The sequence below is a fragment of the Prosthecobacter sp. genome, assembly GCF_044222345.1.
Lineage (GTDB): Bacteria > Verrucomicrobiota > Verrucomicrobiia > Verrucomicrobiales > Verrucomicrobiaceae > Prosthecobacter.
The window spans coordinates 1-57,671 of sequence record NZ_JBGANL010000004.1 but is presented as its reverse complement, the minus strand read 5'-3'; the positions used below and the strand labels follow the sequence as shown (position 1 = coordinate 57,671).

Genomic DNA, 57,671 nt, shown 5'->3' with positions numbered 1-57,671 from the left:
TCGGCACCGGCAGTGCTCAAAGCAATGCCGCCAGCCTTGTGCTCGGCAGCTCCGCGGGCACTGCGGCAGGCGTGCTTCAATACGTGGGCCAGAACAACAGCTCCTTCCTCTCGACCATTCAGGCACCGTCTGTGCAGACGAACCGCCTGTTCACGCTGGCGGGTAATGGCACCTTGGATTCCACCGGCGGCTACGGAAATTCCGCCGTCGGCAGCGGCACAGGAAACAACGCGGCCATCTGGTTCACCAACACCGGCTCCATCGCCTTTTCCACTTCCGGCGCCAAGACGCTGACATTGCAGGGATCCTCCACGGGAGACAACGAGATCGACCTGAACCTCATCGACAACACGATCGACAGCACGGCGCTCAGGGTGACCAAAGCTGGAACGGGCTTGTGGATTCTCGGCAATGCGGCCAACACCTACAGCGGCGCCACCACCATCTCAGCGGGCACACTGCGCGCTCAGGATGCAGGCTCCACCCTCACGACCGCCACCACGGTTGCCAATGCCATCGCCTCCACGGTGCTGGATCTCGCCAACACGGCGGGACTGGCGGTGGGCCAGACGGTGACCGGTGCTGGCATCGCCCCCGGCACCACGATTGCCAGCATCCTCGGGCCATTGCAGATTCGACTGAGCACCGCGAACACCGTGGCCAGCGGAACAGCTTTGACCTTTGGCAACGTCGGCAGTCTGTCTGCCAACAGCAATCTGGTGCTGGCAGGCGGCGTGCTGGAAACCTCCGGCACTTTCACCCGTGGGCTGGGCACCGGTGCAGGGCAGGTGCAGTGGCTGTCGGGTTCCTCCAATGGTGGTTTTGCTGCGTCTGGCTCACCGCTTGTCGTTGCCATCGGCGGTCTCACGACTCTCTCCACGCTGACCTTTGGCAGTTCCAGTTTCACCAACGGCACCCTGCTGCTCGGCTCTACCACCGCGCTCTCAGACACCACCATTCTGAATCCCATCGACCTGAACGGTGGCGCGAGAACCATCACCGTCACGGACAACGCCACCACCGCCGCAGACATCTACACGCTGGCCGGTAACATCAGCGGGGCCAGCGGCAGCTCGCTGACCTTGTCCACGCCCGCCAGCACCATGTTGCTCATCAACGGCGCCAACACTTACACCGGCAACACGTTCATCAGCGGAGGGGGTGCTTTTGCGGTTCAAAGCATCGGGGCGGGTGGTGCATCGAGTTCCTTTGGGGATGCCACCGGCACCTTGAACCTCGGCAACGGCACCACCACCGGCGGTTATCTGCTCTACGTCGGCACGGGAGAAACGGTCACACGCACCATCAATCTCAACACGACCACCGGAACCAACACCATCGACTCCAGCGGCAGCGGAGCCTTGAACATCACCAAAGTCGTCAATCTAATCAGCGGCACGAAGACTCTGACTCTGACGGGCGAAAGCCGTGACGCCAACACCATCACCTCCGTGCTGGCGGACAACGGCGGCGCTCTGGCAGTGGGCAAAGGAAACGGCGGTGTTTGGATTCTGAATGCGGCCAACACCTTCACCGGCGGCGTGACTGCCACTGACGGTTTCCTCGGCATTGGCCCCGGCTGGAGCACCATCTCCGCCACCACGGCCAATCCGCTGGGCATGAGCACCGGCACTCTGCTGACCTTGGGGGCCACTGGCGGGATGTTCACGCTGACTGCAGGTGGGACCACCATCGCCAGCACCGTTTCTCTCACCGGCACTTCCGGCATCAATTTCACCTTCAACGGTCTGAACTCCATTGCCTTCACCGGCAGCACCATCATCAATCTGGGAGCCGCAGGTTCGATCTTCAACAACATTGCCCCCAGTGGTACTCTCACCTTCGGCGGCCCATTCTCTGTCACCGCCAGTGCGGCGCTGACTCTGGGCGGTACAGGAAACACCATATTCAATGCGGGTCTGCCTTCGACCTACACTTCACTGCTGACCCTAAACACCCTCGGCAACGTCACTCTGAACGCAACCAATGCGCACACCGGCGGGGTGAGCTTGACCCAGGGCAACGTCGTCGTGAACGCCAAGAATCCCTTTGGCGCCGCGGCGGGGACCTTCACCTTTGGCGGAGGCACGCTGAGTGCCGGATCTCTGGCGCTGACCGGGGCCAATGCCATCCTCAATCCGGTTTCCGTCACCACCTCCGCGACGGTGCTGTCCGGGAGCAATTCCATTGAGTTCGCCGGTGTTCTGGGGCTGGGCGCCAGCCGTTTGATGACCAACAACATCGCCAGCGGATCTTCATTGATTTTTTCCGGCGGGATCACCAACACCGTCGCCTCAACACTGACTCTCGCCGGCTCCGGCAATGTGCTGATCAGTGGTGCCTATAATGCAGGCACGGGCGCCAACGCTCTCGCCTACTCGGGCACCGGCACGCTGACGCTGACTGCGAACAATCTCTACACCGGCGCGACCACGCTGAACGGCGGCACGACGGTGATCAGTGGAGCGGCCGGAGCCTTGAGCGGCACGTCCGCCATCACCGTGAATCCTTCCGCGACGCTCACGCTAGACAACAGCGGACCCGCCCTGGCCAATCGCCTGGCCAACCGTGCGCTGACGCTTGCCGGTGGCACGCTCAACTTCATCGGCAACAGCGCTGGATCCATCGAAGGGACGGCAGGCACAGGCGCGGGTGCCCTGATCATGGGGGCCAGCGGTCAGAGCGCCATCAACATCACCAGCAACGGCGGCACGACGAAGCTGAACTTCTCCTCATTGACCGCCAGCGCCGGCAGCACGCTGGACGTCACTTCCAACGTGGCTCTCGGCACCAGCACCAATCAGGTGAACTTTGGCAGCTTGTTGAACACAAGCGCGGCCGCTGTGACGGGAACGACTCTGTCCTTTGCCTCGACGACCGGACTTGTCGCGGGTCAGGCCGTGACAGGAGTGGGCATCCTGAACGGGACCACCATTTCCAGCCTCACCAGCACCACGGTCACGCTGAGCCAGGCCGTGGCCGCTTCCGGCGTGGCCTCCGGCAGCGCGATCACCTTCGGCGTGCCTTCCTATGGGGCGATCACCACTTCCGCCAACTCGCTGCTCCCTCGCATCACCATCGGCGGCACCTCGTGGGCGGCCATGGGAGCCAATGGTCTCACCACCTTCACGAACTACAGCACGCCTAGCGACGTCACGCTCGCCAGCCTCATCGCCACACCGACGATCACGCTGCAGGTGACGGGCGCCACCACCAATGCGCTCTACTCAGCCGGGGTGGCGCCGGGCGGACGTGTTCTCAATGCACTTTCCATCAACGGCAGCGGCCTCACCGTGGGGGTGGGCAACGATGCTGCGACGGGTCTGGCCAGCGATCTCTCACTCACCCTGAGCAGCGGTGGCATTTTGGTGAACGGCGGCACGAACACGCTGAACGCCACACGCCTCGTGCTCGCGCCGGTGAACGTCACCACCGCCACCAATCCCAGCACGACGGGCACAGAAGCCATCATCCAGGTCGCCAGCGGCTCCACCTTGAATCTCGGAGGCACTCTGGTCGGCACTCTGATGACCAATCAAAATCTGGCAGGCAGCAATTTCTTCCAGAACACCGCCAGCCCCGTGGCCAGCGTTGCCACAGGCGGTCTCACCAAAGGACTCAGTGGTAATCTCAACATCACCGCCCGGCAGTTCTACACCGGGGCCACCATTCTCAATGGCGGCACCACGAAGCTCTCAGCCGGGAACAACACCTTGTTCGACAACGGTGGCGCTCTGACGGTGAACTACGGAGCCACGCTCGATCTCAACGGCACCGTCCAATACGTTGGCAATTTCACCAGCAATGGAGGTGCGGTTCCTGGAGCCGGCGGTACAGTCAACAGCAGCAACGGTGCCTCCCTGCTGGTCACAAACGCCACCACCAGCATCTGGGCAGGCAGCATCACCGGCAGCATGGCCAATGCCATCACGTTTGCCCGTGTCAACGGCGGCACGACCACGATGCTCTCGGCCAACAGCTACTACGGTGCCACGATCATCCTGGGGGGCGGTATCACGCTGCAGGACAACGCCACGCTCGCGAACACCTCTTCCATCACGTTGAACTATGCGAACCTCAGCCTGAACAACAACACCGGCCTGTTCATCAACAACAATGACCGCGTCAACGATGCGGCGTCGATCTCCATGAATGGCGGCAACCTCTTTCTCACTGGGCGTGCCAACACCTACACGGCGGAAAATTTGGGTGCGCTCACGGCGGCCTCGGGTGTCAACACCATCACCGTGGCGATCGGTGGCACAGGGGCTTATACGAATGCGGATCTGGGTTTCGCCAGCATCACGCGCACTTCGAACGCCATCTTGAACTTCATCGGCAGCACGCTGGGGGCTGATGGCTCGAACCCTCGCATCCTCGTCACCGACAGCGCCAGTCTCGGTTACAGCGCCGCCACCGGCGTCATCGGTGCCTGGGCCATTGCCAATTCGGACACCTGGGCCGGGTTCAATCCCTCGATGGGCATCGGTGCGGTGGGCACTGTCGGTTATCAGGGCTACGCCGGTGGCTACATGTCCGGCGGCACCGTCACCACCACCACGGCTGTGCTGGGAGCCAATGTGCTGAACACCTACTCCGGCGGCACGCTCAATGGCTTTGGTGCGGGCAACGTGACCAACATTTTGAACGGCATCGCCGGGATCAATCAGGTGATCACAATGAATGCAGGCGGGGCCACCACGGACTACCTGCGCTTTGCCGGTGCCACTGAAAATGACCTGGCCTTCACCAGTTCGGGCGATGTGCTCAACATCATCATGGGCGGCCTCCTGCACAGCAACAGCGGCGTGGGGTCCACCATGATCGGCACGCCGGATGTCCGGGGCTTTCTGACCACCGGTGGCACGGCAACATCGGGCATCACCCCGCTGGTGGTATACAATACCACGAATGCGGTCACCGGCACGGGCATCGCGGCCACTGGCACCGTGGCCGGCAGCAACGTGGTCACCGTCACTTCGACCACCGGCCTCTTCGCAGGCATGGCGCTCAGCGGCACAGGCATCCCCAACGGCTCCTACATCACCCAGGTGCTGAGCGGAACGCAGTTGTCCATCAACTACAATGCCCTCTCCACCATCGGCGGGCAGACCCTGACCTTCGTCTCTGACATGGTGATCCACTCCATCATCCAGGACAACGGCCTCGGCAGTGTGACGCGCCTGAACAAGGCGGGCACGGGCACGCTCACGCTCACCGCTGCGAACACCTACACCGGCGGTACGATCATCAATCAAGGCACCGTGAACCTCTCGGCCGCCACCGCCGGAACGATCGTGATTCCCGGGGGCGGACTCACGCTGGTGGGCAGCACCACTGGCGTTACCGCCACCACGCTGAACGTCGGCGTGAGTGCTTCCGGTGGCAATGCGGTCGGCATCGGTGGCCAGATTGATTCCAGCAACACGCTGACCATCATCGGCAAGTCCATCGTGAATCTGGCGGGCACGCAGACGCTGAACAGCCTCGTGTTCAACAACAATGGCGGTGAAGCCGCCCCCACCGTGACCACGGCCGCCACCATTCCCATCAGCGTGCTCAATCTGACGAGCCTCAATCCCATCACCGCGAGTTCGAGCAATCCGGCCAACGTTTCCATCATCAGCGTTGCATCGCTCGGCCTGACTGCGGGGACGAATACGATCACCGTGAATCCCATCCAGATTGCGGGCAGCACGGTGACGCAGCTCACGGCGGCACTGTCCATCAGTTCACCCATCGTCGGCATCGGCACCACGGGCACGGGCGTCGGCATCACCAAGGCGGGCAACGGCCTGCTGCAATTGAGCGGCGCCAGCACCTTCGATGGCGGCGTGAATCTTGCCGCAGGCGGCATCGCCATCGGTGGCAGCAGCATCACCGCCGGTCTGGGCGGTCCGGTGATCAGCGGTCCTCTCGGCACGGGCACCTTCACGATTGGTGCGGGGACTTATCTCACTTCAACCGCCGCCACCAACGTGATCTCCAATGCGCTGGTGCTGGGTGGCAATGACCTCAGCTACAAGGGGCCGAATGGTCTCACGCTCAACGGCTCCTTGAGCCTCAACTCAGGCAACACCACCGTGAATGTGGATGTGCCCGGCAGCTTCCTCACGCTGGGCGGGGTGATCACGGACAACGGCGGCTCGGGCGGTGGAACTTCGGGCATCATCAAGACCGGTCTCGGCACCCTGGCACTGACCAACAACAACACCTTCGGCGGGTCCATCATCGTCAATGAGGGCGTCATGGTTCTGGGCGGTGCCACGGGCAATGCTCCGCAGCCTCTGGCCAATGCCAATGTCACGATCACCAGCAACGGCACGCTGGCGCTTGAGAACAACGGCCTCAGCAACAGCGGTCTCATTGTCTATCAGGGCCTGTCAATCACCGTCAATCCGAACTCCAACTATGCGAACCTCTTCGTCAGCAATGCCTCCAGCATCGGCGTGACTGTTTCTGGGAACGGCACCGGCAACGCCATCAAAATTCCGCAGCTGACGATGACCGGCACGCAGGTGCTGAATCTGGCCAGCGCCAACGCCTACTCGATCATCTTCCAAAACGTCACCAACACCACGGGCGCTCCACGTTTCAACGTCGCGGCTGGCACGACGGCCTACGTCTATGGCTACACAGCTGGCAACAAGCCGGTCAATATCGGCCTGGGTTCCCTTTATTTCCCTGACATCGTGACCCAGGGCACGACGACGACCGTGGCCACCAATCCCATCGAGCTTTCCAGTTACAACGGCAGCAACTACTACCCGCTGCTGATTCAGGCTCCAGCGACCGCACCTTCCACCACACCGACAGGCTACTCAGCCGGTGGCTTGAATGCGGCCTATAGCAGCCTGGCCGCCGCGCAGGGCGCTCTCAATGTCAACGTGGCGGGCATCGGCTTCTCGGGCAGCGGTACCGTGAGCCTGATGAACGACGCCGGCATGAACAATCGTGCGGCTTCGACCACGGCCTCAAACACCAATGGCATCACCACGCTTCAAGGCCTGCTGAACATCAATACGGCTGGCACTTACACCTTCCGCAGCGCCTCGGATGACGCCAGCGTGCTTTACATCGACGGCCAGCTGCTCATCAGCGACGTGGGACCGCATGCCGGACTCACCGAGGCCACGGGCAATGGACAAATCACTCTGAGCAGCGGCTACCACACCATCACCTACACCGCCTACAACGCCACCAACTCCGGCTCCTACCGTCTGCTCTACGCAGGGGCTGACACCTCCGGCAATGGTTTGGGCAACACCGTGGCAGGAGCCACCGGCGGTTTCCAGTCGATCTCCTCCAGCAATCTTTTCTATGCCGCTGGCGCGCCGACTTCGACCAACAGCTACAACTTTGCGGCGATCATCAACAACAACTACACGCTGGCCGCCGGCGCTTCGGCCACCATCGACACGCTCGCCTCGCCGCTGGGTGCGGTGATCGCGCCTACGACTGGAACGGCGATGGTCTTGAACAACAACTCGATGCTCAACATCGTCAACGGCACCAACGGCATCTACGGTGCCGGATGGGTAGGTGTGGATGGAGCCATCACGATTGGAAACGGCGTGGTTGTCGCCACGACGAACACCGCCAGCCAGGGAGCTGGCACGCTCAACTTGATCGGCACCATCACCCATGCCGGCGGCGGCGCAGCCAATGCCATGTTCAAGGCTGGCACCGGTTCTCTGATCCTCGGTGGCAGCAACTCCGGCTTCACCGGTGACCTCGTCATTCAGTCGGGCTTTGTGCAGCTCAATAACGCAGCCGCCTTGAGCACCGGAACCACGGCCAGCCTCGGCGGCACGCTCATTCGCAACGTCAACACTTCGACCACATCCCTGCCAGCCGTGGCCGGCGGCTCCACCACGCTCACGCTCGCAGGCGCAGACACGGCCAGCACACTCTCTCTTCAAGTCGGCATGAGCGTGTCTGGCGCAGGCATTCCCATCGGCACCTACATCACCGCCATCAGCGGAACCACGGTGACGCTTTCCCAGGCCGCGACTACGAGCGGTTCCGGGACCTATTACTTCAACGCCTCCGGCATGCTGGATCTCAATGGCCAGAGCGCAGTCGCTGGCAATGTGACCATCAATGGCGCGGGTGCTCTCATCCCCTCGGCTTCAGCCACACCCACGGCCATTCTTGCCGCAGGCTCCAGCGGTGCGCTGTGGAACAGCAGCCTCAGCGCCGCCAGCTTAAGCGGCACTCTCACCCTGGGCTCCAGCTCCACCGTGGGCGGCAATGGCGACCTCACGCTGAACTCCATCGTGGGCGGCAGCGGCATCACTTTGACGAAGCAGGGCACAAACACGCTGATGCTGAATGCCAGCAACGGCACGCAGGTGTTTAACATCAGCGTCGCACTCGGCACGCTCAAGCTGGGAAATGCCGGGGCCCTCGGTGCAGCGTCCAATACACTCACCATCGCCAGCGGTGCCGTGCTCGACTTGAACGGCATCGCAGTGACCAATGCGAACGCACTGACCATCACCGGCGTGGGCTACGGCGGCAGCGGCACGATCACCGGCACGGGAACCGTCAGCTCACTCGGCGCATTGATCAACACGGCCACCACCGCAGCCAGCTATGCCGGCACGGTGACGCTGGGCGCTGCCGCCAGCATCGGCACCAATTACATCAACACGAACAGCGGGCTTGGCAGCACGACCTTTGGCGATCTCACGCTAGGCGCGCAGGTGACGGGCAGCGCCGTCCTGACGAAGGTGGGCGCGAATACGCTCCGGCTCACCGGCATCACCAGCGCATCCACCTTGACGGGGCTCACGGTGGCCATGGGCAAAGTGGTGATCTCCGGCACATCGACGACGGTTCTCGGTGCCTCGACGGTGGTGAATGTGAATGCGGGGGCGGTGTCGGGTCTCAATCCCACCAACACCCTGCAACTGGATTACACCGGACTGGGCTCAACGTCGGTGAACCGCGCCAATGGACGCGCCATCACTCTGAATGGTGGCACGCTGTTGCTGACGGCCAACGTCGGCAGCATCACTGCTCAAAATGAAGTTCTGGGGGCAAGCAGCCTGACCATCAATGGTGGCTTCAGCGTGATCACACTGGATGCGAACAGCACCTCCACGCTGGCGCTTTCCACCACGGGTGCGGGCACCATCGCACGCACGGCAAACACGGGCACGGTGCTCATTCGCGGCTTCGGTTTGGGGCAGTCTGCCGCTCTCACGGTGGGCAAGACGAATGTCGTGCTTGGCACCGCGCCCACGCCCATCGGCCAGACGGGAGCTGCCGGTGCCAAGAACGCCGCCATCATTCCGTGGATCATCGTGGATGACACGGGTATTGCCGGCGCAGGCACCAGCTTTGCCTTCAACGGGACGAATGGACTCCGCGTGCTCGCAGCGGGTGAAATGGACACCACCTTCACGGCCAATAACAACATCCTGCTCAACTCGACGACGGCTCTCAGTGCCGGTGCTGCCATCGCGGCTTACGCGGGCACGACAGCAACCGCCTACACCTCGACGGTCATCAATTCGCTGACCTTCAGCACTGCGGTGAATCCGACACTGACGATCAATGCAGGCCGCAATATCGGGCTCGATAGCGGGGGCATCCTTGCCACGGTGAGCGCCACGATTGGGGCCGTGGGCGGCGGTTTCATCAATGCGTCCGGCAGTTCCAGCCGTGAAATGCTCATCTACACCGCAGGCAGCAGCACCGTGCTGACCATCAATGCCGCCGTGGGCGGTATCATCGTTCCTTCGCCCAACGGACTGACCAAGAGCGGGGAAGGCACGGTGATCCTGGGGGCGGCGCAGAACAGCTACACCGGCCAGACACGCATCAATCTGGGCACCCTGAAACTGGCGCCTGCGACTTCGACGTCCAATGCCCTGTTCTACGTCTTCACGACAGCTCCAACGATCTCCACCTTGACCTCCACGCTGAATGCCAGCGCCCTGACCGTGAATGCGGGCGGTACTTTCGATCTGAACGGCAACTCGCAGACCACCGGAAACTTCACCAGTGTCGGCGTGCTGCCTGGCACCGGTGGTACCGTGACCAACAGCTCCACGACGGCCTCCACGCTCACCGTCGCCAGCAGCGCCGCAGCCGACTGGGCGGGGCAGATCACCGGAGATGCCACGCACGTCATCAACTTCGTCAAGACTGGTGCCTTCACCCTGTCCATGCATGACAACAACAGCTACGCCGGCAGCACGACGGTGCAGGGGAACGTCTTATCCCTGATCGATCAGGGCAGGCTCTCCGGCACCAGCGGCATCTTCGTCCGCAATGCGGTCCTGCAGTGGAACGACACCGGCATCCAGGCCATGAGCAACCGCCTCGCCTCAAACGTGCCGCTCACACTGGATGGCGGCGCCTTCCAGTTCATCAGCCGAAGCGGGACAGCAGGCTATGCTTCGATTGGAGACCTTACTTTGTCCGGCGCGGCAAATGAACTGCGGCTGGATGTGGGCGCGAGCGCCGGGGCAGGGACGGGCATCGGCACCGCGACCTTGAACATCACCGGCACCCTCTCACGCAGCCTCGGGGCCACGCTGAACTTCTATGCCGGCACCGGCACGATGGGGGACAATCCATCCATCCTTTTCACCTCCGCACCCACTTTGAGCAATGGCATTATCGGCGGCTGGGCCACCGTCATTGGGCTGGACTCCACCGTGGCCAGCACCACCGCCAATGCAGAATTTGCCACCTACGATCCCGTCACCGGTGTGCGTGGACTGACGGCCGCCATGCAGACCACCAGTTTCGCCACCTCCACCAGCACAAGCAACCTGCGCTTTGGAGATACAGCCATCACCGTGCCGATCGGCGGTGCCATCGTGAACACGCTGACATGGAACGGAATCAGCGCCGCACGCGCTCTTTCCTTCAGCGCGGGCACCGACACGCTCACACTCACCAGCGGCGGCCTGCTCGTGGGCACCAACAACGCTGCGACATCGATCGGCAGCACGAGTGTGCGCGGCCAACTCACCGCAGGCGCCGATCAGTCAGAACTCTTCCTGCATGTGGGAGCCAACGTGCTCACGGTGAACTCCGCCATCATCGACAACGGCGTGAGCGGTGGTTTGAACCTGGTCATGGATGGCATGAGCCAGACCACCAGCACGCCGACCGTGACACTGGCCGGAGCCAACACCTACCTGGGAACCACCTATGCCAATGGCGTGGTGGTGAATCTGAACAACCTCACGGGCGCAGGCAATGCCATCTCCGGCAATCTGATCATCAGCGGTGGTAATAACAACGGCACCGACTCAATGCCCATCGCCAATTCTCAGGTGGTCAACCTGGCGTCTCAGCAGGTCGAAGATGCGGCGACGGTGACGGTTCGCGGCGGCGCGCAATGGACGCTCAACGGCTTCAATGAAACCATCAGCAGTCTCGTCTTTAACAGCCAGGGCGGCGGCACTGCAGGAAATGGTCCCATCGTGCAAACCGGTGCTGGCACGCTGACCCTCACGGGTGGCATCACCTCCACGAATCTCGATGACGTGCGCACGGTGCCCGCACTGCTGGGCCTGCTCAGCCTCTCCAGCAGCACCACAATTACGGTGGACCCTGTCACCAATGCCAGCGTGAATGGCAATGGTCAGATCGGACTCGCGATCAACAGCAACATTGTCTCCAGCGGATCCATCACCAAGGCCGGAAATGGAGTGCTCCAGCTCGGCGGTGTGAGCTACACGACCAATGCCGTCGGCTTCGCCAATGGCACCAGCGGCACAATCGTGCTGGGGACAAACTCGAACTACGCCAGCACCACGATCAACCTGGGCTTCAGCGGCAATGTCCTCGCCATGCGCGGCCAGAGCAATCTGCAGGTGGGCACCATCACCGGCGTAGCGGGTTCCATCATTAAGAATTTCAACGTGTCGACAGCTGGCACGCTCTTCACCGGGGACAGCGTCGGCGGCACGTTTGCTGGCACGTTTAACAGCGATTACTACTCCACGGGGAGCACGGGCGGCGTGCTCAATGTGACCAAGATCGGCTCCGGCAACTGGGTGCTCACGGGAGATAGCAGCGCCAAAGTGATCGGCACCTTGCTGGTGGACGCTGGCACGGTGACGCTCAGTGGAGCGACCGGCAAGATCGGCTTTGCCGTTGAAACACTCTCTCAGGGCGGTGTGCTCACGCTGGACAACAGCGGAGTGATCGGCAACGCGGTCAGCAACCGTCTCGGCGGCAGCGTGGCGATCAGCAACATCACGCGCATCATGAACTTCCAGGGCGGCACGCTGAACTATCTGGGCAACAACAACGCGGCGGTTTCTGAAACCCTCGGCACCCTGACGATGCTGGCAGGTCAGAGCACCTTCAATCTTACCGCGAGCACCGGAGCCTTCGGCACGACGGTAACACTTGGAACATTCACCGCTCAGAGCGCCACGAACACTGGCACCCTCCTCATTTCGACAGCGGGACTGCTGGGTGGCGGCGCTGCTGGCAGCGGTCGCGTCAATGTCACCGCCACCACGGCTGGTCTGGTGGGCAGCATCCGTCCCGACATCATCGGCACGGACAGCACCGGCACCGGTCTCGTCACTTCGGACGCCAACGGCTTCCGTCTCCTGAAAGCGTCTGACACGGCGCTGGGTTACCTCGCGCCGACCGGCAGCTACCTCGGTGCGGCAGCGCCGGTCAGCATCCTGGCACTGGGCGGTGTCGTCTCCAATGTGGCGGCTTCTTCGAATGTGTTTGTGTCGAAGAATCTCAGCCTCTACGCATCCACCACGATCAATTCGCTGACCTTGAACAGCGGCGGCGGTGTGACCTCCACCGGGGGTGGTGCCTCGGTGAATTACCTCACGGGGCTGGGCCTTGGCTCCACGCTCTTCAATGCCGCAGGAACGGTCAATACACTGACTGTGACCAGCGGAGCCGTGGTGGCCACGACAGGCAATGCCGGCATCACAGGCGGTGCCATCACGCAGGGGGCAGCAGGCCTCATCTTCCATACGCTGGACACCCTCAATGTGAACGCCTACCTGATCGGAACCGGCGTGCTGGTGAAGGCGGACAGCGGCACCCTGAATCTGCAAAAATTCAGCTACATCACCGGTGCCACTTTTGTGAATGCCGGTGAACTCGATCTGAGCGCTGGTGCCAACACGTTGCTGGCCATCCCGACCTCAACAGCGCTCACCCTGGCGGCGCTCAATATCAATGGCGGCACGGTGGACCTGAAAGGTAACAATCAGGCGGTGGGATCGCTGACTCAGACCAATGGCAACATCCTTCCGGGGGGCGCGGGCACGGTGACGAACACCGGCGCGGCTGCCACGCTCTTTACGAATCCGAGCACGGCCACCACCACCTTCGTCGGCACCATCGCAGGGAATATCATCCTCGACAAATCGGGGGCCAACAATCTGGTGCTGAACAATGCCGACGGTCGCAATGCGAACATGATCACCAACATTCGTGGTGGCACGCTGACGCTGAAGGACAGCGGCACGATCGCCAACGGCGGCACCATCAATAATTACTTCTCCACGCTGACGCTGGACAACAGCGGCCTCTCCGCGCTGGCTGCGCGCACGGGCGCCTCTGCCATCAATCTGATTGGCGGCACGCTGGTCTTCGGCGGCAGGCAGGGCACCGATGCTCTCACCATTGCCGGCGGCGTCAATCTGCTCTCCGGTGCCAGCACCATCACGGAGAATCTTTTCGGCAGCAGTGCCGTGGGTACCGGGGCCGCTGTCCTGACACTGGCCAGTCTGAATCAAAGCGGCACCGCAACGCTGAACTTCACGGTGGGTGGCGGCACACTCGGTGCCGCGGTGCTCGGCATGAACGGCCTAGCTCCGGGCAGTGCGGCGTCCAATCCGCAGATCCTCATCACTGCCGCGCCGACCTTGGTGAATGGAATCATTGGCGGCTGGGCGGTGGTGGGCGGCACGGACTTTGCCAGCTATCGCGCCACCATGGACCCCGTGACCGGGGCCTTGGGCGTGGGCGCGCTGGGTCTCTCACTCAACAGCACCACCCCCTTTGGGGCCTACTCTGCCAGCGCGCTGACCGTCGGATCTGCCATCGACAACATCACCATCTCCGCAAGTGTCGGCGCTGTCACCAGCCGCGCGATCAACTCCCTGCGCATCTCCGCCGTTTCGACGGCCACGCTGAACACTCTGGGCGATGTTCTCAGCATCACCTCGGGCGGCCTGCTCACCAATGGCGCGCTCAGCGTCATCGCCGGTGGGCGACTGACCGCAGGGGCCGCGACCAGTTCGGCCTCCTCGCTGTATGTGTACGCCAACAACACGGCCACCATCAACAGCACCATCACCAACAACAGCAACGGCAATCTGCTCTCGCTCGTGAAGACCGGCACCAGCACCACCACGCTGAATGTCCTGCCGACAGTCTGGACGACAGCCACCACCACTGCTTCGAACATCGTGACGGTGAACAGCACGGCAGGTCTGGCGGTGGGTCAGACGGTCAGCGCGGCGCTGGGTCAGACCGCTGGCGCGATGATCATCGGCATCACCGATGCCACACGCTACACCCTCAGTGCGAATGTGGGGACCGGCAGCGCCACAGCCGCTGGCACCCAGTTCGGCCTGCCCACCTCGCAGGTGCTGACGATTGCCAGCGCCAGCTTCACCAGCAACACGATCACCGTGCCCGCTGGCAGCGTCATCTATCCTGGCATGAGTGTCAGCCTGGCTGCCGCCGCTGCGGGTGGTGGTGTGATCACGGCCTCCGCCACGGTGGCCAGTGTTTCCGGCAACACCGTGACTTTGAATGGTGCGTTCACGACCCTTCCCACCGGTCCGGCCACGGTGCTCTTTGGATCGATCGCCGCATCCACCGCCACCACCGCCGCAGCCAGCACCACTTCCGGCAGCAATGTGGTGACTCTGGCATCTTCTACCAGCGGACTCTACATCGGTGAAGTTCTCTCCGGCAATGCCAACATCCCCGGCGGAGCCACGATCACTGCCATCACCAGCCCGACGACGTTCACCATCTCCGCCCCCGCCAGTGGCACGGGCACCAGCGTGGCCACGACGATTACCACCACGGCCACGGCTCCAGCCGCGCAGTCACTGGTCACCACCACGACCAGCGGCAGCAGCAGCGTCACCATTTTGGGCACGCCCGTTTTGTTCACGGGCCAGGCGGTGCAGGGGAATGGCATTCCCCAGGGCACCACGATCACCGGCATCACCCAGGGCACGGGGGTGACGTTTGTCACGCTCTCACAGAATGCGACGGTGACTGGCACGGCCAATCAATACTACGGCCTGCAACCGGTCGGCCTGGTGGTGGCAGGCTCCACCCTCGGTTCCAGTTTTACGGTGACCGTGGCCAGCACGGCCGGTCTGGTGACCGGACAGAGCGTCAATGGCGCTGGCATCCCCGTCGGAGCCACGATCAGCAGCATCACGGATGCCACGCATTTTGTGCTCTCGCTTCCTGCTCTCATGAGCACAACCTCCGCGCCTCTCACCATCGGGGCCGCGCTCAATCCCACCAGCGGCACCATCACGGGCGTGGCCGCCAGCACCACGGCGGGCTCTGCCACCGTCACCGTGGCCAGCACTGCGGGGCTCTATGTGGGCATGCCGGTCACTGGAAATCCGAACATCCCCGCCAATGAATTCATCACCGCCATCACGAGCGCCACGACGTTTACGATCACCACCGGCACGGGCGTGACTGCCGGAACGAATGTGGCATCCACGATCGGCTCACCGGCCATCGGCGGATATTCCAACTCCTATTCGGGACCGACGGTGGTCAATCAGGGGACGCTGACTTTGAGCGGCACACTGGGCGGCATCCAGGTGCCGGGAGATTTGATCATCAACAACGCCAACGTCACCGAAACCACCAACGCTGGCCAGATCGCCTCTACCAGCAATGTGACCTTCAACGGCAATGCTGGCGTGCTGACCCTGGTCAATGCCAACACCTTCGCCACTCTGACCTTCAACGGCACCGGCGGTGCTCAGGCCACGACCAATATCACCGGCGGCACGTTTGTCCTCAGCGGAACGACGAATGCCATCACGGCGGTCAACGACAGTGTCGGCTCCACCCCGACCATCTCGTCTGCCACCATCTGGGAGCTGGCCGGAGCGAACCGCACGATCACCACCTCCGGTCTGTCGCCGATTGATTTGATTCTCAGCGGCGTCATCCAGAACGTCATGGGCGGCACGCTCAATCCGGCGGGCCTCATCAAGATGGGCAGCGGCTCGCTGGTGCTCAGCGGCGCGAACACGTTCAACGGCGGTGTGCAGTTGAATGAAGGCACGCTGATTCTCGGCTCCAGCAGTTCGCCTTCGGGGGTGGGCGTGGCGCTCGTCCCGGGCAACACGGGTCCGCTGGGCATTGGCACGCTGACCATCGCCGGAGGCACCACCCTCATGTCCGGCTCCGCCATTCAGACCGTTTCCAACAACGTGGTGGTCAATGGTGACTTCGCCCTTGGCGGTCCGGTGGCCGCCAACGGCGTGATCCTCAATGGCACGGTCGATCTTGGCAGCGATACACGCACGATCACCGTCACCAGTCCGCAGAATGTCTCCACCCTTGGTGGTGCGGTGTCCGGCACGGCCGGTCTGGCCAAGGCGGGCAATGGCGTGCTGAAACTCGGCAGCACCGCCAATGCCTACGGCGGCTCCACCACCATCCTCGGCGGTCTGCTTCAGCTCGGTGCTGCTGGTGTGATTCCAGACGGCTCGGCCCTCATCGTTGCTGCAGGCGCGGCATTCGATCTTAACGGGAAGAATGAAACCCTCGGCTCGCTCGCGGGAGACACCGCCACCACGGGCGGCATGATCACCAACTCCGTCACTGGCACTTCGGCCACGCTGACCATCGGCGCGGACAACACCAGCACCACCTATGCAGGCATCCTCACGGACACCAAGGCAGGCGTGGCCTCCACTGGAAATCTCCTTCTGGTCAAGACCGGCACGGGCGTGCAGACACTCACCGGCGCAAACACCTATGCTGGAGCCACGCTGGTCACCGGCGGCAATCTGCAGGTCGGCTCAGGGGGCGTCGGTTCGGTCTCCTTCTCCGCCGCTACGGTCTCTGGCACGGGCACCACGACCACCGTTTCTGGAGTCTCCGGCACACCAGCAACCACTTCCACCGTTTCGGCGAACCAGCTCGCTGCTCCCACACTCTCCGGCACCGGGACCGTTGGCGCGGTGATCTTGGGCAGTCTTTCCACCGTGGGCGTCCTCCGTCCGGGAGATGCAGCGGGCAGCACTCCCGGCACGCTCACCCTCACTGGAGCGCTCACCGTCAATTCAGGTTCGCAGATCCAATTCGGGGTCACCTCCAGCAACACCAATGCTATAAGCCTGGACTCCGGCTGGAGTTCGGACGTGACAGCCGCCAGCTACCTAGGCACCCACGCCACGGCAGGAGCTGGCAGCACACCTGATTCCATCTACAGCCAGTGGAACACCGTCAGCGGCACCTACAGCTCGCTCAGCCTTGCCGGCAAAACTGTGAGTCTCGGGGCCAGTGCCGGAGGCACTCCCACTGTCCTGATTCAGACTGCAGGAGATGCCACCCTGGCCTTTGGTGACATCTTCAAGCTCATGGACTGGGCTTCGGTCGGTTCCGGCATTGCAGGCAGCATCGGCACCCCGTCCGGCAGCTCCGCCTTCGACACCGCGAATGATCTGGTTCTTCCCGAACTCAGCTCCGGCCTCTTCTGGGACACCTCCGCCTTCGCCAGCTACGGGATCGTCGTCATCGTCCCCGAACCCGGCCGCATGGTGCTCATGCTCTTCGGCCTTGCCGCCCTCTTCCTGCGCCGTCGCAGGACCCAGGCAGGAACCGTCGGATGAAAAAGAAGTGCGCAGGAGTCGGTGACGAGCCACGTTATCAGACTCATGCGAAAACCTCGTGCCACCCCTGTTCTTCTCCTCACCCTGGCTTTGCTGGGCTGTGTCGTCTGGGCGGTGGAGCAGGGCAGGGAAGGCGGGCGTCCCACCCAGTTCGGCGTCAAGGATGGCAGCGTGCCCGAAGATCCGCGCGATACGCGTCGCGGCCGGGAGGAGGGCTACCCCACCTGGCCGGTGAGCAAGGAGCTGCCCAACGACACCTTCACCTTCGCCCGCATCCGCTACAATTCCATGAGCCACGGCGGGCGCGGCTGGGGCCGGGGAAATCGCAAATGGTCCACCGACTATCCCGATTCGGACATGAACATGTCCTACCGGCTTCAGCAGCTCACCTCGCTGCAGGTGAATCCGAACGGGGCCATCGTGGACATCGATCCCGAGCAGTTCCGCCATTTCCCCTTCCTCTACATGATCGAGGTTGGCGACATCGACATCACCGATGACGAAGCCAAGACCATGCGCGAGTACATGCTCAACGGCGGCTTCATCATGGTGGACGACTTCTGGGGCACGCGCGAGTGGGACAACTTCGAAGTCGCCCTCAAGCAGATCTTCCCCGACCGCAAAATGGAGGAAATCCCGCTGGAGCACGAAATCTTCCACATGGTCTTCCCCATCAAGGTGAAGCCGCAGATCCCGCACATCCGCTTTGCCGAGTATGTGATCAACGAGGGCATCACCTATGAGTTCGACAAGCCCGGCTCCGAGCACGTGCACTACCGCGGCTACTTCGACGACAAACGCCGCCTCATGATGGTCATCTGCTGGAACACCGACACCGGCGAAGGCTGGGAGCAGGAAGGCAGCGATCCCTGGTACTTCCGTGAATTCTCCGAGAAGTATGCGTATCCGCTGGGCATCAACATCATCTTCTATGCGCTGACGCATTGAAGGGGGCGCATGATTTCAGCATGAACCCGTCTGATGCCACCCTGCCGAGCCTCGCAGTACGGAGATTCTCATCCACGGGCGTCAGCAAGCCGGTGCGTTCGCCGTGCTTCACGCTGTTCTTGCTGGAGCGGGGCAGCGGCACGGTGCGGGTGGACCACACCATGCACGATTTTGCAGCCCCAGTGCTGCTCTGTTTGAATCCCTACCAGCGTGTGGCATTCGCGACGAAGCGCGCGGCATCCGGCTGGATGCTGCAGTTTCACGCCAATTTTTTCTGCATCGAGACGCATCACCACGCCGTGGGCTGCAATGGAGTGCTCTTCAACGAAGTGTATGATGTGCCGCTGGTGAAACTGGATGCCGGGCTGCTGCTCCAGTTTGGCCGTCTGATGGAGGAGATGGATGCTGAACTCCGGCAGCAGGCCGTGGCCCACATGGAGGTCCTGGTGTCCTGTCTCAAGATCCTGCTGATCAAGGCCACCCGGCTGAAGCTGGAGCAACAGGGCTCTGATGGACTGGCAGCCACCAAACGGCCTGAAGTGCTGCGTCGTTTTAGAGAATTGCTGGAAACCCGCTACCAGACTCTGCACAGCCCTTCCGAATACGCGCGGTTGCTGGGGACTTCGCCCAAAATACTTGCCCGGCTTGCCAAGACGCATTTTCACAAGACCCTCGCTGAGATCATCCGTGACCGGGTGATGAAACATGCGAAATGGCAGCTTTTGCATACCCTCAAGCCCGTGAAACAGGTCGCCCATGAGGTGGGATTTGACGACGAGTTCTATTTCAGCCGGCTCTTCAAGCGTTCCTTTGGGTGCTCGCCTGCGGCTTTCCGGGAGCAGGAGACGGCGATCCGGGGCGGTTCCAATTTGTCCATGTGATCGGGCTGTTCGTCCATTCCGGGCCAGCGGCACGCATGGTAGCTTGCTGCATGAACACTCTCACAGACAAAGCATTCACTCTCGCCGCAAACAGCCGTGGTCTTGGCTTTTCGCTGACCCGTCTCGGTCTCATCATCGTCCTGGTATGGATCGGAGCCCTGAAGATCTACAAGTATGAAGCGGACGGCATCGTTCCATTCGTGGCGAACAGCCCGGTCATGAGCTTTTTCTACAAGTATCCCGCTCCGGATTACACCAAGCATATGAACCCGGAAGGCGCCCTGGTGCCGGCCAACCGTGCCTGGCATGAAGCCAACCACACCTACACCTTCGCTCTGGGGCTCGGTGCGGTGATCGTCCTCTACGGACTCATGATCGCCCTGAATCCCTGGCTGCCGCAGGTCGCGGCGGTCGGCAGCGCCCTCGTTGTCATCATGTCACTGACGACCCTGTCCTTTTTGGTGACAACGCCCGAAAGCTGGGTGCCCAGTTTAGGCGATTCAGAACACGGCTTTCCCCTGTTAAGCGGCAGAGGCCGGCTGGTGGTGAAGGACTTCATCATGCTCGGTGCTGCCTGGGTGACGATGGCTGATTCTGCCGCCACTTATCTGCGCAAAAGAGCGCGGTGAGGTCTCTCTCTTTTTTTTCACCCAAACACAAAGAAGCCCGACGGACTCAAAGGTCTGTCGGGCTTCAGGGATGGTTTGAGCTGCTATCAGCGGGCGGTTACGCCGCGCCTTCGAGCTGGGCTTCGCTCTTCTTCTTCTCGCGCTGGCGCACGCTGCTGTCGAGGGTGCGCTTGCGCAGGCGGATGCTCTTCGGCGTACACTCGGCGAGTTCATCAGGGGCGATGTACTCGATGGCGCGCTCAAGGCTGAAGCGGATCGGCGGGGTGAGCTGGACGCCCTTGTCGTTGCCGGCAGCACGGAAGTTCGTGAGCTGCTTGCTGCGGGTCGGGTTCACAGGAAGGTCGTCGGCGCGTGGGTTTTCGCCGATGATCATGCCGTCATACACCTGCTCGCCTGCGCCGATGAAGAGCTTGCCGCGCACCTGGATGGTGTCCAGGGCGTAGCTGGTGGCTTCGCCGGCTTCGGTGCTCACCAGCGTGCCGGTGCTGCGGGTCTGCATCGGTCCGGCGTGCGGGGCGTATTCGCGGAAGAGATGGCTGTGAATGCCGTGACCGCTGGTCAGGTTCATGAGGTCAAACTCGAAGCCGATGAGGCCGCGGGTAGGAACGTAGGCCTGCAGGCTGGTGCGGCCGCCGTGGGCGCTCATGTCTTCGATCTTGCCTTTACGCTCGGAGATGGATTTCATCACGCCGCCGAGGTAGTCGTCCGGCACGTCCACGTAGAGGGTTTCAAACGGCTCGCACAGCTCATCATCGATGCGCTTCATGATCACCATGGGGCGGGAGACGAGGACTTCGAAGCCTTCACGGCGCATCTGCTCCACGAGCACGGCGATCTGCATGGCGCCACGGGCGCTCACGTCAAAGATACCGGCGGTGTCCGTGTCCTTCACGCTGATGGTCACGTTCATCTTCTGCTCGCGGTCCAGGCGGTCGCGAATTTTGCGGGAGGTCACGTGGTCGCCTTCGCGTCCGGCCAGCGGGCCGTCATTGACAGCGAACTGCATGACGATGGTCGGAGGATCGATGGCCACGAAGGGCAGGGCAGGGGCGTCTGCGGCGCCGGCCACGGTCTGGCCGATGTCCACGTCTTCAAAGCCGCTGATGCCGACGATGTCGCCCGCGATGCCTTCCACGGAATCGGAGGTGGTCAGCGTGGTGTATTGGAAAACCTTCGTGATCTTGACGGGCTTGGCTTTTTCGTCCGGGGTCTTGCCCAGGAGGAAGACCTTGTCTCCCAGTTTGACGCTGCCACGGGTCACTTTGCCGATGGCCACACGGCCGACGAAGTTGTCCCAGTCGATGTTGGAGACGAGCATTTCGAAGCTGCCTTCGACCTCGGCTTTCGGCGCAGGGATGTGCTCGACGATTTTGCCGAGGAGGAAAGTCATGTCGTGCTGCTCGCCCGTCGGGGAGTCAGTCACCCAGCCAGCGCGGGCGCTGCCATAAACGAAAGCGGCGTTGAACTGCTCTTCAGTCGCGTTGAGTTCAAGGAAGAGCTCCAGCACCTTGTCGTGCACCTTCTGCGGCTCGATGTGCGGGCGGTCCATCTTGTTGATGAGCACGATGGGCTTGATGCCCTGCTCCAGCGCCTTCTTCAAAACGAAGCGCGTCTGCGCCTGCGGGCCTTCATACGCGTCCACCACGAGCATCACGCCGTCCACCATCTTCATCACACGTTCCACTTCGCCGCCGAAGTCGGCATGGCCGGGGGTGTCGACGATGTTGATGATGTAGTCGTTCCAGTGAACGGAGGTGTTTTTGGCCTTGATGGTGATGCCCTTTTCCTTTTCGAGATCCATGGAGTCCATGGCGCGTTCGGCGATGGCCTGGTTTTCGCGGAAATTGCCACTGGAGCGCAGCAGGCCGTCAACGAGCGTTGTTTTGCCGTGATCGACGTGTGCGATGATGGCGATGTTACGAATTTTATCAGGGGTCATGGGCAGGCGTATAGGGGGAGGGGGGTCGCGAGAATAGCAGCCTCTGAACCATAGGCAACCAATTCGCTGCACCCGTTTTGACGCATTTGAAAGATTGGGGTGCGCCTTGGAAGCCGGTTTCTGCGCAAAATTTCAAGCGGCGCCGCAGTGATTGGGGCGATTTCGTGCGGTCGCCGCGCCTGGCCTGCGGGGTGATTTTTCGCAAGGCCAGGTCTTCCAAAAAATGCTTCAGCGGCGGCGTCTTGCCACAAACAGCACCAGGCTCAGCCCCAGCAGCAGCGCCCGGGAAGGCTCGGGCACATTGGCCACCACGATGGAGAGATCGCCCGCGCTGGTGAAGGCGCTGAAGTCCCAGGCAAAGCCGGTGCCGGTGAGATCTGGCAGGATCAGCCCGGCCGGGGTGTCGCCATTTCCATACACCAGACCGGTGTAATTGTACCGGCTGTCAAACGTGGGCGCAGCTCCCAGCCCTGACCAGTCCAGCAGATGAAACGTGGCCGTGGCAGTGGGCGTGAAGCCAGCGGTGATGGTGAGGTTTCCATTGAAGTTTACCGTGGTGCTCCCCGTCCCGATGATCTGCAGCATGTCCGAGATGCCGTCGGGATTGATGCCGAGGATGATCGTGCTGCCCGCCTGAAAGTCGATGCTGCCCGCGCCTGCGGTGGGCGTGAAATGCAGAGTGCCGTAGCTGCTTTCCGCCGTGCTGTCTCCCACCTGCACGGTGGACCCGCTCGCCGCAGTGAAGCTGCTGCCCTGCACGTAGCCGGTGCCCAGCAGCATGCCGCCTGATTCCACGCTGACCGCCCCGGCTCCGGTCTGGCCTGCGCCGTTCGCGCCGACCTGCAGCGCGCCGCCACTCACCACCGTCGCGCCGGTGTAGGTGTTGGCGGCGGTGAGGGTGGTGGTGCCCGTGCCGACCTTCGTGAGGCCATACGCACCGGAGATGACGGCATTCACCGTCAGGCTGCCGCTGCCACCGATGCTGGAGTCTGACTCGAGCGCCACCGCAGTGACGTTCGCCGTGGCCGTCGCAGCGCCGCCCGTGACGGCCACCGTCGGCGCACTGGTGTAACCGCTGCCGCTGTCCGTGAGACCGACTCCGTTGAGCACGAAGCTGCCATCCACCACCGTGGCAGTTGCGCCTGTGCCGTTGGCGATGCTCACCGTCGGCAGCGAGGTGTAGCCCGTGCCCCCGTTGATCACATTGAGTCCCACGACGGTGTAATGCGTGCCGTTGCCAGCACCGGTGGGATCGGTTCCTTGAGACAGCACCGTGCCGCCGGTGAATTTGAGGGTGGGCGTGGCGGAAAATCCGCTGCCCGCAGTCAGCAGCGTGATGCTGATCACCTTGCCAGTGCCATCGAGGTTGGCCGTGGCCGTGGCCCCGTTCGAAAGCGTGACCGTGGGCGCGACGCTGTACGTCGTGGTGCCCGAGGTGATGGTGTACGAGGCCGTGGTGACGCCCATGCTCGCCGTGACCACCGCACCCGTGCCTCCGCCGCCCGAGACGGTGACCACCGGCGCAAGCACATAGCCGCTGCCGCCTGAGGTGAGGCTCAGACTTGCGGAGCTGAGTCCCAGCAGCGCCGTGGCCGTGGCGGTCGTGCCAGTCGTGGGTGCATCCAGGCTCACCGTGGCTCCCACGGACCATCCCGCTGTGGTGGCGGAGGGAATGGTCAACGAAGCAATGCCGCTGCCGATGCTGGCCGCAGTGTCGCTGTTGTTCACCAGCGCCCCAGCGTTGCCCACGCCCTGGCCGTTCAGGGTGATCACGCCCTGTACATTGGTCTGGCCGTTCAGATCCAGCGTGGCACCCGCGTTCACCACGGTGCCCGCCGCACTGGTGGCCAAAGTGGCTCCGTTGTTGCCTAGTGCTGCTGCATTGCCCAGAGCCAGCGTGCCCTGCGCCACCGTGTTGCCGCCTGTGTGATTGTTCGCACCACTGAGCACAAAGGTTCCTGCGCCATTCTTGATGAAGCCGAGGTTGTTGTTCGCGCCCGTGTTGTTCGTGCCCACACCACCCAGCGTGCTGCTGTAGGTCTGCGTGCCGGAGGCCACGTTCACGCTCAGCAGGCTGGTGGTGCTGCTGCCGCCGAGCACCGAGTTCGCCGTGCCGGTGCCGGAGGTGCCGAGTCCCGCGATGCTCTGGCTGAAGCCGTTGAGCTGCAGGATGCCTGAGTTGCTGCCGCTGCCCAGTGTCACGCTCGTGCCGGTCGGCAGGCGGTCATTGCCCAGGTTCAGGATCAGCATGCCGGCCTCCACATTGGTGGCTCCGGTATAGGTGTTGTTGGCCCCGCTCAGGATCAGATTGCCCTGTCCTGACTTGCTCAGATTTCCCGTGCCGCTGACGGTGCCGCTGAGCGTGAGCACGGAGAGGCTGCCGGCCACGCTCGCCACGCCGGTATAGCTGGTATTGTCCACCTCAATGAGTGAATCAGTCTGCAGCACGATCTCATTGCCGATGGTGGTCCGGGGGTCGAGCAGGGCTGAGCCGGTGCTCTGGTCCGTCAGTCGCAGCGCGCCTTTGCCACCCAGACCCCGGCCGTTCAAAAGGATGCGTCCGCCGCTGGCGATGTTGAAGGTGCCGGTGGCATCATCCTCGACACCCCACGTCGCTCCGCTGGCCACGGTGACCGAGGCTGCGGAAGTGAGCTGAGAACTGTTCGAGTAGATGGCTGCATTGATGAGATAAATGTTTCCGGTGAACGTGCTGACAGACGAGCCGGTGGTGAATCCGCCTCCACCTGTCACGGTGAGATTCCCGCTGCCACTGAGCGCAGCGCCGGAGATTCCCTGCACGGTGGCAAAGCTCAAGGTGCCGCCCGCCGGGCCGATGTAGATGGTGTGGGCTGCGACCGTGGGCGAGGTGAACAAAAGGTTGCCCGTTGTCTGCTTCAGGGTGCCGCCATTCAGCGTGATGGCAGTCGTGGCCGCGCCCAAGTTTCCATTCGCACTGATCGACACCGTGGCCCCGTTGTTGATGACGAGGCTGCTGGTGAAAGTGTTGGTGGCGGTCAGGGTGACGGTGCCTGAGCCAGACACCGTCAGTCCGCTGCCGCTGATGACTGAGTTAATGGTCAGCGGGCCTGAGCTGCTTTGCTGATGGATGATCACTTCGCCCGTGCTGCTGGTCAGTGTGCCTCGTGTGGCTGTGCTGCCGATGCTGGTGGCTCCCGCCGTGCTGGCGATGAGAATGCCGTCGCTTTCGAGCGTCAGCGTGCCGGGCGTGGTGGCATTGAAAGTCAGAGCCCCGCCGCTGGTGAAGCGCAGCGTGTTTGTGGTGGCTCCGCCGCTGGCCAGCACGGTGCTGCCGCTCAGGCTTGTGGCCAGGCCGCTGCCAAAGGACGTGGTGTAGCTGCCTGCCGCCAGCGCCGTGATGTTTCCCGCGCCGTCGTTCACAGCCCAGTCATCGAGCTTGTAGGTGGCATAGCCGCCCAGGATGCCGCTGGCCGTGTTTGCCGTCGTCGTCGTGATGCTGGCCACGCCCGCGCCGTTGTTGGTGGTGGAAAAGTCCACCGTGGCTCCCGTGTTGCGAGTGATCGCATCCAGATTGAGCGTGGCGTTTTGATCCGTGCCACTGGCCACCTTGATCTGCCCGCTGCCGCCCAGAGGCGCAGCGCTGTTGCCCAGCGTGAGACCGTTCACCGTCTGCATGGAGGCTGCCGTGCTGCTGCCGCTGAGAGTGAGCGATCCCCCGTTCAAAACCAACGCCGCCGTGCTGCTGAGCTTGGCGTTGTTGGAAATGGCATGGTCCAGCAGCAGTGTGCCGCCGCTGACCGTCGTGGTGCCCGTGAAGGAGTTGCCACCGCCCTGTAAAGCCACCGTGCCACCCCCGATGACGGTGAGTGTGTCCGTGGTCCCCGTCGCCGAGACCGCGCGCAGCAGATTGCCGGTGAACTGTACCGTGCCGCCGCTGGTGGAGTAAACCGTGAGTCCTCTTGCCGCAAAACTGGCGGTGCCCAGCGTGACGCTGCCCCCATACGTCACCGTGCCGGTGGTATTGAGTCCGCCCAGCGTGGCGCTGCCGGTGCTGCCGGATTGCAGGATGATGTTGCGGCCGATCGTCACTCCCTCGGTGTCCATCAGCAGCCTGGCTGAAAGCGCGCCGCTCGTATTGCCCACCATGACAAAGGTGGAGGCATTGCCCAGAGCGCCGGCGCTGCCGCTGGGGGCATTGGCCGAGACGATCAGTGTGCCGGCCAGCACGGAGGTCGTGCCGGTGTAGTTGCTCGTGGAGCCTGAGAGCACCAGGGTTTCCGCAGCAGATGCGACCGCGAGTGCTCCCGTGCCGGTCAGCTTGCCGGAGAACACGTAGTATCCTGCCAGATTGGTGGTGATGCTGGCTGCCGAGGTCATGGCGATGGTCCCCGCCCCGGCGATGGCGCCCATGGTTTCGCCGTTGCCATTGAAGTCAAACGTCGCTCCGCTCTGCACCGTCAGCAGCTGCGCAGCGCTGAAGAGATCGCCGTTGATGCTGCCGGAGAAGCGCACCGTGCCGGTGCCGCCGATGTTGAGATAAAATAGATTGGTGCCACTGCCCAGCGCTCCCAGATTGCCCACGTTGAAACTGCCAGTCGCGCTGTTGTTGTTGATCAAGTTCAGCACCATGCCACCGCCGTTAACACCGCCCGTGTTGGCATAGGTGACCGCGTCCGCCAGCGTGATCGTGCCGGTGCCGCTGTTGGTGAAGGTCTGCTTGGCGCCGTTGTTGAAAGTCTGGTTGCCATTGAAAAGCAGCGTGCCAGAGCCCGAGTTCGTCACCGTTGTCTCGCCGCTCCAGGTCATCGGTGTGGAAATCGTGGCGTTCCCCGCACCCATGAGAGCCAGCGTGGGCAGCACCGTGCTGCCATTGAGCGGATTGACGATGTTGAGCGCACTGCCGGCCAGCGTGACCGTGCCTGCGCTGTTGTTGAACAGCAGGCGGTTGAACTGAAACGTTCCGCTGAGGTCATTCGTCGCGGTGTAACTCGAGCTCCCGCCGAAAGTCAGCGCCGTCGAGCTGCCGCTCGCGGGGGTCGTGGCCGGCAGCCAGCTGGCTGCATTGCTCCAGTTGTCAGAGCCTGTGTTCCAGACAGACGACTGCGCCCTGATCTCAGCAGCGCATAAAACCAGTGTCACACCTGTGCACCAGGAGAGCCAGGTTTGAAGTTTGCGGCGGTTCGCGGGCGTGGACTTCCAAGCCCGGGTAAGGGGAGATTTTTTCATGGGGATGATGCCGCGTGCAGTTCCGAGTTTGGGGGGCAAGACTCGAAGCCTGCTTTGAGGGGGGGATTTGCGGCGCGCCTACATCGCGATTCCAAGAATTTACTCAAACAACAAGATCGTCACACAGGCCCACCGCATAAGCGTTTGCGCTTCAATGCGATTTTACGTCATGAAGCTGAAGGCCAAAACCGTCATCCCCGATGGCAGGGCCCGTCTGCCCGCCGTGTGGAAACCGGCACCATTTGGCATCTTGGTGCCAATCCCAACTTCTCCGACGGGAATTAAAACTCACCGCCGGTGCCCCATTCCAATCTCTGTTTTACTTCCCGTCGGACGTTGCGGAGCGTAGGGTGTCGGGGCACTCCCACTCCTAAAAAGCAGTGGCATCAAACGACACATTATTGAATTCCGTCATGGACGCTTCGCTCAAAGACTTCCTCATGAGTCAGCCTCCCGGCTCCGATCTCGACCGGGAACAAATCGAATTCCTCCTGGCCCAAGCCTGGCCATCTTTGCGTGGTTCGCGCGCGGGTGGCATGCAGCCGCACAAGATTCGAGGACGCACGGAAGCTTTGTTCTGGAACCCACCTCAGCTGACTTTTGAGATCGAACGCCATGGCGGCACTGTGAATGGCTCCACGCGTGCAGAGATGCAGCAGTGGTGTGTGGACGTCTCAGCTCACACCGCTGAAATCGTGTCCACCCGCAGACGCCAGCTCCATGCCATGGCCAGCAGGGTGAACGTCAAACAACCCGCCGCGATCATTGCGGAGGCCATCCTAAAAAATCAGGAGTCTGCCTCGCTGAAAAGGTATCCGGATGGCCGGGTAAAGGTCTTGATCAGCGCACTCTTACCGCACGGAGATGACTTCAAGCAGACGGTGTCCGGCCGACGGAAACGATTCCGCGCCGCGCTGGATGCTCTGATTCAGCCACACGGCTGGTCGGAGGTGTCTACAAACACCTACCAGCAGCGCTCGCAGGCATCTTGAGCCTTGTCCGCGCGCCGCTTCACCTCCCCAGACTCTTCCACACCGCTGGCAGTCTCTCTCTCACCAGCTTCGCGCTGTTTGCCGGAATCAGCTCCGTCGTCAGCGGCACGTTCTTTGTATCTTCAAAGTCCAGATGGCCGGGGCTGCGGGAGTACTTGTAGTCCTTGTCCAGGCTGCCATCGCCGGAGAGCTGGATGCCGACTTCTTCCACACGCGGCACGGAGAGGTAAAACAGTCCTCGTTCCAGGACGCATTTCTCACCGGGCTTCAGGCGCAGCTTCGCCTGGGCCAGTTCGCGAAACAACTCACGGGCCGTGGCTTCCGCAGGATTCACAAACGTGCGGTGCTCAGCCACCAGATCCCGAAACGCATCCTCCTGACGCAGCGCGGTGAAGGCGGTGTCTATCTCCTCTTTGGCGAGCGGGTAGTGCGTGCAACCGAGGACGATGGTTTGCAGCGGCACACTGGGTTTCTCAGCGCGGTAGGCCTCGGCCAGAGCCCGTGCCTCCTTCATCGCGTAGGCGGATACGGAATCAGGAAAGGCGGCGTCCCCCTCAATGGCACCCGCCAGCGTGGCGCTGCCCTGTTGGGCGATGACGGGCACGCTCTGCCCTGCGCGCCCCAGCGTGCTGGCGATGGTGCGCGGATACACCTTGCTGGCGCAGGTGCCGACGGTGGCCAGCACGCCGATTCCTCCCGTGCCCTTGGATTCCAGAACACCGCGCGCTCCAGCCTCCACCACGCCCACCACGATCACCGGCACCTTCCATGCCGCGACGGCTTTGCGAATGTCTTCGAGCCCATAAGCCGTGGCCGTGTTGCAGGCGATGACGATGGCCTTCACCGGCGGCTTGTCATACTTCGGTTCGCCGCCCTTCGCAGGCCACGCGCGGCGGCCCAGCAGAAAGACGGCGTCCTTCACGATGAGTTCGCGCAGGTAATCCGTGCGGTTCACCGCAGAGTAGTTGCCGTAGGGCATGTTCGCCTGGTCACCGAAGTAGGTGAAGCGCTCCTGCGCAAAGTCGGGCACGCCATCCGCGCCGGGCTGCAGGGTGTCGTTGTGAAAAGCGTCCAGCGTCAGCAGCGCCTCCAGCACGGTGAGCCCGCCGATGCCGGAATCAAACACACCGATGGGCAGGTGGCGCGTGGCCTCGGCGTCGTTCCAGGCACGGGCGTCAAAGCTGAAGGCCGCTTTGCCATCTGCGTGCGCTCGTGCGTGCTCGATGAGATCTGCAGCGTGAACTGCGGTGGCCAGCAGGAGCAGCGCGGTGAGTATTTTCATGGGGAAGGCTGGCGAAGAAGGGGGGATTTATACGCAGCAATCATGCCAATGCATGGCATCTGTGAGCCTTACGTAAATGCAAACAGCAGCCGCCCAAAAAACACGGCGGCCACCATGCCGATGAAGTCGGCGGTGAGTCCCGCCACCAGGGCATGGCGGAAGCGGCGGATGCCCACGCTGCCGAAGTACACGGTCAGCACGTAAAAAGTCGTCTCGGTGCTGCCATACAGGATGCCGGCGGTGAACTTCACCATCTCGCTCAGATCCGGCCGCGTGAGGATCTCATTGAGGATGCCCTGCGCACCAGAGCCGCTGAGGGGGCGCATCAGCGCAAGTGAGAGCAGTTCCACCGGAAAGCCCAGCATGTTCAGCAGCGGGGCGAGCAGGTATTCCAGCAATTGAAACGCCCCCGACTCACGCAAAATCGCCAGCACGGCCAGCATGGCCACGAGGTAGGGCATGATACGCACCGCCACCTGAAAGCCCTCCTTCGCGCCATCCACAAATTCTTCATACACCTTCACCCCGCGTGCCCAGGCCACGCCCACGGCCAGGATGAGAATGGCCGGGATGGCCAGGCCGGATGCCCCATCCATCACCCGACGCCACACTGGCGGCTCCGCTTTCACCTGCGTGGCAGCGGCGGCTTTCGCTTCCTCCTTTTTCAGCGCCAGCGTCTTCTCCGCCTCGGCCTTGCGCTGGGCCGATTTGGCCAGAACGGCGGAAAGTCCTGTCTGATCCAGCACGGCCTGCCGCCAGGAGGGCGGGCCGAGTTCGAGGGCGGAAACGCCGATGAACAGCGTGCCCAGCAGCGTGAGCCAAAACTTCGCCTTGGACGAGATGCCCGCTGGTTTGACGGTGCTGCTCTGCGCTTCGTCGGTGATGACCTCATCCGGCTGCGCCACAAATCCCGGCAGGCGTTGGAAGCTCTTCGCCGCGATCACCGCCGCCGCCGAAGCGCAGGCGGTGGCCAGAATGGTGGGGACGATGACGCGGAAGCTGTGGCTCACCCCTGCGGCATTGAGGAAATTCATCGCCGTCATGGGAATGAGAGTGAAGGCCCCCGTGTTCAGGGCCAGGAAGGTGATCATCGCATTGCTGGCGCTCTGCTTGTGCGGGTTCAGCTCCTGCAGGTGCCCCATGGCCTTCAGACCCAGCGGCGTCGCATTGTTGGAAAGGCCCAGCATGTTCGCGGAAAGGTTCATCACCATGGCGCTCATGGCCGGGTGGCCCGTGGGTACATCGGGAAACAGGCGGCGGAGCAGGGGGGAGAGCAGGCGCACCACGGCCTCCAGCACGCCCGCCTTTTCCAGCAGGCGCAGCACCCCCAGCCAGAACATCATCATGCCCGCCAGCGGCAGGGCGATGCCCATCACGGCCTTTTCAGCGCCCTTCATCGCGGCGTCGATGACACTGGCGTCTCCGGAGACACGGCCCACCAGGCCGGCAACGAGAAGTCCGATGAAAAGAAGGGTGGCCCAGATGTAGTTCAGCATGTTGTAAGGGAAAATGTGACAACGTAGTAGCCAGATGCGGCGGCAATGCGTAAACGTTTCTGCGCCAGCCTCAAGTGGCAACTCCCATACATTTGTTCATGCCTTGTCCTATTCAGCTCGCCAGCAAGCTCAGCGGCCTCAGCCAGCATGTGATCCGCATCTGGGAAAGGCGCTACAGCGCGCTCAGTCCCAGCCGCACCGGCACGAACCGCCGCATGTACTGTGAGGAAGCCGTGAAACGGCTGAAACTGCTGAAGATTCTCACGGAAAATGGTCACCGCATCGGCGGTGTGGCACGGCTCTCCACGGCAAAGCTGGAGGAGCTGGCCCAGGGCACCGTACCCGTCGCACGGCCCGTATCCGCCCTCCCCGCAGATCCCACCGCGCCTGTTCCCGCTGAAGTTCCTGCGCAGCAAAATCAGCCGATGGAGCCGGTTCAATACGTTGAAAGCGCCATCGCCGCCTCCAAGCGCTACGATTCCGAGGGGCTTCGCCAGGTGCTTTTGCAGGCGCGCATGCAGTTCGGCCAGCGCGGCATGCTGCATCAGGTCATCTGCCCGCTGATCGTCCAGGTGGGCAACAGCTGGCAGCAGGGGGCGCTGCGCCCGAGCCACGAGCACATCGCCACGGCGATCATCCGCGAGCTCCTTCTCACCCCGGTACCCGGCAGTCAGACGCCTCTGAATGCACCCGAGCTGGTGGTGGCCACCCCTGCTGGGGAGGTGCACGAACTGGGAGCTTTGATCGTGGCCGCCTCCGCACGGGATCTCGGCTGGTACGTGACCTACCTCGGGCCGAATCTGCCCGTGGAGGAAATCGCCGCATGCGCCATCGCCCGGCAGGCCAAGGCGGTGGCGCTCAGCGTGGTGTACCCGGAGGGCTGCTCCGTCATCGTGGAAAAACTCCGCCGCATGCGCGAGCTGCTGCCACCTGCCATGCGCCTCCTCGTGGGCGGTCGCGCGGCTGAAAGCTACCGTGCGGCGCTCCCTGACCTCCCTGTTCAATGGGTGAGCTGCCTGCACGGCTTGGACGAAGCCTTGTGCAAGAATCAGGCATGAGCCAAGTTGCATGAGGGCTGACTTTCTCTAGTCTGCCTCTCTCATGCTTTTATACCGCACCTCCACCGGCAATTTCATTCAGACCCCCAGTGCCTGGCACGCCGTGCCTGAAAAGAACTGGGATGCACTGCTGGAGGTCGTGGGCCTCTCCGCCTACCTCTCCCAGATTGCCTCGACGACACCCGTGGTGGATGCCCCCGCGCCGGAGACCATCCTGGCTCCCATCGTTTCCCAGGAAGTGTGGGCCGCAGGCGTCACCTACTTCCGCAGCCGCACCGCGCGTATGGAAGAAAGCAAGGACGCAGGCGGCGGCAGCTTTTATGACCGCGTGTATGCGGCGGAGCGCCCGGAGATTTTCTTCAAGGCCACCCCCCAGCGCGTCGCGCACCCCGGCCAGGCCATGCACCTGCGCAGCGATTCCAAATGGATGGTGCCCGAACCCGAGCTGACCCTTTGCATCAACAGCCGTGGCGACATCATCGGCTACACCGTGGGCAACGACCTCTCCTGCCGCGACATCGAAGGTGAGAATCCCCTCTACCTGCCGCAGGCCAAGTGCTTCAAACTCTGCGCCGCACTCGGTCCGGCCATCCTGATTCAAAACGAACCACCCGCGCCTACGACCCGCATTCATTTGCAGATCGACCGCGCTGGCGTGGCCGTTTTTGAAGGCGAAACCACTGTCTCCCAGCTCAAGCGCACTCCCGTCGAACTCGCAGGCTTCCTTTTCCGCGACAACACCTTTCCCACCGGCACCTTCCTCATGACCGGCACCGGCATCGTCCCCGGAGATGAATTCACCCTGCAAAGCGGCGACGTCATCAGCATCACCATCGACGGCATCGGCACCCTGGTAAATCCCATGGCGTGAGGGGTTGGTGCCCGCGGAGAGGCTTCATCAACGTGAGAATGCCAGCAGCCTGCTCGCGATGCTGCGTGGTCATGCATTCATCGGGGAAGCTGGATGGGCTGCAGCGCAAACGATGCACGCGGTAACCGCTTGCAGTGGGTGCCCCTGCCTTGCAGCTTGAACAAGCTTTTTTGAAGCGGGGTCTTAGATCACGCTCAATTCACAAGCCATCCCGCATGAAGTCGCTGAATATCATTCTATGGGTTGTGGTCGTCCAGTTGGTCGGTTGTTTGTCCCCTCCGAGTGTTTCTGTCAGCACCAGCCTTCGCCGGCATGACTTGAAAGGCAAGACGCTGGCGGTGGGCGGCTTCACGGCTCAAAATATCATGGATTACCCGGGCCAGACGGCGGAGGAAACCATCGTGAGAGATGCCGGGACGGCGCTGCAGAAGCGGCTGAAACATTCACGCGTGCTCACAGCGGAGGCCGCGTGGGCCGCAGCCGGGCCGCCTCCGCTTAAGATCAGCGGCGGCTTGCCCATCACCATCGGTCACAAGATCAGCCACGACTTCCTGCGCAGGACGCGCGCTCTAGGGGTGGATTACCTGCTGTGGATCGATCTCCTGGAAAACACCGTGAGGGATTCCAGCAGTCAGCGGGTGTCAACGAGCCGGACGGCGTCCTCGTATTCAACGCGCAACGGGAAGCGGCACTCCATTCCGGGCAGCACATCGAACACCTACTACAGTTACGAAGCCGCCGGGCGCAGGCTGGGGGCCTCGTACTCGCTACTGGACACCGCCTCTGGCAAAACCGTGTGGCGTGCGGACATAAAATTCACCCGGGGCAGAATGAACAGCTCCATGTCCAGGTCCGGCTTTCCCGAGCCTCCAGCCAGGCCTCTGCCGCCAGAAGATTCAACGCTCATGCAAAAGATGACGGAGGCCGCAATGGCCGGGCTGCCGAAGTGAAGCAGGGGTCTCAGGGATGGCTGCGCGCCTGCCTGCGCACGAATGCTGGACGAGGCTGCATTTCTCTTTAGAAACTCCTGCAACCATGACACTCACCGGACATCACTTCATCGCCGGCCGCGAGGCGGCTCCCCACGGCCATCTTTTCCATGCCTTCAATCCCACCACAGGCGCCCAGCTTGAGCCTGCCTTTGGAGATGCCACCCATGCCGAGGCTGACGAAGCCATGCAGGCGGCGGATGGTGCCTTTGATGCTCTTCGTTTCGCCACACCGGAAACCCGTGCGACGCTGCTCGACACCATCGCGGATGAAATCACCGCCTTGGGCGATGACCTGATCGAGCGGGCCCACGCCGAGTGCGCGCTGCCCATTGCCCGACTCACCGGCGAGCGTGGCCGTGCCATCGGCCAGCTCAAGCTCTTCGCGGCACTGATCCGTGAAGGTTCCTGGGCCAATGCCTGCGTGGACCATGCCATCCCCGACCGCCAGCCGCTGCCGAAGCCGGATGTGCGCCGTGTGATGATGCCCATCGGCCCCGTCGTGGTGTTTGGTGCTTCCAATTTTCCCTTCGCCATCGGCGTCATCGGCACGGATTCCGTCTGTGCCCTGGCCTCTGGCTGCCCTGTCGTCGTCAAAGGCCACCCTGCGCATCCAGGCACCTGCGAGATGCTCGCAAGTGCGGTGCTCAACGCCCTGCACAAAGTGGGCCTCCCAGCGGGTTGCTTCTCCCTGCTGCATGGGAAGGGCAATGACATCGGCACCACGCTGACCAAGCATCCTCTCACCCAGGCCGTCGCCTTCACCGGCTCCCTGCGCGGAGGCCGTGCGCTGATGGACGTGGCCGCCGCCCGTCCTCATCCGATTCCTGTCTATGCCGAAATGGGTTCGGTGAATCCCGTGTTTGTCCTGCCCGGCGCGCTCAAGGAGCGTGCCTCGAAAATCGCTGAAGCCTATGTGGGTTCCGTGACGATGGGTGTGGGCCAGTTCTGCACGAATCCCGCCGTCGTTCTTGGCCTGAAGGGCGACGATTTGAACCAGTTCATCAGCAACGCTGCCGCCCTTGCCAGCAAGGTGGCCCCGCAGACGATGCTGCATCGCGGCATCTGTGAAGCCTATGACGCCGGCACCGCCGTCTGGCAGACGGTGAAGGGCCTGCAGCTGGTGGGTGAATCCGAAACTCCGTCCAGCGAAACCGCCTCCCAGGCCGCCTGCCGCATTTTCACCGCGACGATCGACGTGCTGGAATCCAACGAAGAGCTGCGCCGCGAAGTCTTTGGTCCGTGCTCCATCATCACGCAATGCGCCACGCTCGAAGACATGCTGCGCTATGCGAACAGCCTCGAAGGCCAGCTCACCGCCACCCTGCAGGGCACTGAGCAGGATCTGCGCGATTTCGCCCCGCTCATCCGTGTGCTGGAGCGCAAGGTGGGCCGCATCATCTTCAACGGTTTTCCCACCGGCATCGAAGTCTGCCCCTCCATGCACCACGGCGGCCCGTATCCCGCCGCCAGCCACAGCTTCTTCACCAGCATCGGCACCGGCAGCATCTACCGCTTCGTCCGTCCCGTCTGCTACCAAGGCTTCCCGGAAGAGGCCCTGCCAGAACTGCTCAAAGACGCCAACCCACGCGGCGCCATGCGCATCGTGGACGGCGTGATGACGCGGTAAGGGAAGTGCTCTTGAGCTTTAGCTCAATCCGGAAAGATCCGCCACACCCACAGTGTGGCGGAGCGTCAGTGACCGGGATGATCTCTCTTCTGCGGGAAGGTACTGCGTTACAAGCCGGTGAGGATTTGTAACGCGTTCGCCAGAGCGAGCTGAAGCTAGCGAATACTTTCCGCCTACCGCTCCTTCTTCGTATTCGAAGGCGCGTTGAGGAACTTGCGCATGTCGTTGAAGATGCTGTTGGGGCCTTCCTGCGACTGCGCGTGGGTGCGGACGCCTTCGAACCACTCCTGGGTGCTCGGTGAGTGGGCTTTGGCCACGGCGAGCAGGAGTTCGAGCGTGATCGGCACGGGCTGGCCGGTGTGGATGGCGGCGGAGAGGGCGAGTTCGGCGGCGCGATCAAAGACCCATTTCAGGTCGGCTCCGGAGAAACCATTGGTGGCCTCGATCAATTCTTTTGTGTCGAATTCGGCAATGGGCTTGTCCTTGGCCAGCAGTTCGATGATCTGCGCGCGTGCCGGAGCATCCGGCGGGGCGACGAAGATGGCCTGATCGAAGCGACCCGGGCGGCGGAAGGCGGGATCCAGCGCCCAGGGCTGATTGGTGGCACCGATAACGAGGATGCGCTGATTTTCGCTGCGGATGCCATCCATCTCATGCAGGAACTGGTTCACCAGATTGCGCATCTGGCTTTCGCGGATCTGGCGGCGATCCATGGCGAGGGAGTCGATGTCGTCAAAGACGAGCACGCAGGGCGCGTTGGCCCGGGCGGTCTCGAAGATCTGATGCAGGTTGCGCTCGGTGCTGCCGAAGTAGGGATCAAAGATCTCGTGCAGGCCGACGGACAGGTAATTGCAGGGCACCTCGCCCGCGACGGCGCGGAGGATGAGGGTCTTGCCACAGCCGGGCGGGCCGTAAATGAGGATGCCGCCGCCGGTTTTGCGACCGTAGGCTTTGTACAAATCGGGGAACTGCAGCGGGTAGGTGATCTTGAGGCGGATCTCCTCCTTGAGTTCCTCCATGCCGCCGACATCGGCAAAGGTCACGTTGCCACGCTCGGGGTCGCCGGGAGCGTAGAAGGTCTCGGGACGCCAGTCATAGGGCGGGTCATCGAAGGGATCCTCGAAGAACTCGTCCTGATCGGGGCCGCCCGCGATCTGCGGTTCCTGGCTGGGAGGTTCCGGAGCCGGGGCAGGGGCGGTTTTGCGGGCATCACGCGCGGTGCGGCCCAGCTCACGCTCCAGGGCGGGGTCGCTCATGGTGCCGTCGATCTGGGCTGCACGGTCGAAATGCTCGATGGCTTTCGGGCGGTCGCCCTCGCTCAGGTACACACGGCTCAGCAGCAGATGGGCCTGGGCGTTGGTGGGTTCCAGAAAGATGACGCGCTCGGCACGCACGGCGGCGCCGGAGGTGTCTCCCTCCATGAACAGAACTTTGGCAATGCCCAGCAGGGCGTCAGTCTGGTCCGGGTCCTGTTCCAAGGCACGGGTGAAGACCTCGCGGGCCTCGTCCAGATGGAGTTCCTCCAGACACGCACGACCATACAGCAGCAACAACGAAAGATTGTTCGGTGACTGGGTCAGGGCGTCGCGGAGAGCGGTGGAGTTTGGCATGGGTTTAATGATAGACCACCGCCGGGGTGATCCTGCTGAGATTTAAGAGCGCACGAAGCGTGCCGCCAATGATTTCTTGGTACAACTCAAGCCCTGCAGGCTGTCTGCCACCCGTGGTGTGGAACCAGGTGAACGAGCTTGAAATTTGCCTGTGACGATGCACTTCCTTTGGGGTTACTGCCTTCGATGACGATGAAAATGAGTTTCTTGTTTTTACTGGCGCTGGGGATGACCCTGCCGGGGACGGCAGAAGATCGCACGGGTGACCCTCTGCACTCGCCGACCATGATTCTCTGCCTTAGACCATTACGGCTGGCAGAGCGGCCAGGACTCTCGGAAGCGGTGGAAAGCGTGAAACGGCTCAATTCGTTTTCCCAGACGCAGGAAGGCATGTCCAAGCGCGCCATCGATGCGCTGGTGTTCATTTTCAAAGACCTGTTCCAGAAGGAGCAGGAGCTCACCACGGCGGAGAATGCTCTGGCCAAGGCGGAACGAAAGGCCCAGAGCCAGGAGCAGCTGGCCGAGCGCACTGAAACCGTGGGCAGCCCGCTCAGCGGGCCGAACCCCCAGCTGGCCGCCATTTATCGCAAAGAAGCGGCGGACATCCGGGGCAAGGCGACCCGACGGCATGAGGCGGCACTCAAAGCGATGAAGGAAAAAATTACCGCCTACAACGTGTCGGTGGGCTATTTCCAAAGCCAGGGAAGCACCGAAGTGGTGATCGCGCTGGCGAGTTCATTGTTCGCCGTGGTTGACCGGCACCTGCCGGATTTTGACTTCAAACCCACCGTCTCACGAGAGTGGATTGAGCAGCATAGGCGGGTGCAGGCGTAGTGAAAAAGAGAAGGACCCAGACGCACCGTCGGTCTGACAGGTCGTATGGGTCCTCGAAAGAGTCTGGCAGGTTATTAGCGACTACCACTTCTTCTTGAAGCCGCCGCCACCGCCGCCATAGGGGCGTCTGGGTGGGCCGCCGCCAAAGCCGCCACCACCACCGGCATCTTCACGACGTGGGCCGTCATCACCGCCACCGTAGCCGGGGCTTGGGCCTTCGCCTTCACGCTGCTGCCAGGGTTTGCTGCCAAAGCCGGGCTTCTTGAAGCCGCCGCCACCAAAGCCGCCACCGCCGAAGCCGGGCTTTTTGAAGCCGCCGCCACCGCCTTGGTATCCGCCGCCGCCACCACCGCCGTAGCCTTTGAAGCCAGTGCCTGGGCCGCCGCCTTTGTTGAAGCCGCCGCCACCGCCACCACCGTAGCCGCCTTTGTTAAAGCCGCCGCCGAAGCCGGGTTTCTTGACGAAGCCGCCGCCACCGCCGAAGCGCTTGGGGCGAACGCCGCTGATGTCGTCCGGACGATCCGCATGGTCCATGCGCACGTCACGGCCACGCAACTGCGCGCCTCTGACGCCTTCCAGCACGGCTTCCACGGAGTCACCGGGGACTTCGACAAAGCTGCATTTCTCCAGCACGTCGATGGCGCCGATGCTGCCGGGGGTGAGGTCTTGAATGGTGTTGTAGAGCATGCCGGCGATGTCCTGGGGACGCACCTGATCCATGCCGCCGACGTTGATGAACAGACGCACCATGCCGGAGCGCGGGCCTTTCTGCACGTAGCTGCTCTGCTTGCGTGGCACCGGGCGCTCGTCTTCGTGGTCGCTGTCGAATTCGTTGTCAAACTTGGCCGGGCGCACCGCCGGAGCGGCTGCCTGATGATTCGTGGGGCCTGAGTCTTCCTCAGCGCCGGATTCTTCCGCGTCTGCTGCCGGGGCAGGGGCGCTGGCTGCCACCGGAGCGGCTGCTGGGGCTTCGGCAGAGGCAGGGGCTTCCGTGCCTTCAGCAACTGTGGCCGGGGCTTCGGAGCCTTCTGTCACGGCTGCGGCTGGAGCCGGTGTGGCCTGCGGAGCAGGAGCCGGGGCGGGTCTTGGCGCGGGTGCGGTGGCTTGCGGGCGGGGCTTGAAGTCGCGCTGCGGATAGTCGGGCTTCCGGCCGGCACGGTCTTCCACGATCTGCTCGGTCTCGCGCACCTGGTCTTTCATGAGCAGGTCCATGAGCGCGCTGGCGATTTCCGTGGGGGTGAAACCGATGTCCAGCAGGCGCTGGATGCTGTGCTCGTGATTGGCGTAGGCGGCACCTTCCAGCACGGCTTTGACCTTCTCAAAGGTCTTGTCCACGCGGGTGGCTTCCAGCTCTTCCTGGGAGGGCACCTTGGCACGCTCCACGCGGATGTTGATGAAGCGCTGGATGCGCTGCATCAGGTAAATTTCACGTCCGGCCACGAGGCTGAAGGCCTTGCCGCTGCGTCCTGCACGGCCGGTGCGGCCGATGCGGTGCACGTAGTCTTCCGCGTCATACGGCAGCTCAAGGTTCACGATCAGATCGATGTCGTTCACGTCCAGGCCACGGGCGGCCACGTCGGTCGCCACAAGGACTTCGACGTTGCCGCTGCGGAAGTTGCGCATCACGCGCTCGCGCATCGTCTGGTTGATGTCGCCATGCAGGCGGTCGGCGGCGTAGCCACGGGCCACGAGGGCGTCGGTGGCATCATCCACGGCACGCTTGGTGTTGGCGAAAACGATGGTGAGGCGCGGGGCCTCGATGTCGATCACGCGGCAGAGTACTTCCAGCTTGGAGCGGCCCTGCACTTCGTAGTAGCGCTGCTCGATAGTGGACACCGTCAGCGCCTTCTGCTGAATGGTGATGGTGGCCGGGTTGTTGGTGTAGTTTTCGACGAGGCGGCGGATGCGCGGCTCAAAGGTGGCGGAGAAGAAAATGGTCTGGCGCTCCTTGGGCACGGCGGCCATGAGGCGGTCGATGTCCTCGCTGAAGCCCATGTCGAGCATTTCATCCGCTTCATCGAAGACGAGGGTCTTGAGGGCGTCGAACTTGATCAGGCCGCGCTCCATGAAGTCGAGGATACGACCGGGGGTGCCAACGACGATCTGGGAGCCGCTCTGGAGAGCGCGGATCTGGCGGTCATACGAAGCGCCGCCGTAAACCGGGGTGGCGCGCACACCTTCCTTGAAGGAGGCGAGCTTGTGGATCTCCGCGCAGACCTGCATGGCCAGCTCGCGGGTGGGGCAGAGGATCAGGGCCTGGACCTGGCGCTTGGTGCCATCGACGCCCTGGACCACGGGAATGCCAAAGGCCATCGTTTTGCCGGAGCCGGTCTGGCTCTGGCCCACGACGTCACGTCCGGTGAGAGCCACAGGAATGGCTTCCGCCTGGATGGGTGAGGGCTGCTCAAAGCCAAGAGATTTAACGGCTTCAAGAAGCTCGGGGGCGATTCCCAGTTCAGGGAAAGTATGTGTACTCATAAAACAGAAACGAAACGGACTCCTCAGAATTTGAGGGGTGTCATACTGTCACAAGCGGAGGATATAGCAAGGTGTTTGATCTTGAGGGCCCGGGGAGGAGGTGGGAGGCGCCGCCGGGCAATCAGAAAAGCTCACGGGCTTCGCTGATGCGCTTGAGCCAGTAAAAAGGGCGACGCTTGGCGTGTGCGACGGCGACGATCACCACCTTCTGCCGCCAGAGGATGTAGGCGATGTAATATTCGCCAAAGCGTGGATTCAGATTGGCCCTGCGTATGGACTTGCGACGGATGTTGTAGAGCAACGGGTTTTCACAAATGGCATGGCGATGCTGGAGATGATGCCATTCAAACGCGATCACCAGCTCCTCGTCAATGCCGCCGAAGTACTCCAGCAATTCATCATTTTCCTGCTGGGCGGACGGATGAATGTTCCATGCCGTCATGGCCTGTAAACCGGACGCTCGATTCCCAATTTGGCAAACACGGCATCCGAACGACGCTCAGACTCCTCTGCGCTGAGCAACTGAACGGTGCCATTTTCGATTTCCTGCACACGGGTATCAAGCTCGGCGTCCCACTCGGCCTCAATCGAAGCTTCTGCGTCTGACTGATCGTCCTCAGCGAACTGAAAATCACGCCGAAGCTCCTGAAAAAGCTCTCTCGCTTCGTCCGGGGCGAGGCTGTTGATGGCCTTTTTGATGTGTTCGACGGCGGCTGTCATGGTTTGATTCTATCGTCATCCCCAGGATTTGTCGAGTGGCCGAGTCACTCAACAAAGATCTAGGGCGCAGACCTCCTCCGATACGCCTTTTACTGGTCTGGCACGCGCCCCCCCACCGCAGAAAAAAGCCATTCTCCACCATGGACGGCAGCAAAAGCCCTTCTAGAATCGCCTTTTCCTTAGCCAACCAACCTGCGGGCGAGCCTGCCCGTACACCCATCATGTCCACCGCTTCCGCTCCTTCGTCGTCATCTCCCACCTCCCTGCGCAACGCCGTCATCCGCCTCGCGGGCAATTCTCAGGACGGCATTCAGTCCATCGGCGGTTTCCTGGCGCGTCTGGCCGGGCGCACGGCGCAGGAAGTGATGACCTACATGACCATCCCGTCCACGATTTCGGGCGGTCCTTCCATTTTCCAGGTGCATCTGGGCTCCGGCGAAGTGCTGCATGAGGGCGACGAGGCGGACGTGCTGGTGGCCTTTTACAAGCACAGCTACGAAAACCACATCGCCGCGCTGCGCGATGGCGGCATCTGCTTCTACGACACGGCAGACATGGGTCCGGAAGACGTGAAAAACGAGCGCGGCATCATCCACATCGGCGTGCCTTTCACCTCCGCCACCGTGGAGGCCGTGGGCGGCTCCACGCGTGACCGCGGCAAGAACATGTTCGTGCTCGGCATGGTCTGCGCCGTCTTCAATCTCGACAAGGAAAAGCTCGTGGGCATCGTCAGCCGCCAGTTTGGCCGCAAGGACGAAAGCGTGCTGCGCAATGCGCTGCTGGCCTTTGACGCGGGTTTTGCCTACCAGGTGGGCGACGTGGAAAAATTCGCCTTCGTGCCCGGAGAGGCGCATGGCGCGCACCGCATCAGCGCGGATGGCAACCAGATGCTCACGCTCGGCCTCATCGCCGCAGGCGTGCGCTACGGCTCCGCCTATCCCATCACGCCGTGGTCCTCCATCATGGAAACGCTGCGTGTGGAACTGCCGAAGTATGGCGGTCTGTATGTGCAGGCGGAAGATGAACTCGCCGCTGTGGCCATGACCATCGGCGCCGCCTTTGCCGGTCACCTTGCCATCACCGGCAGCTCCGGCCCAGGCCTCAGCCTGAAGATGGAAGCGCTCGGCTACGCCAGCATGGCTGAAATCCCCCTCATCGTGGTGAACGTGCAGCGCGGCGGCCCTTCCACCGGTCTGCCCACCAGCGTGGAGCAGTCCGACCTCATGCAGGCCATCTACGGCAGCCATGGCGACAGCCCGCGCATCGTGCTGGCGCCGAAGGACGTGGAAGACTGCTTCTACATCGCCCTCGAAGCCGGCAAGCTGGCCAAGAAATATTCCTGCCCCGTCATCATCCTGAGCGATCAGGCCCTGAGCAGCCGCATCGAGGCCTTTGAAGAGCCCGACCTCGACAAGCACTGGGTCGAACCGACTCTCGACATCTCCACCCGCCCCGAGGGCTTCAAGCCTTATCCGCTTGATGCCATCACGCAGCACGCACCTCCCGGCTCCAAGATGGCTGGCGGCAAGTACCCTGTGTCCACCGGTCTGGAGCACGATGAAATGGGCCACCCGAGCGGCAGCCCCAAGATGCACACCCTGATGACCAACAAGCGCCGCAACAAGCTGGTGCAGCTTTCCAAGGAACTCCCGCTGCCCGTGATCCACGGCGACCAGACCGGCGAAGCCCTCGTCATCGGCTGGGGCAGCACCTACGGCCCGATCAAGGAGAGCGTGGACCGCATGCGTGCGGAAGGCCACAAAGTCGGTGCCCTGCATCTGCGCCACCTGCACCCCATGCCGGACGGTCTGGACGGTCTCTTCAAGAAGTTCAAGCACGTTGTCTGCGTGGAGATGAACGACTCCGGTCTCTACGGCTATGGCCAGCTGGCCACGCTGCTGCGCGCCAGCCTGGCGGACCCGCGCATCCAGTCCGTGTGCAAAACGGACGGCCTGGCCTTCCGCATCCGCGAGATCGTCACCGGCGTGGAAAAAATCATGAGCGCCTAGTCCGGACCCGCACCTCGCAGCCCACCCAACCTTTCTTCTTTTTTAATCATCATGTCCTCCGCCCTCGTCACTCCTGCAGCACCTGCCGCTGACAAGCTAACCAAAAAAGCCCTCACCGCCGACCATCCCACGTGGTGCCCCGGCTGCGGCGACTTCGCTGTGCTGAACATCTTTTACCGCGTGCTGGAGAAGCTCCAATATCCGCATGAAAACATCGTCTGCGTGGCCGGCATCGGCTGCTCCAGCCGCTTCCCGTATTTCATGAACACGCACGGCATTCACTTCATCCATGGCCGTGCGCTGCCCCTGGCCACGGGCATCTCCCTGAGCCGTCCGGACGTTCACGTCTTCGTCTTCGGCGGTGACGGCGACGGCTTCTCCATCGGTGGCAACCACCTGAACCACGCCGCCCGTAAAAACATCAAGCTCACCTACGTCATCATGGACAACTTCGTCTATGGCCTGACCAAGAAGCAGACCAGCCCGACGAGCCCCATCGGCTTCAAGAGCAAGACCGACCCCACCGGCAGCATCGACCGCCCCATTAACCCCATGCGCCAGCTCCTCGCCAGCGGCGCCACCTTCATCGCCCGCACGCATGCCGCGCAGGTGAAGCACATGGAGGCCATGTTTGAGCGCGCCATCCTGCATGATGGTTTCAGCGTGGTGGAGTGCCTCAGCGAGTGCGTCATGTTCTACGCCGGCGCGTTTGACGACAGCACCCCCCGCAAAGGCGGCACCTTTGACACCATCGACGAAACGCAGCACGACATCACCGACGAAACCGCCGCCTTCAAGATGGCCGAAAACCTCGCCCCCGGAAAATTCGGCGTGTACTACCAGGTCAACCGTCCCACGAAGAATGCGCTGGAGCAGAAGTGGATCGACGACACGCAGTCGAAGCTCGGCGGCGTCTCGCAGAAGGACGTGCTGAAGAAGCGGTTTGAAGCGATGAGGTAGTGCCGTGCTGCGCCGACAAGGCGTGGTCAAGACTTCAAGCCCCGCCATGACAGGCGGGGCTTTTTGCTGTAAGGGAAGTGATGCGGGCACTTCTTGCCCGCAAGGCGAGGTACATCGCGGCAGATGCGATGCCTCTTTATCCGCGACGATGATCACATGGCTCCGAATTCACGAAGAGTTGCCAGATCTTCTGTCAGCATCTCCTCCGTGAAGGCGGGAATCCGGCGTGCATGAAGCGCTTCGGCAAAAGCCCCCTCTTGAGCACCTTGATTGCGCTGAGAACTTGACCAAGAAGCGGTTTTGACCTCCTTCACTCCTTCATGCGCATCCACACCCTCGATCTTCGCTTCATCGGTATTCCCGGTCTTATTGCTTCCTATTTGATCGAGAGCGGTGGTGAGTACGCGCTGATCGAAACCGGCCCGGGCTCCACGCTGGAGACGCTGCGAGGCGCGATTCGTGAGGTCGGCGTTGATGAAGCCGCCATCAAGAAGGTCTTCGTGACGCACATTCATCTGGATCATGCGGGTGCTGCAGGATGGTTTGCGCAGCAGGGGGCCACGGTGTACTGCCATCCGAATGCAGCGCGGCATTTGATCGATCCTTCCAAGCTCATCGATAGCGCGCGCATGGTCTATGCTGAGCTCATGGAAAAGCTTTGGGGAGACATGCTGCCTGCGCCTGCGGACCGCGTGGTGGCCTTGCAGGACAAGGAAAGTGTGAGACTCGGCGAGATCGAGATCACTGCCTGGGACACGCCGGGGCATGCGCGGCATCATCATGCGTTTATCATCGGGGATGTTTGTTTTGCTGGAGATGTGGCGGGGATGCGGCTGGAGTACAGCCGCTATCTTTCCGTGACGGCAGCGCCGCCGCAGTTTGATCCCGTCGCTTATGCGCAGTCCTTGGATCGTTTGATGGCCGCCAACTTCAAGACATTGTATCTGACGCACTTTGGCGCGGTGACGGATGTGGAATGGCATCTGAGCACGTATCGGCAGCGGGTGATGGAAGTTTACGAGCGAGTGGCCGCCGATTTCCAGGCGGGCGTCAGCGTGGAGGAAAATCGCCACAACTATGCGGCGGCTGAGCACTCGATCGCCATGCAGGCAGGCGTGAGTGAGGAACTCTGGCGCAAGGGTGAAGATGCCAACGTCACCTCGATGTGCGCCGATGGCGTGCGTTTGTACTGCGAGAAGGGGCGCTGAAGGACGCGGACACCGCTGTTTGGGCTGTGTTTTTCAGCCTGCCTTCGGGCGGTTTGGTGCCGCCCTATGCGGAAAAGTGGCATTTTTGGCCAACTGATCCGTATATGTCTGAAGAATTTCAAAAAACTACTTAACCAGTACGTAATATTGATGTAAATTGAGGAATTGTTGCAACGAAGTTACTTATGAGCACCATCGCTTTTGAAGAAGACGGAGGTCGGGAAGCCAGGGCTCCCAAGATGTCCGGCCTGCCAGTCGGGAGATTGGTGGAACTCAATGCCGCAGCCGCTGATGCCCAGGCCACCTGCGAACGCTGGCACTCTGAACTGCAATCCGTGCAGGAGCAGCACCGGGCGCTGACGCATGAAGTGCGGCAGATGTCACGGCTGCATGAGCAGAAAACTTCCGAGGTGAACCGCCTCCTCAGCCTTGAGGCCAGTCAGAACGAGCAGCTGGGCAAACTGAACGGACACCGTGAGATGTTGCAGGCCCGGCTCCAGGAGATCAATGCACGCTATCTGCAAGATCAAGGCCGGCTGCAACAGACTCAGCAGCAGTTGAGTGAATGGCAGAGCCACAAGCAGTCCGTGGAGGCGCAGGTGGCTGCGGCGTCCAGACAGCTTGAGGGGCTGAAAGCAGAATCTGCCCTGCTCGAAGACCGCAGTTCCGAACTCTCCGACCTCCTGCAAAAGGCCATTGATGAGGTGACCCGCCAGCAGGAGCGCATTGTCGAGGCACGCGGTCTGGTGGTGCGGTATGAGACGCGCCAGCAGGAGCTTGCGATCAACATCGCGCGGCTGGAGGTGAGCGCCCAGCAAACGGAGGCCAATCTCAAGCTCAAACAGGACCGCCTCAATTATTTGGAAGAAGCTGGCAGCCGGGCGACGGGTCATGTGGTGGATCTGACTGCCCGCCATCAGGCTCTGGAACAGAATTTTACGCAGCTCACTGCTCAATGCCGGGAAAGCGAGGCCTCCCTGAACATCACGCGCAGCGCCATCGCCGATGAACGGGCGAGGCTTCAGGAAGCCCGGCAGGCGATGCAGGAAACCAATCAGCGCCACGCAGATCTGCAGAACGAGGTCAGAGAACTGGCGGGGCAGCGAGTGGCTGCAGCCGCCGCGCTGGGCGAACTCAAGGCTGAAGCCGTCCAGCATGAGCAGACTTTGATCATGCTCCGGCAGGAGCGGGCGAAAAGTCAGGCTGAGACGGATGAACTGCGCGGGTGCGAGCAGGCCATCAAGCAGGCGCTGCTGTCCCGCCGCAACGAACTCGCCCGCATGGAAGAGAAGCTGGGCACCACGCTGAATGAGTGCACGGAAGCCGCCGCCCACCTGGCCGAGCTTGGCCGGGCCGTGGCCCAGTTCGATGGAGCTGAAGAGGCATCTGTTCAACGGATTCAGCAACTCACTCTGGAGATTGCGGACCTAGACACCAAACGCCAGCAGGCGCAGGACCAGATCAGCAGCACTGAAACCTCGCTGACAGCATTGGGTGAGAGGCACCACGCCTTGGAAGCAGAGCTCGCCGTACTGGTCAATACCCGGCAGTCCACCGAAGACGTTTTGCAAGCCTGCCGTGCTGAGCTTGCCACCACCGAGGAACGTCTGAAAACCACTCAGGATGGCTGCCAGAGCGCCGAAAAACGGCTGGCGTCTCTGAACCAGACCCTGCAGGAGCGTCAGGAGCAGGAAGCCATTCTTGGCGATCACATTCACGTGCTGGAGCAGCAGTCCCAACAGCTGGAGGCCCAGACTCGCGAGCAATCCGGCAAGCTCGAAGCCATGCGCCAGGAGCGGATCGGCGCCGAGATCGCGCTGCAGCGTCTCAGCCAGCAGCAGGAAGAGGCAGGCATCCGTCTGGAATCCCGCCATGCGGAGATCGACACCACCTCCGCGCGACTGCAGCAGGTGATGCATGACTGCCAGCAAGCCGAAGAACGCCGGATGTCCCTGAGCCATGAAGTGGAAAATCTGCTCATGCGCCAGCAAAACCAGGAGATGATCCTGCGTGAAGTCGAAACCCGGATCGCGCGGCGCGAACAGGAGAGGGAAGCCGCCACTGAAGCTACCCGCCAAGCCCAGCAGGAGCACGAGTCCACTGCCGCATCTGTCGTGGCAGCCCGCAAGGAACTGGCAGAGCAGCAGGCCGGCATTACGGCGTCCATGGCCAAGCTGTCTGAACTTCAGTCGGCGGTGCAGGCCACGGAGCAGAACCTGACCACCACGGGCGCCACCCTGGCCGGCCAGGAGCAAAAGCTGGTGGAAACACGCAGCGCACTCGATGCCGCATCGCAGGAACTTCAGCTGACGCATGACCTGAAGGCCACGCTGGAGGCGCTGACATCCCGGCAGGCCAACGTGGCTGCCGCAGAGCAGCATCTGGGAATTTTGAGCCGCCAGGTGGAAGAGGCCTCCCAGCGTCGTTCGCAGCTCGACGCCGCTCTTGCCGACATCACCCAGCAGCTTGCGACCGCGACCACAAGCTGTGACGCCGTCAATCATCAGGAGACCGAGACCCGCCAGCGTCTGGAACAGATGAGTGCGCAGGAAAAAGAACTCCGCCAGGAAATCGCCACGCTGACCGCCTCCGCACAGCAGGAGCGGGTGATGTATGATGAATTCCGTTCCTTGTCGAAGGACGCCCGTGAGCTGCACGATCAGGAAAGTGCCGCACTCAATGTGCAGATCAAAGAACTGCGCCAGCAGCTCAGCGGCTGGGAGACACAGGTCGCAGCGATGCTGGACTGGAAAGAGCGGATGGATCAATGCATGGACCGGCTGCAGCAGGCCGGAGAGGATTCAGCAGAATCTCGCAGCGCGAAGGATGAAATTCACATGGTGCTCGGCGCTCTGCGTCAGATCATGGAGCGTCTCCAGACGACCAGCAAAATGGAGTCATCGCGTCAGCCTTCTGCCGAAGGCTCTGCTTCAGCCAGGACGGTCAGTTCCTCCTCCACGTCGTCCTCAGAGACGAAAAGTGGCAGCGCGCTGCTCAGCGAGGTCAGGCCGAACAGTCGTCTCAACCGCCTGCGTGAAGAACTCCAGCGTGAAGAGAGCCGTCTGAATTTTTTGCGTCAAAATGCACGCTCTCTCGAACTCCGTGCCCGCATCCGCCCGTCGCTCCCGTTGGGACAGGAGGGGGCGAACGGTGGCGGTCAGGAAGCCGCATCTCCCTGGGAGGAGCGGATCAAGCGTGCGGCCATCGACGAAACGAATCTCTTGGAAAAAATCGCCACTCTCAAAGCGCAGATCGCGGAACTTCGTGGCGAAGTCCAGCAGCCATCCGCAGTGGCCATGGACACGAGCGGTTGATCATATCGGCCAGAGGTGCGGTGCCGTGCCGCCAGCCTATCTCGGCCTTGGACGTCTGCGAGTGCTGACGAGCTTGGCGCGGGCGCTGAGCTGCATTTTGCGCCCCACGACCAGCATGATCATGATCACCACGGCGCGGACCATCCACCAGCGTTCCGAACTGGAGGCTGTGTTTGTGTCTTGGGATTCGATGGGAGTGGCGAGCTTGACCGCAGAATTGCCAGCGGAGCCAGGCGAGACGGTGGCTGCCGGCGTGCCTGCGGCGTTAGCAGCCGGAGCCGCATAACGGGATGCGGAGGCGAGTGTCGCTGCGGGCCGTGCAGGCATGTCTTCGCCGGGCGGGGTGGAGAGGCCGGCTTTCTGCTTCTTTTCCGCCTCCTGCACAAAGGGATCGTCTGCAAAGCCGGTGTCGTAGAGATACTCCGGCTCCTGTACGCTGAAGGTCACGTCTTCAATCTGGCCGTCCTGCTCAAAGACGCCGTGGATCGTCTGCATCGGTCCGGTCTGCTCGAAGATCTCGAAGCCCAGCCAGAAGTCCTCCAGGACCTTGCCCTCGATGGTTTGCACGAAGATCACATCCACATTGCGCGCCGCGTATTCGACCTCGGCCATCGGCGGGGTCTGCGCAGCATCCGGCCAGACCGGCGCAAAGCGTACGCCGGAGCCTAGCAGGGCCTTCTGCCGGTTGATCTCCACATGGATGTGCTGGTTCAAGTACGTGGCGATGCGCGGCTGTGCGGCGGTGAGCTCCGCCATGCTGATCTTCATGTCGCCATCCGTGTCGATGCCGGTGAAGCGCGTGAGCGTGAGGATGTTAAACGTCAGCCGGATCTCAAGCTGATGCGGCTTCGGCCGCACGCGCATCTCGCTCTGGTCGGCGGGGTGACCGAAAGCGAAATGACCAGCGACGAATGCCAGAGGCAGGGCGCGCCTCAGCCAGCGGGGTGAACGACAGAGATAGGACCTACGGGACACAGGGGACGAATAGGGCATCTTTGCGCATTCGTCATTCTGCATTGATTCGTTTTACTCTTCCTGCGGTCGTCGGTCTCGCTGCACTCGGCTCGTCATTCCACCGTGATCCAACACGGAAGACACGCCCCGCTGTTTTCGGTCCATGAAACCGCGTGGCACTGGCACAAACTTGGATTTTCACGGAGCAAGGTGAAGCGTCTGTGCTCAAATCGGCAAGCCCTTGGGGCGAGCGTAATGAGAGGGGGCTCATGCGCAGCATGCAGGCTAAGTCATTGCGACAGGAGCATTCCTTCGCCCATTTTGAGGGGGGGGGCATGCGATTCCGTCATTGACTCAAAGCGCGCGGCTACATTAGAAACGTTGAATTGGAAATATTGCATACGGTTCTTGTTAAAAGAACTGCTTGAAATGCGTTTTTCCAAGGCCGTGCGCGCTGCGGCTTCTCGTTCAAATACATCACATCATAAAACACGTCAGACACCCCATGAAGAAAACAGCACTCTCCCTCCTCTGCCTTGCCATCGGCCTCAGCTCCGCCTCCGCTGACGACGTCATCAAAGAAGCGATGAAGAAGAATTTCAAACCCGAGGACGCCATCGCCAAGAAAGTGGGCAAAGGTGAAGCAACCGACGCGGAACTCGATTCTCTGATCAAGTGCGTGCAGGCCATCTGCGCCGCCACACCCCCGAAAGGCGACAAGGCCGCCTGGGTGGAAAAGTGCAAGGGCATGGTCGCCGCGCTCAACAAAGTGAAGGCCAAGGACGCCAGCGGCATCAGCGAATTTAAGAAGGCCAACAACTGCAAGGCCTGCCACGACGTCTTCAAGCCTGCTAAAAAGTAAAAGTTTACGGCCTCGACTTGTATCGGGACTTCCGAAGGCTTCGCTCGCAAGAGCGGAGCCTTCTTTATTTCTGCTTCTTGCGTGTCCGGGCGGATGCTCCAATATCCGCCAACCATGCCCACCACGTACCACATCGTCCCCACAGAAGCCCACAACGACCTCGTCCGCGCCGCCTACAAGCATCGCGGCTACACCCAGGCGGAGGCCGAGGACGGCGCACGGTTTTGCGAAATGGCCTCGGCCCACGGCATCCGCACCCACAACGCCATCAAGGCCCTGCACCTCGATCACCTCTTCGGCAGCGCCACCGGCGGCTGCAAGCCGGGCGCGGAGATCGAGGTGATCAAGAAGCCCTTCGCCGCCAGCGAAGCCTGGGACGGCAAACTCAAACTGGGCCAGAGCGTGGCCTTCAGCGCCATGGAGCGCTGCATGCAGATGGCGGACAAATACGGCATCGGCCAGGTGAGCGTGGACAATGCCTTCCACTATCTCTGGGGCGGCGGCTACGTGATGGATGCGGCCAAGAAAGGCTACATCGCCTACACGAACTGCACCTCCACCCTTGGTGAAGTGGTGCCCTTCGGCGGCAAGTTCCCCGTGCTGGGCACGAACCCGCACTCCTGGGGCCTGCCGACGCAGGATGCCTGCGGTTTCCCGATCGTGATTGACTGGGCCACCTCCACCGTGGCCATGGGCCGCGTGCAGCAGCTCAAGCGTGAAGGCAAGCCTCTTCCTCCTGGCGCTGCCGTGGATGCTGCGGGCAAACCCACCACCGATGCCAATGAAGCCGCATGGCTGCTGCCTTTCGGCGCGCACAAAGGCTACGGTCTCTCCCTGCTCATCGAAGTCATGGGCGGCATGATTGGTGGCGGCCTGCCCACCCTGCGCGGCGGCGGTGCGCACCCCGACATCAAATCCAAGCCTTTCCCGGCCGGTGAGAAGCGCACCAGCAGCTTTTATTTCCAGGTCATTCACCCCGATGCCATCAGCACCGGCCTTTTCTCCAACGGCCGCAGCTTCAACGAAAACGTCAAAGCCGTGATCGGCGACATCCTCGGCCACGGCAACGAGAGCTGCATGCTCCCCGGCCAGCCCGAAGCGCAGAATGCCGCCCACACCGCCAAGGCCGGCGGCCTGCTCTTCAGCACCGCCGAAGTCGAAGCCCTCAATGAGATCGCCGATGAAGCGGGCATGCCACGCTTCGATGTCGCGGCATTGGGGACGTATGAGGTGCCGTAAAACAGCCCTCTCTATTGATCAGGTCACCTTCCTTTGCTCACCGGCGGCGGTAGAGGCGCTCAAGCTCGTAGATGCGATCCGTGAGCTTTTGCGCCTCATCGTAGTGCTTCTGCTCAAACTCCCATTTCTGCAGCTGCTCCACCACCGAAATGATTTCCGGGGCCACCGCCAGGACTTCGCGCAGGCAGCGTCCATACTCGGCTGTGTGGCCGAGCTTCTGCTCGAATTCGGCCAGATTCAGGAGCGGAACTGGGTAGTCTTTGGGACAGACATCCAATGCCTGCTTGAGCACGCTGACAGCACCGGTGTAATCCTTGTTTGAATCGACGAGATCCCTGGCCCGTGCCACCGAATGCACGACCTTCTCAACGGCCGAAATGGGGGAGGCTGGCCTGGCCGCATCAGCCGTCTTCGCCACAGCCTCCGATGCCGGCGGACGCTTCAACTGCTCGTGGGCCATGCTTTGAATCCGGGCGCTGTTTGGGTAGCGCTTCGCCAGGTCTTCCAGGTGGACCCTGGCTGCAACTTCGTCCCCCATCGTATGCGCGTTTTCATAGCGGCTGTAGTCTTCATCCAGCAGGGCCACGTCTATGGGATTGCTGGCAGCGGGCAATGGATGTGGAATGTTTTTTCCACCACGCGCCAGACGGCCGATCTCATCTCCCAGCGCGGTGATCGGCGAGAGCAGGATGAGCGCCTGCCGGCCATTCATCTCGATCCCTTGTTTGATGGCGACGAGCTCCCCCTGATTGTTGATCGCAAAACTGCCGGGACCGATGCAGGGCTGCTGCTTGAACATCAGGCCTGATCCCAGACTGAGCACCCGCGTAAAATGGTATTTGCTGAGATTGGCCGTTATACTGGTGCGTTTGGCAATGACCGGGCCCACAACGGGCGGAATGTCCGTTTCGAGAAAATCGAACGCCTTGAGCGCGATGAACGCAATGGTCTCGCCCATCTCGGGCTCCTTGGGCGCAATCGGCAGCCAGACCTTGGGACTGTAGTCAAACTTTATCAGCGCCACCTCCTGCTCGGGAAAGATCCCGAGGATGGTCCCGAAGGGCACCTCTCTGCCATCCTCGGCAAAGACGACCGGCCGCTGGGGCAGTGCGATCATGCTCAAGTCCACCAGTGCCAGGCCGTCTGCCGTGATGAAGACGCCCCTTCCTTCCATTCTGCCCCCATTCATAATGACCCCAAGTTCGATGGCTGCAGCCCGCTTGCTGGCTGCGATTTCCTTCAGCCCATCCGCAGCTGTGGCTGGCACTGGCAACAGACATGGGAGCAATGCAAAAACGAAGAGCCGTGCGATATGGTTCATATGCATTTTGAATGGATTATTTAAGCATTTAACAGAATGCTCTATTTTAATCGATTCAAAACTGCTCCGCGGGAAAGCGCCGCCCTGCATCTAATCCCGCAGTCACCGCGCCCGCCTGGTAGGGCCCCGCTGCGTCCGGGCCGAAGCTCCGGGTCTGTCCCAACACAGGCAGCCAAACAGGTCCGCCGTCCTTGGCGCGTGGAAAGCCAAGGTTCTGGCGTGACGCGACGCGGCAGGGGAGCTTCTTAAAAGGGGGAAAGCGATGAGGCAACAGTCCGCGCTGGGACGAGAGATTCCAGGGACGCGCACAGCGCATCCCTACCATCTGGCGCGGCGCATGCCCTGCAGGCCGCCCTCAGTAAATCATGGCATTATCCGGCGCGGTGGTTTCCTCCACCTTGGTGGCTTCGATGATGGGCACGGTCTGAGTGCCTTCCTTTTTGTAGCCCATCTTGCCGACGACTTTGACCCAGGTCATGTCTTTGAAATCGGGTGCCTTCTTGCCGAAGTCGATGGGCACGGAGTAGGGGCGGGCATCCGCAGCGCAGCATTGGACGAGCATGCGGAAAATGCGGAGGCGGTGGCCGTCGGCATTGTTCACCTTTTCCGGCAGCACCTGCGCCACGGTCTCCACCATCTGGCCGGTCAGCACCTTCTGCACCTCGACATCGCCACCGGTGTAGTAGAGTTCGGGGACTTCGAGGATGAAGTTGCCTTCCTTGCTCTGCGGCACCTGCTTCTTGAGATCTTCGAGGGTGAAGGTGCCGTAGCTCTTGGAAGCCTGTGCGGGCGGCGGAATGTTCTTCGGCGGCGTCTTGGTTTCTGCGGCGGCAGCAGAGGCAGCGGCGACTCCTGGAGGCGGCGTGCTGGCGGGCTTCGCGGGTTCTCCTGCCGTTCCGAGAGTCTGGGGACTGACCATGGCCGGAGGCTGATCGGCGACCTTCTCCGTGGTGACTTTCTCCGTCGTGGTGACGGCAACGGGTTTCCCGGTGTTCTTGGCCTTGTTTTGCAGTGAGAACTGCTCGGCACGAGAGGTGTCCGTGTAGTTCGGGTCGTACAGCCCCTTGTTCACGATGGCATTGGAGCTGTAGCGGTCCGGGGTGGAAAGCGCAGCCCATGACAGGGGCGCGGCAAGAATGATCAGCACCGCGATCCGGCCCGGCCAGGAACTTTCATCGAGAATGCCGTGCGCATGCCCTTCATGGCTGTGGGCATGGGGGTGTCCGTGATCATGCCCGCAGCAGCCCGCAGTCTTCGCATGATCGTGCGAGTGGTCGTGGCCGCAGTCTTTGTGATCATGATCGTGCCCGCAGGTGCCATGTTCATGGGCGTGCTCGTGACTATGGTCATGGCCGCAGGCGTCGTGCTTGTGGTCGTGGCTGTGATCATGCCCGCAGCTTTCGCCATGCTTGTGCGCGTGGTCGTGTCCGCAATCCTTGTGATCATGGTCGTCATGGGAATGGCCGTGATCGTGGCCTTCACAGCCCGCATCTTCAGCGCCCATGGTGAGCAGATTGAAGAGGCCCAGCACGGCCAGACCGATGCCGGACACCAGCACCATCGGGCGGAAGATGCCATCCGGTGGCAGGTAGTTCGTCAGACGACCGCTGATGTAGAAGTAAAGCAGCACGCCGCCCCACAGAAAGAGCATGGCGACACTGAGAAGGTGAACGAGGGTGCGGGTTCCACTCATGGCAGTTTAGGGTTTGATGTAAAGATGTTGAACCAGGTTCATCCAAGGCCCGGAAAGCAGACCGATGAGGATGAAAAGACCGATCAGAAGAGATACGACCACCTTGCGTTGGAAGACGCTGGAGTACATGAACAGGAGCTTGATGTCCATCATCGGGCCGAAGACCAGGAAGGCCAGCTTGGCCGCCATGGAGAAGGCGGTCATCGGCGCGGCGATGAAGGCGTCCGAGGTGCTGCACAGAGACAGGACGATGGCCAGCCCCATAAGGGAAGGGACGGCCAGCCAGTCATTGCCGGCCACGGTGTTCAGCAGCCCCTGATTGATCTGCGTGTTGAAAACGGACGTGATCACCACGCCGATCGCGAAGTACATCGCGGTATCCAGGAAGTCGCGCATGGAGCTGCGCATGGCGTGCACCAGCTTGCCATTGAAATTCGCCGCCGGAGCATGCACGTGGCCGTCATCCGCCGCATCCGCCTGGGCGATCTTGTTGGCGATGCTGGCCCGCAAGACCTGGCCCGGCTTGAAGCGCAGCACCACGAGGCCCACGATCACCGCCACGAGGTAGCCGAGCGACAGACGCGCGATCGTCATCGTCGCATTGCCCGCCGTGGCCCAGCTCAGGCCCTGGAATTCCTTGAATGCCGTCATCGTGCTGATGGCCACGATGGGGTTCATGATGGGGGCAGAGAGCATGTAGGTCACCGCGCAGGAAAGCGGCAGGCCCTTCTGCACCAGCCGCCGGATCACCGGGACCACCGCGCACTCGCACACCGGAAACACCAGTCCGAGGAAGCCCGCGATCAGCGTCGCCAGCACCTTGCTTTTGGGCAGCACCCGGTCCAGCAGCTTGGCCGGCAGGAAGGCATCGATGATTCCGGAAAAGACCGTGCCGATGAGGATGTAGGGGGCGCCTTCGAAGACAATGCTCAGGAAGGCCATGAGGATGTCCCCCATGCGGCTGGGTGCGGGCAGATCGGCGAGAAAAATCATGTGGTTGAGTAAGAGAGTGTTAAACGCGCCGAGAGGGCGGGTTCAAGCGGGAAAGAATGGGGAAATGGAGGAATATGAAATGGGGGGCGGGGTGCACCGAAGTCAAGGAGGAGCGTCAAGAGGTGTTGTCGTCCTCGTCCTCCTACTCGAACTCGTCCTCGATTATTGCGCTGCCTTGCCGCCCCTGCACAAAAAAGAAGGCAAGCAGACACCGAATGAGATTGTCTCTCAGCATTGCTTTTGGTGGAATGGCCCCATGAACGAACAGTCGAAATACCCGTGGGGGTGCACGCAGTGGGTGATTGTGCTGGCTGTGCTTTTGTTGGGCTGGATGCTGATAGCATCGTTTCTTCCCATGGTTTCCAAGCAAGGTGTTCAGATGCATGGGGTGAATAACTGCAAGCAGATCATTCTGAGCTTGAAGCTTTATGCCAGGGACAACAGCTCAGCATACCCAGATTCTGTCCATGAGAAGGAATCTGTATCTGCGAATCAGGTTTTCCGCTGGCTGTTCAAAGATGGAATTGTGGAGGCCGAGGGCATCTTTGGCTGTTCCAACAGCATGTTCGTTCCCGATGGGGTGATTGGTAATGCTCCGGACTTTGCCAAAGCTCTTACTCCCGGTGAGTGCCATTGGATGCTGCTCAAATCACAAACTGACACATCAACTGGGGATGCCCCCGTTGTTGTTGAAAACGCGATCAACGGTTCATGGCCGCCGCGATGGGATGTTTCGGCACAATCCGGGAGCAAGCGTGGTCGAGTGTGGAAGGGGAATAAAATAATCGTGGGACGTAATGATGGCTCAGTAGCTGTGGAAAAACTGCGCACAGATGGCACTATGGACTGGCATTCCCCGTCGAACCTCGATGAATACGGCAAAAGCTGGATCGACACCCTGACCCCCGAGCAAATCGCGAAGTTGGGTTATTGGGACATCGAGGAGAAATAACCCCGCACTGTGCCTGCCTTGCGCATCCGTGGGCAGGATTTGCGATGACCTATGAGGATGGGGGATTGATGCGTTGATGGGGTAACGCGCACCAACTCCAACTCGACTCCCATCCATGAAATCACTTCTTGCTCCTTTGCTGCTCAGTCTGGCCATGACCGCCACGGTATTCGCTGCCTGGCCCATCAATGATGAATGCCCAGTGGATCACAAAGCCTCACGCCCAATTTATCGCGTGAAGACGGATGAGGGCTTTGTGTCCTTCTGCTGCGTGGATTGCCTGCAAAAATTTGTCAAATCTCCCGGCGCCTACCCTGTAAAGAAGAAGGAAGTGGCGAAATAAGCTGCGGCAGCGGCGCTGCCACGAATTGGAAGCACGGGATCTGCGATGATCCCGTGCGCGCTCTGGACGTAGGTCGGCTGTGTGTGGCAGGCAGGACAATCTGCTTCACACAAACGCCCCTTCGCCAAGCCGCCCGACTGCGAGGATCTACCCACGCCACGGTGTTTGCTGCACGCCGATGCACGAGCGTTCAGCCACCACACCCGACCCACAATCACACAGGCATCGCTGATCTGGCTCGGACAACAGACCAGCGGCGCAGCCTTGAGTCCGGTGGCTTGTGCAGTCCTTGTTGCCACCCATGTCCTCTCCTCATCCGTTTGATCTCAAGGAACGCAGCATCTGGGTCTTTGGCGGCGCTGGTTATCTAGGCGCTGCCGTGGTCTCACAACTCGCGGAAATGCAGGCCCGC

Annotated in this window: 30 protein-coding genes (1 of these 30 running past the window's edge); 18 read left to right on the top strand and 12 right to left on the bottom strand. The window is 61.9% G+C overall.

Going from position 1 to position 57,671, the window contains the following annotated elements; all coding sequences use genetic code 11:
* The 4 genes in view from ACILSL_RS03935 to ACILSL_RS03920 are tightly spaced (at most 50 nt apart) and all read left to right on the top strand, a layout consistent with a single transcriptional unit that may run on beyond the window.
* Nucleotides 1-17,849, top strand: the 3' portion of a protein-coding gene (locus ACILSL_RS03935) for an autotransporter-associated beta strand repeat-containing protein (RefSeq protein ID WP_395730694.1). Its footprint begins 4,519 nt before the window's first position; only the last 17,849 of its 22,368 coding nucleotides appear in the window; the start codon falls outside the window, past its left edge; the stop codon is at nucleotides 17,847-17,849.
* A gap of 45 nt (nucleotides 17,850-17,894) precedes the next feature.
* A complete protein-coding gene (locus ACILSL_RS03930) occupies nucleotides 17,895-18,797 on the top strand; it encodes a DUF4159 domain-containing protein (protein WP_395730693.1) in 903 nt (300 codons plus the stop codon).
* Nucleotides 18,798-18,817: 20 nt separating this feature from the next.
* Complete coding sequence (locus ACILSL_RS03925; protein WP_395730692.1) at nucleotides 18,818-19,678, top strand: helix-turn-helix transcriptional regulator; 861 nt, start codon at nucleotides 18,818-18,820, stop codon at nucleotides 19,676-19,678.
* A gap of 50 nt (nucleotides 19,679-19,728) precedes the next feature.
* Nucleotides 19,729-20,307: a DUF417 family protein gene (locus tag ACILSL_RS03920; protein ID WP_395730691.1), complete on the top strand. Its 579-nt coding sequence runs from the start codon at nucleotides 19,729-19,731 to the stop codon at nucleotides 20,305-20,307.
* Between the two features lie 97 nt (nucleotides 20,308-20,404).
* On the opposite strand, the gene typA is transcribed toward ACILSL_RS03920, so the two are convergent.
* Together typA and ACILSL_RS03910 are read right to left on the bottom strand one after the other, a co-directional pair.
* Complete coding sequence (gene typA, locus ACILSL_RS03915) at nucleotides 20,405-22,246, bottom strand: translational GTPase TypA (RefSeq protein ID WP_395730690.1); 1,842 nt, start codon at nucleotides 22,244-22,246, stop codon at nucleotides 20,405-20,407.
* 228 nt (nucleotides 22,247-22,474) lie between these two features.
* A complete protein-coding gene (locus ACILSL_RS03910) occupies nucleotides 22,475-27,451 on the bottom strand; it encodes a beta strand repeat-containing protein (RefSeq protein ID WP_395730689.1) in 4,977 nt (1,658 codons plus the stop codon).
* Between the two features lie 413 nt (nucleotides 27,452-27,864).
* Between ACILSL_RS03910 and ACILSL_RS03905 the strand changes: the two genes are divergently transcribed.
* Entirely contained in the window at nucleotides 27,865-28,443 is a 579-nt protein-coding gene (locus ACILSL_RS03905) for a hypothetical protein (protein WP_395730688.1), read from the top strand.
* A 19-nt stretch (nucleotides 28,444-28,462) separates the two neighbouring features.
* On the opposite strand, the gene ACILSL_RS03900 is transcribed toward ACILSL_RS03905, so the two are convergent.
* Nucleotides 28,463-29,725 (bottom strand): glutamate racemase, encoded by a 1,263-nt coding sequence (locus ACILSL_RS03900; RefSeq protein WP_395730687.1) that lies wholly within the window; start codon nucleotides 29,723-29,725, stop codon nucleotides 28,463-28,465.
* A 68-nt stretch (nucleotides 29,726-29,793) separates the two neighbouring features.
* Nucleotides 29,794-31,221 (bottom strand): nucleoside recognition domain-containing protein, encoded by a 1,428-nt coding sequence (locus ACILSL_RS03895; protein WP_395730686.1) that lies wholly within the window; start codon nucleotides 31,219-31,221, stop codon nucleotides 29,794-29,796.
* Nucleotides 31,222-31,319: 98 nt separating this feature from the next.
* Between ACILSL_RS03895 and ACILSL_RS03890 the strand changes: the two genes are divergently transcribed.
* From ACILSL_RS03890 to ACILSL_RS03875, 4 genes are all read left to right on the top strand, one after another.
* Nucleotides 31,320-32,279, top strand: a complete 960-nt coding sequence (locus ACILSL_RS03890) for a MerR family transcriptional regulator (RefSeq protein ID WP_395730685.1) — start codon at nucleotides 31,320-31,322, stop codon at nucleotides 32,277-32,279.
* Nucleotides 32,280-32,322: 43 nt separating this feature from the next.
* On the top strand, nucleotides 32,323-33,150 hold the full coding sequence (locus ACILSL_RS03885) for a fumarylacetoacetate hydrolase family protein (protein WP_395730684.1): 828 nt from the start codon (nucleotides 32,323-32,325) through the stop codon (nucleotides 33,148-33,150).
* Nucleotides 33,151-33,365: 215 nt separating this feature from the next.
* On the top strand, nucleotides 33,366-34,100 hold the full coding sequence (locus tag ACILSL_RS03880) for a hypothetical protein (protein ID WP_395730683.1): 735 nt from the start codon (nucleotides 33,366-33,368) through the stop codon (nucleotides 34,098-34,100).
* An 85-nt stretch (nucleotides 34,101-34,185) separates the two neighbouring features.
* Entirely contained in the window at nucleotides 34,186-35,769 is a 1,584-nt protein-coding gene (locus ACILSL_RS03875) for an aldehyde dehydrogenase (NADP(+)) (protein ID WP_395730682.1), read from the top strand.
* A gap of 173 nt (nucleotides 35,770-35,942) precedes the next feature.
* Here the strand turns inward: ACILSL_RS03875 and ACILSL_RS03870 are convergent, their stop codons facing one another.
* A complete protein-coding gene (locus tag ACILSL_RS03870; RefSeq protein ID WP_395730681.1) occupies nucleotides 35,943-37,379 on the bottom strand; it encodes an AAA family ATPase in 1,437 nt (478 codons plus the stop codon).
* Between the two features lie 351 nt (nucleotides 37,380-37,730).
* Here ACILSL_RS03870 and ACILSL_RS03865 point away from each other — a divergent pair, with 351 nt between their 5' ends.
* The gene (locus tag ACILSL_RS03865; RefSeq protein WP_395730680.1) at nucleotides 37,731-38,213 is read left to right on the top strand and encodes a hypothetical protein; all 483 of its coding nucleotides are present in this window, start codon (nucleotides 37,731-37,733) and stop codon (nucleotides 38,211-38,213) included.
* 81 nt (nucleotides 38,214-38,294) lie between these two features.
* Here the strand turns inward: ACILSL_RS03865 and ACILSL_RS03860 are convergent, their stop codons facing one another.
* From ACILSL_RS03860 to ACILSL_RS03850, 3 genes are all read right to left on the bottom strand, one after another.
* On the bottom strand, nucleotides 38,295-40,691 hold the full coding sequence (locus ACILSL_RS03860; RefSeq protein WP_395730679.1) for a DEAD/DEAH box helicase: 2,397 nt from the start codon (nucleotides 40,689-40,691) through the stop codon (nucleotides 38,295-38,297).
* A gap of 121 nt (nucleotides 40,692-40,812) precedes the next feature.
* Complete coding sequence (locus ACILSL_RS03855; protein ID WP_395730678.1) at nucleotides 40,813-41,133, bottom strand: hypothetical protein; 321 nt, start codon at nucleotides 41,131-41,133, stop codon at nucleotides 40,813-40,815.
* Nucleotides 41,130-41,411 (bottom strand): addiction module protein, encoded by a 282-nt coding sequence (locus ACILSL_RS03850; protein ID WP_395730677.1) that lies wholly within the window; start codon nucleotides 41,409-41,411, stop codon nucleotides 41,130-41,132. The genes ACILSL_RS03855 and ACILSL_RS03850 overlap by 4 nt, the downstream gene beginning before the upstream one ends.
* Nucleotides 41,412-41,632: 221 nt before the next feature.
* On the opposite strand from ACILSL_RS03850, the gene ACILSL_RS03845 reads away from it, so the two are divergent.
* The 4 genes from ACILSL_RS03845 to ACILSL_RS03830 all read left to right on the top strand — a co-directional run bounded on the left by ACILSL_RS03845 (nucleotide 41,633) and on the right by ACILSL_RS03830 (nucleotide 48,902).
* Entirely contained in the window at nucleotides 41,633-43,420 is a 1,788-nt protein-coding gene (locus ACILSL_RS03845) for a 2-oxoacid:acceptor oxidoreductase subunit alpha (protein WP_395730676.1), read from the top strand.
* A 51-nt stretch (nucleotides 43,421-43,471) separates the two neighbouring features.
* Nucleotides 43,472-44,380 carry a thiamine pyrophosphate-dependent enzyme gene (locus ACILSL_RS03840; protein WP_395730675.1) on the top strand — a complete coding sequence of 303 codons (909 nt, stop codon included), beginning with the start codon at nucleotides 43,472-43,474 and terminating at the stop codon, nucleotides 44,378-44,380.
* Nucleotides 44,381-44,700: 320 nt separating this feature from the next.
* Nucleotides 44,701-45,588: an MBL fold metallo-hydrolase gene (locus ACILSL_RS03835; RefSeq protein ID WP_395730674.1), complete on the top strand. Its 888-nt coding sequence runs from the start codon at nucleotides 44,701-44,703 to the stop codon at nucleotides 45,586-45,588.
* Nucleotides 45,589-45,773: 185 nt separating this feature from the next.
* On the top strand, nucleotides 45,774-48,902 hold the full coding sequence (locus tag ACILSL_RS03830) for a hypothetical protein (protein ID WP_395730673.1): 3,129 nt from the start codon (nucleotides 45,774-45,776) through the stop codon (nucleotides 48,900-48,902).
* 36 nt (nucleotides 48,903-48,938) lie between these two features.
* Here the strand turns inward: ACILSL_RS03830 and ACILSL_RS03825 are convergent, their stop codons facing one another.
* Entirely contained in the window at nucleotides 48,939-49,877 is a 939-nt protein-coding gene (locus ACILSL_RS03825; protein ID WP_395730672.1) for a hypothetical protein, read from the bottom strand.
* Between the two features lie 484 nt (nucleotides 49,878-50,361).
* Between ACILSL_RS03825 and ACILSL_RS03820 the strand changes: the two genes are divergently transcribed.
* Nucleotides 50,362-50,718, top strand: a complete 357-nt coding sequence (locus ACILSL_RS03820) for a hypothetical protein (RefSeq protein WP_395730671.1) — start codon at nucleotides 50,362-50,364, stop codon at nucleotides 50,716-50,718.
* 114 nt (nucleotides 50,719-50,832) lie between these two features.
* A complete protein-coding gene (locus tag ACILSL_RS03815; RefSeq protein WP_395730670.1) occupies nucleotides 50,833-51,957 on the top strand; it encodes an Ldh family oxidoreductase in 1,125 nt (374 codons plus the stop codon).
* 37 nt (nucleotides 51,958-51,994) lie between these two features.
* Here ACILSL_RS03815 and ACILSL_RS03810 read toward each other — a convergent pair whose 3' ends face one another.
* The 3 genes from ACILSL_RS03810 to ACILSL_RS03800 form a co-directional block, all read right to left on the bottom strand.
* Nucleotides 51,995-53,074: a tetratricopeptide repeat protein gene (locus ACILSL_RS03810; RefSeq protein WP_395730669.1), complete on the bottom strand. Its 1,080-nt coding sequence runs from the start codon at nucleotides 53,072-53,074 to the stop codon at nucleotides 51,995-51,997.
* A 559-nt stretch (nucleotides 53,075-53,633) separates the two neighbouring features.
* Entirely contained in the window at nucleotides 53,634-54,971 is a 1,338-nt protein-coding gene (locus tag ACILSL_RS03805; protein ID WP_395730668.1) for a hypothetical protein, read from the bottom strand.
* A 6-nt stretch (nucleotides 54,972-54,977) separates the two neighbouring features.
* The gene (locus ACILSL_RS03800) at nucleotides 54,978-55,964 is read right to left on the bottom strand and encodes a permease (protein ID WP_395730667.1); all 987 of its coding nucleotides are present in this window, start codon (nucleotides 55,962-55,964) and stop codon (nucleotides 54,978-54,980) included.
* A gap of 64 nt (nucleotides 55,965-56,028) precedes the next feature.
* Here ACILSL_RS03800 and ACILSL_RS03795 point away from each other — a divergent pair, with 64 nt between their 5' ends.
* Nucleotides 56,029-56,916 carry a hypothetical protein gene (locus tag ACILSL_RS03795; protein ID WP_395730666.1) on the top strand — a complete coding sequence of 296 codons (888 nt, stop codon included), beginning with the start codon at nucleotides 56,029-56,031 and terminating at the stop codon, nucleotides 56,914-56,916.
* 115 nt (nucleotides 56,917-57,031) lie between these two features.
* Complete coding sequence (locus ACILSL_RS03790; protein WP_395730665.1) at nucleotides 57,032-57,259, top strand: hypothetical protein; 228 nt, start codon at nucleotides 57,032-57,034, stop codon at nucleotides 57,257-57,259.
* The last annotated feature ends 412 nt before the right edge of the window (nucleotides 57,260-57,671 follow it).

Bases quoted from the DNA above. Each gene is read 5' to 3' on its own strand.
- ACILSL_RS03910 (WP_395730689.1), bottom strand. From the start codon at position 27,451: ATGAAAAAATCTCCCCTTACCCGGGCTTGGAAGTCCACGCCCGCGAAC.
- ACILSL_RS03925 (WP_395730692.1), top strand. From the start codon at position 18,818: ATGAACCCGTCTGATGCCACCCTGCCGAGCCTCGCAGTACGGAGATTC.
- typA (WP_395730690.1), bottom strand. From the start codon at position 22,246: ATGACCCCTGATAAAATTCGTAACATCGCCATCATCGCACACGTCGAT.
- ACILSL_RS03875 (WP_395730682.1), top strand. From the start codon at position 34,186: ATGACACTCACCGGACATCACTTCATCGCCGGCCGCGAGGCGGCTCCC.
- ACILSL_RS03795 (WP_395730666.1), top strand. From the start codon at position 56,029: ATGGAGGAATATGAAATGGGGGGCGGGGTGCACCGAAGTCAAGGAGGA.
- ACILSL_RS03895 (WP_395730686.1), bottom strand. From the start codon at position 31,221: ATGCTGAACTACATCTGGGCCACCCTTCTTTTCATCGGACTTCTCGTT.
- ACILSL_RS03790 (WP_395730665.1), top strand. From the start codon at position 57,032: ATGAAATCACTTCTTGCTCCTTTGCTGCTCAGTCTGGCCATGACCGCC.
- ACILSL_RS03835 (WP_395730674.1), top strand. From the start codon at position 44,701: ATGCGCATCCACACCCTCGATCTTCGCTTCATCGGTATTCCCGGTCTT.
- ACILSL_RS03880 (WP_395730683.1), top strand. From the start codon at position 33,366: ATGAAGTCGCTGAATATCATTCTATGGGTTGTGGTCGTCCAGTTGGTC.
- ACILSL_RS03830 (WP_395730673.1), top strand. From the start codon at position 45,774: ATGAGCACCATCGCTTTTGAAGAAGACGGAGGTCGGGAAGCCAGGGCT.
- ACILSL_RS03845 (WP_395730676.1), top strand. From the start codon at position 41,633: ATGTCCACCGCTTCCGCTCCTTCGTCGTCATCTCCCACCTCCCTGCGC.
- ACILSL_RS03890 (WP_395730685.1), top strand. From the start codon at position 31,320: ATGCCTTGTCCTATTCAGCTCGCCAGCAAGCTCAGCGGCCTCAGCCAG.
- ACILSL_RS03805 (WP_395730668.1), bottom strand. From the start codon at position 54,971: ATGAGTGGAACCCGCACCCTCGTTCACCTTCTCAGTGTCGCCATGCTC.
- ACILSL_RS03905 (WP_395730688.1), top strand. From the start codon at position 27,865: ATGGACGCTTCGCTCAAAGACTTCCTCATGAGTCAGCCTCCCGGCTCC.
- ACILSL_RS03920 (WP_395730691.1), top strand. From the start codon at position 19,729: ATGAACACTCTCACAGACAAAGCATTCACTCTCGCCGCAAACAGCCGT.
- ACILSL_RS03870 (WP_395730681.1), bottom strand. From the start codon at position 37,379: ATGCCAAACTCCACCGCTCTCCGCGACGCCCTGACCCAGTCACCGAAC.
- ACILSL_RS03850 (WP_395730677.1), bottom strand. From the start codon at position 41,411: ATGACAGCCGCCGTCGAACACATCAAAAAGGCCATCAACAGCCTCGCC.
- ACILSL_RS03900 (WP_395730687.1), bottom strand. From the start codon at position 29,725: ATGAAAATACTCACCGCGCTGCTCCTGCTGGCCACCGCAGTTCACGCT.
- ACILSL_RS03820 (WP_395730671.1), top strand. From the start codon at position 50,362: ATGAAGAAAACAGCACTCTCCCTCCTCTGCCTTGCCATCGGCCTCAGC.
- ACILSL_RS03855 (WP_395730678.1), bottom strand. From the start codon at position 41,133: ATGACGGCATGGAACATTCATCCGTCCGCCCAGCAGGAAAATGATGAA.
- ACILSL_RS03815 (WP_395730670.1), top strand. From the start codon at position 50,833: ATGCCCACCACGTACCACATCGTCCCCACAGAAGCCCACAACGACCTC.
- ACILSL_RS03860 (WP_395730679.1), bottom strand. From the start codon at position 40,691: ATGAGTACACATACTTTCCCTGAACTGGGAATCGCCCCCGAGCTTCTT.
- ACILSL_RS03800 (WP_395730667.1), bottom strand. From the start codon at position 55,964: ATGATTTTTCTCGCCGATCTGCCCGCACCCAGCCGCATGGGGGACATC.
- ACILSL_RS03885 (WP_395730684.1), top strand. From the start codon at position 32,323: ATGCTTTTATACCGCACCTCCACCGGCAATTTCATTCAGACCCCCAGT.
- ACILSL_RS03810 (WP_395730669.1), bottom strand. From the start codon at position 53,074: ATGATCGCACTGCCCCAGCGGCCGGTCGTCTTTGCCGAGGATGGCAGA.
- ACILSL_RS03840 (WP_395730675.1), top strand. From the start codon at position 43,472: ATGTCCTCCGCCCTCGTCACTCCTGCAGCACCTGCCGCTGACAAGCTA.
- ACILSL_RS03930 (WP_395730693.1), top strand. From the start codon at position 17,895: ATGCGAAAACCTCGTGCCACCCCTGTTCTTCTCCTCACCCTGGCTTTG.